52 protein-coding genes (1 of these 52 cut by a window edge) are annotated in these 57169 nt (G+C 62.7%); 31 read left to right on the top strand and 21 right to left on the bottom strand.

Annotation, left to right across the window (positions count from 1 at the left end; translation table 11 throughout):
- Positions 1-148 precede the first annotated feature (148 nt).
- A complete protein-coding gene (gene dksA, locus Q0931_RS03310) occupies positions 149-574 on the bottom strand; it encodes an RNA polymerase-binding protein DksA (protein ID WP_299257273.1) in 426 nt (141 codons plus the stop codon).
- A 150-nt stretch (positions 575-724) separates the two neighbouring features.
- Between dksA and Q0931_RS03315 the strand changes: the two genes are divergently transcribed.
- Positions 725-1381 carry a DUF938 domain-containing protein gene (locus tag Q0931_RS03315; protein ID WP_299257275.1) on the top strand — a complete coding sequence of 219 codons (657 nt, stop codon included), beginning with the start codon at positions 725-727 and terminating at the stop codon, positions 1379-1381.
- A 9-nt stretch (positions 1382-1390) separates the two neighbouring features.
- Here Q0931_RS03315 and Q0931_RS03320 read toward each other — a convergent pair whose 3' ends face one another.
- The 4 genes from Q0931_RS03320 to Q0931_RS03335 all read right to left on the bottom strand — a co-directional run bounded on the left by Q0931_RS03320 (position 1391) and on the right by Q0931_RS03335 (position 7157).
- On the bottom strand, positions 1391-2533 hold the full coding sequence (locus tag Q0931_RS03320) for an App1 family protein (protein ID WP_299257277.1): 1143 nt from the start codon (positions 2531-2533) through the stop codon (positions 1391-1393).
- 124 nt (positions 2534-2657) lie between these two features.
- Positions 2658-3962 (bottom strand): shikimate transporter, encoded by a 1305-nt coding sequence (gene shiA, locus Q0931_RS03325; RefSeq protein WP_299257279.1) that lies wholly within the window; start codon positions 3960-3962, stop codon positions 2658-2660.
- A gap of 149 nt (positions 3963-4111) precedes the next feature.
- A complete protein-coding gene (locus Q0931_RS03330; RefSeq protein ID WP_299257281.1) occupies positions 4112-5500 on the bottom strand; it encodes a DEAD/DEAH box helicase in 1389 nt (462 codons plus the stop codon).
- A gap of 184 nt (positions 5501-5684) precedes the next feature.
- Positions 5685-7157, bottom strand: a complete 1473-nt coding sequence (locus Q0931_RS03335) for a Na+/H+ antiporter NhaC family protein (RefSeq protein WP_299257283.1) — start codon at positions 7155-7157, stop codon at positions 5685-5687.
- Between the two features lie 246 nt (positions 7158-7403).
- Between Q0931_RS03335 and Q0931_RS03340 the strand changes: the two genes are divergently transcribed.
- Positions 7404-8672, top strand: coding sequence for a DUF445 domain-containing protein (locus tag Q0931_RS03340; protein ID WP_299257285.1), 1269 nt, complete (start codon positions 7404-7406; stop codon positions 8670-8672).
- A gap of 234 nt (positions 8673-8906) precedes the next feature.
- Complete coding sequence (locus tag Q0931_RS03345) at positions 8907-10559, top strand: catalase (RefSeq protein WP_299257287.1); 1653 nt, start codon at positions 8907-8909, stop codon at positions 10557-10559.
- Between the two features lie 232 nt (positions 10560-10791).
- Here the strand turns inward: Q0931_RS03345 and Q0931_RS03350 are convergent, their stop codons facing one another.
- Complete coding sequence (locus tag Q0931_RS03350; protein ID WP_299257289.1) at positions 10792-10986, bottom strand: SEC-C metal-binding domain-containing protein; 195 nt, start codon at positions 10984-10986, stop codon at positions 10792-10794.
- Positions 10987-11335: 349 nt separating this feature from the next.
- Between Q0931_RS03350 and Q0931_RS03355 the strand changes: the two genes are divergently transcribed.
- A complete protein-coding gene (locus tag Q0931_RS03355; protein ID WP_299257291.1) occupies positions 11336-11842 on the top strand; it encodes an Hsp20 family protein in 507 nt (168 codons plus the stop codon).
- 94 nt (positions 11843-11936) lie between these two features.
- Here the strand turns inward: Q0931_RS03355 and Q0931_RS03360 are convergent, their stop codons facing one another.
- A complete protein-coding gene (locus Q0931_RS03360) occupies positions 11937-12605 on the bottom strand; it encodes a GntR family transcriptional regulator (protein ID WP_299257293.1) in 669 nt (222 codons plus the stop codon).
- Between the two features lie 270 nt (positions 12606-12875).
- Between Q0931_RS03360 and Q0931_RS03365 the strand changes: the two genes are divergently transcribed.
- Genes Q0931_RS03365 through Q0931_RS03395 form a run of 7 tightly spaced genes read left to right on the top strand, consistent with a single transcriptional unit; the run spans position 12876 to position 19908 of the window.
- Entirely contained in the window at positions 12876-14114 is a 1239-nt protein-coding gene (locus Q0931_RS03365) for an NRAMP family divalent metal transporter (RefSeq protein ID WP_299257295.1), read from the top strand.
- 13 nt (positions 14115-14127) lie between these two features.
- Positions 14128-14898, top strand: a complete 771-nt coding sequence (locus tag Q0931_RS03370; RefSeq protein WP_299257296.1) for a 5-oxoprolinase subunit PxpA — start codon at positions 14128-14130, stop codon at positions 14896-14898.
- Positions 14895-15677 (top strand): putative hydro-lyase, encoded by a 783-nt coding sequence (locus Q0931_RS03375; protein WP_299257298.1) that lies wholly within the window; start codon positions 14895-14897, stop codon positions 15675-15677. The genes Q0931_RS03370 and Q0931_RS03375 overlap by 4 nt, the downstream gene beginning before the upstream one ends.
- 33 nt (positions 15678-15710) lie before the next feature.
- On the top strand, positions 15711-17318 hold the full coding sequence (locus tag Q0931_RS03380) for a 5-oxoprolinase/urea amidolyase family protein (RefSeq protein WP_299257300.1): 1608 nt from the start codon (positions 15711-15713) through the stop codon (positions 17316-17318).
- Positions 17315-19084: a biotin carboxylase N-terminal domain-containing protein gene (locus Q0931_RS03385; protein WP_299257302.1), complete on the top strand. Its 1770-nt coding sequence runs from the start codon at positions 17315-17317 to the stop codon at positions 19082-19084. The genes Q0931_RS03380 and Q0931_RS03385 overlap by 4 nt, the downstream gene beginning before the upstream one ends.
- Before the next feature lie 54 nt (positions 19085-19138).
- On the top strand, positions 19139-19345 hold the full coding sequence (locus Q0931_RS03390) for a hypothetical protein (protein ID WP_299257304.1): 207 nt from the start codon (positions 19139-19141) through the stop codon (positions 19343-19345).
- Positions 19342-19908 carry an NAD(P)-dependent oxidoreductase gene (locus tag Q0931_RS03395; protein WP_299257306.1) on the top strand — a complete coding sequence of 189 codons (567 nt, stop codon included), beginning with the start codon at positions 19342-19344 and terminating at the stop codon, positions 19906-19908. The genes Q0931_RS03390 and Q0931_RS03395 overlap by 4 nt, the downstream gene beginning before the upstream one ends.
- Before the next feature lie 309 nt (positions 19909-20217).
- On the opposite strand, the gene Q0931_RS03400 is transcribed toward Q0931_RS03395, so the two are convergent.
- Positions 20218-20856, bottom strand: a complete 639-nt coding sequence (locus Q0931_RS03400; protein WP_299257307.1) for an FAD-binding oxidoreductase — start codon at positions 20854-20856, stop codon at positions 20218-20220.
- A gap of 286 nt (positions 20857-21142) precedes the next feature.
- Between Q0931_RS03400 and Q0931_RS03405 the strand changes: the two genes are divergently transcribed.
- Positions 21143-21997: a GNAT family N-acetyltransferase gene (locus Q0931_RS03405; protein ID WP_299257309.1), complete on the top strand. Its 855-nt coding sequence runs from the start codon at positions 21143-21145 to the stop codon at positions 21995-21997.
- Between the two features lie 244 nt (positions 21998-22241).
- Here Q0931_RS03405 and Q0931_RS03410 read toward each other — a convergent pair whose 3' ends face one another.
- The 4 genes from Q0931_RS03410 to Q0931_RS03425 all read right to left on the bottom strand — a co-directional run bounded on the left by Q0931_RS03410 (position 22242) and on the right by Q0931_RS03425 (position 27009).
- Complete coding sequence (locus Q0931_RS03410; protein ID WP_299257310.1) at positions 22242-23381, bottom strand: aldo/keto reductase; 1140 nt, start codon at positions 23379-23381, stop codon at positions 22242-22244.
- Between the two features lie 185 nt (positions 23382-23566).
- Complete coding sequence (locus tag Q0931_RS03415) at positions 23567-24517, bottom strand: 3-hydroxyacyl-CoA dehydrogenase family protein (RefSeq protein WP_299257312.1); 951 nt, start codon at positions 24515-24517, stop codon at positions 23567-23569.
- 53 nt (positions 24518-24570) lie between these two features.
- The gene (locus Q0931_RS03420) at positions 24571-25539 is read right to left on the bottom strand and encodes a sugar phosphate isomerase/epimerase (RefSeq protein WP_299257314.1); all 969 of its coding nucleotides are present in this window, start codon (positions 25537-25539) and stop codon (positions 24571-24573) included.
- 78 nt (positions 25540-25617) lie between these two features.
- Complete coding sequence (locus Q0931_RS03425) at positions 25618-27009, bottom strand: gluconate:H+ symporter (protein WP_299257317.1); 1392 nt, start codon at positions 27007-27009, stop codon at positions 25618-25620.
- A 184-nt stretch (positions 27010-27193) separates the two neighbouring features.
- Here Q0931_RS03425 and Q0931_RS03430 point away from each other — a divergent pair, with 184 nt between their 5' ends.
- The 6 genes from Q0931_RS03430 (at position 27194) to Q0931_RS03455 (ending at position 33822) form a co-directional block, all read left to right on the top strand.
- On the top strand, positions 27194-28141 hold the full coding sequence (locus Q0931_RS03430; RefSeq protein ID WP_299257319.1) for a LysR substrate-binding domain-containing protein: 948 nt from the start codon (positions 27194-27196) through the stop codon (positions 28139-28141).
- Positions 28142-28228: 87 nt separating this feature from the next.
- The gene (locus Q0931_RS03435) at positions 28229-29449 is read left to right on the top strand and encodes a pyridoxal phosphate-dependent aminotransferase (RefSeq protein WP_299257321.1); all 1221 of its coding nucleotides are present in this window, start codon (positions 28229-28231) and stop codon (positions 29447-29449) included.
- Positions 29450-29569: 120 nt separating this feature from the next.
- Positions 29570-30778 carry a multidrug effflux MFS transporter gene (locus tag Q0931_RS03440; protein ID WP_299257323.1) on the top strand — a complete coding sequence of 403 codons (1209 nt, stop codon included), beginning with the start codon at positions 29570-29572 and terminating at the stop codon, positions 30776-30778.
- 99 nt (positions 30779-30877) lie between these two features.
- Positions 30878-31939 carry an ABC transporter substrate-binding protein gene (locus Q0931_RS03445; protein ID WP_299257325.1) on the top strand — a complete coding sequence of 354 codons (1062 nt, stop codon included), beginning with the start codon at positions 30878-30880 and terminating at the stop codon, positions 31937-31939.
- 83 nt (positions 31940-32022) lie between these two features.
- Complete coding sequence (locus tag Q0931_RS03450; protein WP_299258176.1) at positions 32023-32979, top strand: iron ABC transporter permease; 957 nt, start codon at positions 32023-32025, stop codon at positions 32977-32979.
- Positions 32980-33015: 36 nt separating this feature from the next.
- Positions 33016-33822, top strand: a complete 807-nt coding sequence (locus Q0931_RS03455) for an ABC transporter ATP-binding protein (protein ID WP_299257327.1) — start codon at positions 33016-33018, stop codon at positions 33820-33822.
- A 1-nt stretch (position 33823) separates the two neighbouring features.
- On the opposite strand, the gene Q0931_RS03460 is transcribed toward Q0931_RS03455, so the two are convergent.
- Positions 33824-34498, bottom strand: coding sequence for a GntR family transcriptional regulator (locus tag Q0931_RS03460; protein ID WP_299257329.1), 675 nt, complete (start codon positions 34496-34498; stop codon positions 33824-33826).
- A 257-nt stretch (positions 34499-34755) separates the two neighbouring features.
- Between Q0931_RS03460 and Q0931_RS03465 the strand changes: the two genes are divergently transcribed.
- From Q0931_RS03465 to Q0931_RS03480, 4 genes are all read left to right on the top strand, one after another.
- The gene (locus tag Q0931_RS03465) at positions 34756-35793 is read left to right on the top strand and encodes a 4-hydroxythreonine-4-phosphate dehydrogenase PdxA (protein ID WP_299257331.1); all 1038 of its coding nucleotides are present in this window, start codon (positions 34756-34758) and stop codon (positions 35791-35793) included.
- 98 nt (positions 35794-35891) lie between these two features.
- Positions 35892-36842 carry a tripartite tricarboxylate transporter substrate binding protein gene (locus tag Q0931_RS03470; protein WP_299257333.1) on the top strand — a complete coding sequence of 317 codons (951 nt, stop codon included), beginning with the start codon at positions 35892-35894 and terminating at the stop codon, positions 36840-36842.
- Between the two features lie 88 nt (positions 36843-36930).
- The gene (locus tag Q0931_RS03475) at positions 36931-37404 is read left to right on the top strand and encodes a tripartite tricarboxylate transporter TctB family protein (RefSeq protein ID WP_299257335.1); all 474 of its coding nucleotides are present in this window, start codon (positions 36931-36933) and stop codon (positions 37402-37404) included.
- Positions 37405-37408: 4 nt separating this feature from the next.
- On the top strand, positions 37409-38923 hold the full coding sequence (locus Q0931_RS03480) for a tripartite tricarboxylate transporter permease (protein WP_299257337.1): 1515 nt from the start codon (positions 37409-37411) through the stop codon (positions 38921-38923).
- 96 nt (positions 38924-39019) lie between these two features.
- Here the strand turns inward: Q0931_RS03480 and rhtB are convergent, their stop codons facing one another.
- Positions 39020-39643, bottom strand: coding sequence for a homoserine/homoserine lactone efflux protein (rhtB, locus tag Q0931_RS03485; RefSeq protein WP_299257338.1), 624 nt, complete (start codon positions 39641-39643; stop codon positions 39020-39022).
- 182 nt (positions 39644-39825) lie between these two features.
- On the opposite strand from rhtB, the gene Q0931_RS03490 reads away from it, so the two are divergent.
- The gene (locus Q0931_RS03490; RefSeq protein ID WP_299257340.1) at positions 39826-41088 is read left to right on the top strand and encodes an AGE family epimerase/isomerase; all 1263 of its coding nucleotides are present in this window, start codon (positions 39826-39828) and stop codon (positions 41086-41088) included.
- A gap of 125 nt (positions 41089-41213) precedes the next feature.
- Complete coding sequence (locus tag Q0931_RS03495; RefSeq protein WP_299257343.1) at positions 41214-42413, top strand: PQQ-dependent sugar dehydrogenase; 1200 nt, start codon at positions 41214-41216, stop codon at positions 42411-42413.
- A gap of 86 nt (positions 42414-42499) precedes the next feature.
- Here Q0931_RS03495 and Q0931_RS03500 read toward each other — a convergent pair whose 3' ends face one another.
- Complete coding sequence (locus Q0931_RS03500; RefSeq protein ID WP_299257345.1) at positions 42500-42679, bottom strand: hypothetical protein; 180 nt, start codon at positions 42677-42679, stop codon at positions 42500-42502.
- 75 nt (positions 42680-42754) lie between these two features.
- Positions 42755-44578 (bottom strand): glycoside hydrolase family 15 protein, encoded by a 1824-nt coding sequence (locus Q0931_RS03505; protein ID WP_299257346.1) that lies wholly within the window; start codon positions 44576-44578, stop codon positions 42755-42757.
- 320 nt (positions 44579-44898) lie between these two features.
- Here Q0931_RS03505 and Q0931_RS03510 point away from each other — a divergent pair, with 320 nt between their 5' ends.
- Positions 44899-45690, top strand: coding sequence for a sulfite exporter TauE/SafE family protein (locus Q0931_RS03510; protein WP_299257348.1), 792 nt, complete (start codon positions 44899-44901; stop codon positions 45688-45690).
- A 129-nt stretch (positions 45691-45819) separates the two neighbouring features.
- Positions 45820-47262 carry a YfcC family protein gene (locus Q0931_RS03515; protein WP_299257350.1) on the top strand — a complete coding sequence of 481 codons (1443 nt, stop codon included), beginning with the start codon at positions 45820-45822 and terminating at the stop codon, positions 47260-47262.
- A 114-nt stretch (positions 47263-47376) separates the two neighbouring features.
- Here Q0931_RS03515 and Q0931_RS03520 read toward each other — a convergent pair whose 3' ends face one another.
- Positions 47377-48138 (bottom strand): FCD domain-containing protein, encoded by a 762-nt coding sequence (locus tag Q0931_RS03520; protein WP_299257352.1) that lies wholly within the window; start codon positions 48136-48138, stop codon positions 47377-47379.
- A 274-nt stretch (positions 48139-48412) separates the two neighbouring features.
- Here Q0931_RS03520 and Q0931_RS03525 point away from each other — a divergent pair, with 274 nt between their 5' ends.
- Positions 48413-50107 (top strand): L-lactate permease, encoded by a 1695-nt coding sequence (locus Q0931_RS03525; RefSeq protein WP_299257354.1) that lies wholly within the window; start codon positions 48413-48415, stop codon positions 50105-50107.
- Between the two features lie 52 nt (positions 50108-50159).
- Complete coding sequence (gene lldD / locus Q0931_RS03530; protein ID WP_299257356.1) at positions 50160-51314, top strand: FMN-dependent L-lactate dehydrogenase LldD; 1155 nt, start codon at positions 50160-50162, stop codon at positions 51312-51314.
- Positions 51315-51383: 69 nt separating this feature from the next.
- On the opposite strand, the gene Q0931_RS03535 is transcribed toward lldD, so the two are convergent.
- The 3 genes from Q0931_RS03535 to Q0931_RS03545 form a co-directional block, all read right to left on the bottom strand.
- The gene (locus Q0931_RS03535) at positions 51384-51986 is read right to left on the bottom strand and encodes a hypothetical protein (RefSeq protein WP_299257358.1); all 603 of its coding nucleotides are present in this window, start codon (positions 51984-51986) and stop codon (positions 51384-51386) included.
- A 150-nt stretch (positions 51987-52136) separates the two neighbouring features.
- A complete protein-coding gene (gene mmuM / locus Q0931_RS03540) occupies positions 52137-53093 on the bottom strand; it encodes a homocysteine S-methyltransferase (protein ID WP_299257360.1) in 957 nt (318 codons plus the stop codon).
- Positions 53090-54460, bottom strand: a complete 1371-nt coding sequence (locus tag Q0931_RS03545; protein ID WP_366941578.1) for an amino acid permease — start codon at positions 54458-54460, stop codon at positions 53090-53092. The genes mmuM and Q0931_RS03545 overlap by 4 nt, the downstream gene beginning before the upstream one ends.
- Before the next feature lie 351 nt (positions 54461-54811).
- Here Q0931_RS03545 and Q0931_RS03550 point away from each other — a divergent pair, with 351 nt between their 5' ends.
- Positions 54812-55357, top strand: coding sequence for a VOC family protein (locus Q0931_RS03550; RefSeq protein ID WP_299257363.1), 546 nt, complete (start codon positions 54812-54814; stop codon positions 55355-55357).
- Between the two features lie 79 nt (positions 55358-55436).
- On the opposite strand, the gene Q0931_RS03555 is transcribed toward Q0931_RS03550, so the two are convergent.
- Positions 55437-55778: a zinc ribbon domain-containing protein YjdM gene (locus Q0931_RS03555; RefSeq protein WP_299257365.1), complete on the bottom strand. Its 342-nt coding sequence runs from the start codon at positions 55776-55778 to the stop codon at positions 55437-55439.
- Between the two features lie 291 nt (positions 55779-56069).
- Between Q0931_RS03555 and Q0931_RS03560 the strand changes: the two genes are divergently transcribed.
- Both Q0931_RS03560 and Q0931_RS03565 read left to right on the top strand, forming a co-directional pair.
- Complete coding sequence (locus tag Q0931_RS03560; protein WP_299257368.1) at positions 56070-56654, top strand: manganese efflux pump MntP family protein; 585 nt, start codon at positions 56070-56072, stop codon at positions 56652-56654.
- Positions 56655-56745: 91 nt separating this feature from the next.
- Positions 56746-57169 carry the 5' portion of a hypothetical protein gene (locus Q0931_RS03565; RefSeq protein ID WP_299257370.1) on the top strand. It continues 737 nt past the right edge of the window, so only the first 424 of its 1161 coding nucleotides appear in the window; it begins with the start codon at positions 56746-56748; the stop codon falls past the right edge of the window.

Consider the following 57169-nt stretch of genomic DNA (forward strand, 5'->3'; position numbering starts at 1 on the left):
TCGTACCTCCTGTCCATGTGGAGGTCATATCCTGGCCCAGCTCAGGGGGCGAATTCCACACCCAGCGACGAAGAGCCAAAAAAATCGCCCCGGACCGGGGCGATTTTCAGGCAGGGCCGGCATGAACACCCGACATTAAAGGCATCTTTCAGCGCCGACGGGCGTAATGGTTTTCCTGCTGTTCCTGGCGCTGCTTGGCCTCAATGGTAAGCGTGGCGGTCGGACGCAGCAGCAGACGCTTGAGCCCGATGGGTTCGCCGGTCTCTTCGCAGAAGCCGTAGTCGCCCTCATCGATGCGGTCGAGCGTGGCGTTGATCTTGCGCCACAGACGCGTTTCGCGATCGGCCTGTCGCAGGGTATAGCGCAGTTCCTCTTCACTGGCGGCGCGGTCGCTGTCATCACCGCTGCTTTCAGCCATGCCGATACTGCCGCGCATTTCTTCAAGCGTCTCTTCGACTTCCTTGCGCTCCTTGAGCAGCAGCTGGCGAAAATATTCCAGCTGCGCTTCGTTCATGTAGTCCTCAGCCGGCATGGCGAGAAGCTCTTGTTCGTTGGCAGGGATAGTGACTGTCATGATGCTTCGCCTCACTGAGTCCATTCAAAAAAGCGTTCTAACATAGCAGAAAACCGACATGACAGGGCAAGTATGGCCGGTAGTTCAAATTCAGCCCAGCCGACTGTGTTCGGATATCCTGTCCGTGACCGCACCTGAACAGGAGAGAACATGAACACCATGGATGACCTGGGGACTGCGCCGAACGATCCTCGAAAGTCGAGTCCGGCCGCGCAACGCAACAAGGCGCCACTGCTGGACGTTCTCCGAGCGCGCCTCGGGAAAGGATCGCGCATACTGGAAATTGCCAGTGGCAGTGGCGAACACATCGTGCACTTTGCCCGGGAGATGCCGGAGCACGAATTCATTCCCAGCGACGCCCATCCCGCAGCGCTGGCCTCGATTGCTGCCTGGCGTGAGGTGCTGCGTCGTGAAGTGCCCGATGTCCGGCTGCATTCACCACTGGCACTGGAGGTGGCTCAACGCCCGTGGCCGCTGAAGGCAGGAAGTATCGATGCCATGCTGTGCTTCAACATGATCCACATCTCGCCGTGGCAGGCCACGCTGGATCTGCTGGAAGGGGCTGCACGGTATCTGACACCGGAGGGTTGGCTGCTGCTATACGGCCCGTTCAGCCGCCACGGGGTCCATCAGGCCGAAAGCAACGCCGCCTTTCATCAGAGCCTTCAGGCACGCGATCGTCGCTGGGGCGTGCGGGATCTGGAACAGGAGGTCCTGCCGGCAGCACATGACGCTGGTCTGACACTGGCCGAGATCATCGGGATGCCGGCCAATAACCTTTGTCTTCGACTGTCGCGCAAAAACTGACGCCGGGCATTACTGGGATTCGCGCACGCGTTCAAGCGCGTCACTCGAAATATAGCCCTGGCCGTGGGCGTGTTCGGCCATGGTCAGGCTGTCAGAGGCCAGTACCAGCGAGCAGTCGTTGTTCTGCTCCTTGTTGATCTGGGCAGAGAGCGCTTCGATGGCCTGCTGACGATCGGCATCGTTGCTGACATCACGGATATAGACCGTTCGAATGCGGCCGGGGTAGTCCCGCACGATGTCGGTGTAGATCTCGGGATCATGCTGGCCACTGTCGCCGATCAACACGAAGGGCAGCGGGTCATAGAGCTTGAGCATGGTTTCGATCAGCGCTCGCTTGTGGTCTTCTGCCTTGCGCGGCAGCGGATGCTGCAGCGTCAGCCCCCACTCGCGCAGAAACAGGATCGGCCCGACCGGAATGCGATTGAGTCGGAAAAACGCCTCCAGCATCTCATAGATGCTCCAGGGCGCCCGCGAGACATAAAGAAGCGGGCGCTGACAGTGCTGATCGCCATCGCCAACGTGAAATCCGCGATAAAGCGCTGCCACGCCGGGAAAGGCCATGCGCTGCTCGGCGCGGGCAATGAAGAGGTGATACATCATCTTCAGCTTGTTGGCCACGCCGGTATACATCACCGTATCGTCGATATCGCTGATCACCGCAAAGTCGATATCGGCCGGTGGAATATAGATATCGGCCACGGCCTCGCCGCCGGCACCATCATTGGCGCGGGCACTCTTTTGATCCTTGCTTGGCGACAGGATGCGAAGATGCGCTTCATGCCAGATGCGGTCACCGGGCAAGGGCGTGCCGAGCTGGATATGGGCATTGAAATAACCATCCCGGTCGGTGGTGACCGTGACCGTTTCTCCCCCCAGCTGGATCTGAACATCAATATGCTTGATGCCCCAGCGCACGGTACGCCGCATGATATCGGCCAGGTCACGGCGCCATGAGCCCTCAGGCAGATTCAGATTGAAGCCCGGCTGGCGAAAGACCCGTCCCATCATGAACACTTCACGGTGCGTGCCGTAACCCCGGTAGGTATGAATCAGCCTGCCGCCATGGACCTTTTCTGACTTGGCGGGACGCGCCACCACGTGAAGCAGTTTCTTGAGGCCCTTGATCAGGGTGGCGGTGGAGCGACGTGGCATTGAGCTTAACCCGGTAAAAGACATCGATTCCCAGAAATGGCGACATGAAAGGGCCGTCCTGTGGCGTCACACTCAAGCGTAGTCGCACCACGCGGCCCTGTCGCCCGTCATGCCGGGCGGGCCGTCAATCAGCACGGGGGCGCTGAATGCTCATCACGCCCAGTGCCGAAAGCCCACAGCCCACGGCCAGATAGAGCGCCACCGGCAGCCAGCTGCCGCCGGCCATGCTCACAAGTGCTGCGGCAATGAACGGCGTAAACCCGCCGCCCACCACACTGGCCACCTGATAGCCTACCCCCGCGCCGCTATAGCGATAAGCCGTCCCGAAAAGCTCGGCAAACATCGGCTGCTGCACGCTGACCACCATGTCGTGGGCCAGATTGGCCAGCATGACGGCAAAAAAGACAATCCAGACAATCGAGCGCGCCTCCAGCGCCATGAAAAAGGGAAAGGCACACAGCACGCCGACCGCGGCACCGACCACATAGATGCGCCGCCGGCCAAAACGGTCGGCCAAAAGCGCAAACAGCGGGATGGTCACACAGCTGATGGCCCCGACCAGCAGCCCGATATTGAGAAAGAGCTCGCGCGAGAGCCCCAGATAACTGGTGGAATAGCTCAGCGCAAAGGTGGTCACGATGTACATCGTGAAAAGCTCGGCCAAACGCAACGCAATGATCTGCAAAAAGGCCTTCGGATGACGGCTCAGCGCCTCGAGCACCGGCGGTCGAGAAGGCCTCTGGCCCCTTTCCTCAACGGTTTCCCTGAACTCGGGCGACTCCTCGAGGCCCGCGCGCACCCAAAAGGCAATCGCGACCAGCACAATCGAGAAGACAAACGGCAGTCGCCAGCCCCAGCTCTGAAAGGCCGCATCATCGAGAAAGTGACTCAACAGCGACACGCTGCCGGTGGCCAGAATCAGCCCCACGCCGTAGCCGACCTGCACGCCGCTGCTGTAAAACGCCCGCCGGTGACGCGGCGCGCTCTCGACCGCCATCAGCGCCGCACCGCCCCACTCACCACCTACGGCAAAGCCCTGCAGGGCGCGCAGCGTCACCAGCAGGATCGGTGCCCAGACCCCGATGCTGGCATAGGTGGGCAGCAGTCCGATCAGGGCCGTGGAAACGCCCATCAACATGACCGTCAGCACCAGCATGCGCTTGCGTCCGAGCCGGTCCCCGAAATGGCCGAACACGATGCCGCCCAGCGGGCGAAACAGAAATCCCACACCGAAGGTGGCCAGCGCGGCCAGCGTGCCGGCGGCCGGGCTCACGTTGGGAAAAAACTGGCCGTTGAACACCAGCGCCGCCACGATGCCGTAAAGCAAAAAGTCATACCAGTCGACCACGGCACCCACAAAACTGCCCAGCGCCGCGCGACGCGCCTGCTGCTCATGGGTCAGCACGCCCGAATGACGCTCTGCACGCATGTTCTCAAGCCTCTCTGGTTAATCCGTCAATGAAGGCCTGCGACAATGCCAGTGACGGCCCTGGGCGTCCACTGCACGAGAGGCATAAAAAAACCGCCTGCCAAAGCAGACGGTTGTGATCACATTACCTGTGCGGTTTAACGGCTTGGTCAGCGGTTGCCGCTACCGCTATTGCCTGACGAACGGGAGCTGCTGCGACGGCGACGCGCCGGGCGGGCCTGTTCATCACTGCCGGGGCTGCCACCGCCACCGCTGCGTGAGCGATTGTTTGATCCGCTGCGACCGGCACCGCCGCCGTTACGAGCGCCGCCCCCGTTGTTGCGCGCCTGGCCGCTGCCCTGACGACGCTGACCGCCGTTTGGGCGCTGCTCACGTTCATCGGGGGTTTCCGGCACGGCGCGCGTGAAGTCAAAGCCCTCGGCAGTGGCCACCGGAATGTTGCGACCAATCAGCTTCTCGATCTGCTTGAGCTGACTGCGCTCATCGGGCATCACCAGCGAGACCGCCTGGCCGCTGGCACCGGCACGACCGGTACGACCGATGCGGTGTACGTAGTCGGAGGGCGTCTTGGGCAGCTCGAAGTTCACCACGTTGGGCAGCTCGGAAATATCGATACCGCGCGCGGCCACATCGGTGGCCACCATCACCTGCACTTCGCCGTTCTTGAAGCCGGAAAGCGCGGCAGTTCGGGCATTCTGGCTCTTGTTGCCATGAATGGCCGCCGCCGTGATACCGGCCTTTTGAAGATGCTGCGTCACCCGGTTGGCCATGTGCTTGGTGGCCGTAAAGACCAGCGCCTGAGACCACTGATGATGGGTGATCAGATGGGTCAAAAGCGCCATGCGCTGGGGCTTTTCGACCATGTAGATCGACTGATCGACGCTTTCGGCCGCGGTGTTGCGCGGGGCCACATCAATGCTGACCGGGTTGTCCAGCAGTGTACCGGCCAGCTCGCGAATCTCTTTCGAGAAGGTCGCGGAGAACAGCAGGTTCTGACGCTTTCTGGGCACCAGACGCAGGATCTTCTTGATGTCGTGGATAAAGCCCATGTCCAGCATGCGGTCGGCTTCATCCAGCACCAGGGTTTCGACCTGGTCCAGACGCACGGCCTTTTGATTGACCAGGTCCAGCAGTCGACCCGGGCAGGCCACCAGAATGTCCACGCCATCACGCAGACGCGCGATCTGCGGGTTGACCTTGACGCCGCCGTAGACCACATCGCTTTTCAAACGCGGACGCAGGTGCACGCCGTATTTCTCGACCGACTCCCCGATCTGGGCCGCCAGTTCGCGGGTCGGCGTCAGAATCAGCGCCCGGACCGGACGCCTGGATTCAAAACGCTGACGCGACAGACGCTCCAGAATCGGCAGGGTAAAGCCTGCGGTCTTGCCGGTACCGGTCTGAGCCGCCGCCAGCACATCGCGACCTTCAAGGCAGGCCGGAATGGCTTTTGATTGAATAGGGGAAGGTGTCTGGTAACCAGCATCTTCGAGAGCACGCAAAAGCTCGGGCGACAGCCCAAGTTGGGAAAATGACATCGACAGGTTGTCTCATGGCGCTATCGGATGCTGGCGTCTTCTTCGCGAGAGCGACAGCGCCGTGACAGCGCAGGGGGAATTTCAATGACGGAGGCAGGCCAACGACCTGCCCGTGCGAAGAGGAGCGCCAACATAGGGGATTTGCGCCCCGATTACCAGCCTTATCGTATTGTGGCCTTGATCGTTACCGCGCCGTGACGGCCTCTTCGGCCTCATCAGGATCCTCGAAATGCAGGCCCCAGCCGGTGGCCGCGGCCAACAGCATGATCAAAAGCAGAAACCAGCCGTGGAAGACAAACGGGAAGACTTCGGTGGGGGCAACAATCGGCAGCCAGTCATACTGTCCCTGCATGGACGTGATGGTGGCCCAGCCCAGCAGTACCGGCGCGCCCCAGGGGAAAATATAGCCCAGCGCCGAGGTCACGGCATCGAGCATGTTGGCACGACGATAGCAGTGAATGCGGTACTTCCTCCCCAGCTCGCGCACGAACGGCGCCGCGGCAATCTCGGCGGCCGTGTTGATGGTGATCGCCGAGTTTAAAAGCGCCACGATCCCCCAGATGGCCAGCTCCGCGCGGCGTACGGAATCGCCGATCCAGCGCATCAGGCCCCGCGTGATGGCGCTCATGGTACCGCCCAGTCTGAGCAGATGGGCGGTGGCGACAATCAGAAGAATCAGGATCGCCATGTTGACGTAGCCGCTGACCCCATCCACCAGGGCGCCGGTGACGACGCTGTCGCTTTCGGGATCAAAGGCCATGATCTCACCGGGGGCGGCCAGGCCTGCCACCACGATCATGATGGAAGCCAGAACGATCCCCCAGGTTAATGATGTGATCAGGTGATGGCCACGCAGGGCCAGCAACAGCACCAGCGCAAAGGGGACAAGCATCAAGAGCCCGCTCGGGTCGGTCTGCGCCATCATCGCCTCAAGCGCGGCATCGTTGCCCTCGACACTGCCGCTGGCATTGCCCAGCAGCACAAACAGCACCAGCGACGGTACGGCGGCCATGATCGAATACTTGAAGCGGCTGCGCACCACGCCCGGCACATCGGCGTCCTGGGTCGTGGCGGAGACAATGGTGGTATCCGACACCGGCGCGAGGTTATCGCCAAAGATGGCACCGGCCAGAATGGCGCCGAACAGCACTACCGGATCACACCCCAGCGCCACACCGGCGGGGTACATCAGGGTACTGAAGGCCACCGTGGTGCCGTAGCCGGTGCCGACTGCGGTGGAAAATACGGCCGCCAGTACAAAGGTCAGCCCCACAAAGACACCGCCAGAGGCGCCTGAAATACCGCCCAGCCAGACCAGTCCTTCCACCAGCCCGCCGGTCTGCAGCACCTGCGCCAGCATGCCGGCATAAAACCAGGCCACCACGGCGATCACCCCGATCGGCTGGGCCATGCCGCTGAACAGGCCACTGGCATATTCCTCCCAGCGGCTTTTGCAAAAGAGCAGACCCAGCGTCAGACCGAACAGACAGCCCATGACCAGGCCAATTTCGGAAGAGAGCCCCAGTACACTGGTAATGATGGCCCAGCCGACAAAAAATATCAGCGGCACGGCAGCGCCCAGCGCGCCAAGACGAAACTTCAGGGCCGGCTCGTTTTGAGCATGTGTCGTTGTGCGGTTATCCGATGTCTCGGTCATGCCGTCTCTTCCATCGTCGTCTGAAAACGTTGGGCGCAGGGGATTCATCGTTCCCCATACCGGGTGCCTGCCGACAGCCCGAAAGCATCGGGTCATCCACGACGGCGGCGCTGTATCAGGTTTTTGTGAAGTGTGACCGGATCAAACAGGCGGGACAACCGCCCTGGACCAATGGGTAGCCGGCGTACAAGGCCTTCGTGCGCTGAGCTAAGCTCTGGGCAGCACACTTCATACAGGAGCGCTCGATTGACCCTGCCACTTCACAACCGACGCCGCATTGCCACGCTCTGTCTGCTGGGGGCGCTGGTGTTATATGTCATCAGCACCTGGTATCAGGGCCGTTTCCCGGCGCTTGAGTATGTTTCGGCCTTTGCCGAGGCGGCCATGATCGGGGGCATCGCCGACTGGTTTGCTGTCACGGCGCTGTTTCGTCATCCGCTGGGACTGAAGATCCCGCATACGGCGATCATCCCGCGCAACCGGGCGCGACTGGGGAAAAGTCTTTCCGGGTTTATCCGCGAGAACTTTCTGTCCGAAGCCTACGTGCGAGAAAGCGTTCGCCGCTTTGACGTGGCCGGCGCGCTGGTGAACTGGCTGTCACGCCCCGAGCGACGCGCCATGGTCGCCGAGCGCCTGATCCAGGCCATGAGCACATCACTGTCGGCGGTTCGCCAGAGTGCGGCGCGGGAATTTCTCACCCGGACCCTGCGCCACCATCTGGGGCGCATCAACACCGCCCGGCTGATGGGCAGCGCACTGAACGTGCTGGCTGCCGAGGGGCGCCATCAGGCCCTGCTCGATGATTCCCTGACCCGGCTCTCGCGCTGGCTTGAGGTCGAGGATAATCAGGAGCGGGTCAAGACCTTCATTACCGGCACCGTCTTCAAGCTGTTCAACCCGCGGGTAATGGGCCGTGAAATCAGCATGCACCGGCTGGCCGGCTGGCTGATCAACGAGCGCATTGTCGAGCAGAGCGCCCGGCTGATCAGTGAGGTCAGCGACGACCCCGACCACCCGCTGCGCCGCCATCTGGATCACCAGTTTGCCGAATTCATCGAGCGCATGCGCCATGACCCCGCCCTCTCCCGGCGCCTGGACCGCCTGCGCGATGACGTCCTCAACAATGATCGCCTCAGCGACTATGTCGCCGGTGTCTGGGAAGAGCTGATGGACTGGCTGGCTCGCGACCTCGAGGCCGTTGATTCGCAGTCGCGCGCCTGGCTTGAACACTTCATCGAGTATTACGCGCGCACGCTTGAGCATGACGCCCCGGCCCGCGAATGGCTCAACGACCAGGCCGTGACACTGCTGCCGGCGCTGGTCGAGCGCAACGGTCCGCGCATTGATGCCTATATCCAGCGCTACCTGGACAGCCTCGACAGCGACGAGATCGTCGACCAGATCGAGAAAAACGTCGGCAACGATCTGCAGTTCATCCGCATCAATGGCACCCTGGTCGGCGGGCTGATCGGGCTGGCCATTCATGCTCTGACCCAGCTGATGCTGACGCTTTAAGGCGTTCTGATCTTTCACTCAGGGCGGTGCCGGCATGTTGTAAACATTAATGTTTCACGTGAAACATGCCCCCGGCAGGCGACAGCACCTTTCCCCGGGGCGTCATAGCTCTGGCCTCTCCGGTGCGATAGGACTAAACCATGAAGATACCGTGATATCTTTCGCGCTCGGGACCGCTCGTGACCGGTTCCAGACACAATCCGTTCGACAGGATGTCAAAAGAGGAAAAATGGCATGTCAGATAGACATAACGAACTGACCAACCGGCAGGGTCATCCTGTCACCAACAATCAGTCCCAGCGCACGATCGGCAGCCGTGGTCCGGCGACGCTTGAAAACTATCAGTTTCTCGAAAAGATCAGTCATTTTGACCGTGAGCGTATCCCCGAGCGCGTCGTACACGCCCGCGGCTTTCTCGCCTACGGTGAGTTCGAAGCCACCGGCATGATCGGTGATGAACCGGCATCGAAGTACACACGTGCCAAACTCTTCCAGGAAGCCGGCAAGAAGACCGATCTGGCCCTGCGCTTCTCCACCGTTATCGGTGGTCGCGATTCCTCGGAAGCGGCCCGCGATCCGCGTGGCTTTGCCGTGAAGTTCTACACCGAAGACGGCAACTGGGATCTGGTCGGTAACAACCTGGCCATCTTCTTTATCCGTGACGCGATCAAGTTCCCGGACGTGATCCACTCGCTCAAGCCTGACCCGGTGACCTTCCGTCAGGAGCCCAACCGCATCTTCGACTTCATGAGCCAGACGCCTGAAGCAATGCACATGCTGACGCACCTGTTCAGCCCGCGCGGGATTCCGGCCTCCTATCGTCATCAGGAAGGCTTTGGCGTCAACACCTACAAGATGGTTAACGCTCAGGGCGACACGGTGCTGGTCAAGTACCACTTCCATCCCCATTGCGGCGTGGCAAGCCTGACCGCGGCTGAAGCCGCCAAGGTGCAGGGCCAGGATCTGGGTTCAGCCTCGAAGGATATGTATGACGCCATCGAGCGTGGCGACTATCCGAAGTGGGACGTCTTCGTTCAGATCATGGAAGACCACGATCATCCCGAGCTTGACTGGGATCCGCTGGATGACACCAAGATCTGGCCGGAAAATGATTTCCCGCTGCGCAAAATTGGTGTGATGACGCTCAATCGCAACGTGCAGAACTTCTTCGCCGAAAACGATCAGATCGCCATGGGGACCGGCGTGCTGGTCGACGGTCTGGATTTCTCCGACGACAAGATGCTGGTCGGTCGTACGTTCTCCTACTCCGACACCCAGCGCTATCGCATCGGGCCCAACTACCTGCAGCTGCCGGTCAACCAGCCGAAAAACGCGCGCGTGTCGACCAACCAGCGTGACGGGCAGATGGCCTATGACCAGAGCATGGCGCCCGGTCAGAACCCGCACATCAACTTCGAGCCGTCGATTCACAACGGACTGCAGGAATCCGGGCGCGACGAGCCCAACAATCCGCCGGAAGTCCGCGGTGCGTTGACGCGCAGCGTGCTGGAACGTCGCAACGACTACGTGCAGGCGCGCGGTCGCTACAACACCATGCAGGATTGGGAGCGTGAAGACCTGACCTTCAACATGGTGGACCTGCTGGGTCAATGCGAGCGCGACGTGCAGGAACGCATGCTGTGGCATTTCTGGATGGTGCATGACGACTACGGCAACCGCGTGGCCGATAAACTCGGCATGAGCGTGGGTGATGTGAAGCATCTTCAGCCGCTGGCCAAACAGGTCCTCACTGACGAAGACAAGAAGCGTCTTGAGAATCTGGGCAACAACGGTGACACCATCGACGCCAGCGTCTGGGGACAGTGGACCAGCTCGGTCACCAACCGTCAGGCCACGGCCGAAGAAGTGCTCGGCGGCACACTCTAAACGCCGGGATCATCTGGTCCCTGCTGGTTAACGAACCGGCGCCTTCGGGCGCCGGTTTTTTCATGAGCGGTATCGATGCTTTTGACCAGGTTCTTGTCTGAAAAGTAGCCGAGCGACGCTCAGACAAGGCAAAAAATGACGAAGGTATGGAGTTTACATGGGGTAAATGAGTAGTAGCCTGCGTCAATTTTCAACGCTGCATGAGCGAGCGCAGGCACTTTTCGGGCAGAACCTACCCGCCGTGGCACTTCTTGAACTTTTTGCCACTGCCGCAGGGGCACGGGTCATTGCGTCCGACGTCCTTCAGGGCGTTGCGTACCGGCTTTTGGGCACCATGCTGACAGTGCGGACCATGAACGTGCCCGTGCTCATGATGATGGTCGTGGTCATGCTGGCAGTTCGGGCCGTGAACGTGGGGCTGATTCATGTGATGTTTTCCGGTGATTGTGATCACGTGATTATCGACACTGCGCGCCAAAAGAGAAGCCCTACTGACAGGGTAATATCGGTGCCCGCCCTCTCTGCCTGATATTTTTCAGGATGCCCTCTTGAAAAGCCTCATGACGGCCCTATCTGCGAGATAGTGACGTCCGGCACGAAAAGAAAAGGAATTTTTTCAGGGAAGACTTGAAACGCCGAAAGACGCCACTATTTAACATAACGTCGCGACAACAGGCTCACTCAGAGCTGCTGACGCGAGCGCAGATGCCGCCCATGCGGGTCTGCGAGTACTCACCACGGTAGTGACGAACTTTGCTGTTTATTCAGGAGGTTTTATGAACACCATGACCCTTTCTCCGCTCTTTCGTCGCAGCATCGGCTTTGATCGCCTCAACGACCTGTTCGAGCAGGCCGTGCACAACGATGTGCCCAGCTATCCGCCCTACAATGTTGAAAAGCACGGCGACAATGACTACCGTATCGCGGTAGCCACGGCCGGGTTTGCCGAGGAGGAGCTCGACGTCAACGTCGAAAACCGCGTGCTGACCATCACCGGCGGGCGCACTGACAATGACGGCGATGATACAGGGGTGACCTATCTGCATCGCGGCATCGCCAAACGCGCGTTCCGGCTCTCCTTCCGCCTTGATGAAAACATCGAGATTCAGGGCGCAAGGCTGGAAAACGGCCTGTTGATGGTCGATCTGCTACGCGTGGTGCCCGAACAGCAGCGCGCTCGTCAGATCCCGATCAATGGTGGCCAGCGGGCGCTGACCGACCGTTCGGAGCACCGTTCGGAGCAGAAGACATCGTCTGAATCCCGCGAGCCCGTCAGCGCCTGAGAGGCCGGTGTCGCCCGATCAGGGCGATAAAAACGACGTAAAAAAGGCCCCGCCAGCCATGGCGGGGCCTTTTGTCTTTTAACCATTGAAGCACTCAGGAAGCGCCCTGACGCTCCCAGGCCGCCAGCACAATCCGTTCGGACTGCGCCAGATACTGCTCCAGCAGGGCCACGGCCGCTTTTGTGTCCCCCTTTTCAAAGGTCTCCAGCACCTGCTGATTCATCTCGACATAGGGCGCATGCAGCCACTCCTTGTCGGACATCAGCCCGAAGGCGAGACGCAGTTCGGCCAGCACCTGACGAAAGAAGTCGTCCAGCCGCGCACTGTCCCCCAGTGCCACGATGGCACCGTGAAAGGCCATGTTGGCCGTGCCCACCGCCAGCCAGTCCTGGCGCTCGCGATACGTCCGGGCATCCTCCACCGCCGTGCGCATCTCCTTCACCGCCGGATGACTGGGCCATGCCTCGCTCAGTGCACGACACTCGATAAAGCGCCGCAGACGGTAGATCTCGACAATGGAAGCGGCATCAGGACGGGTCACGAAAACGCCGCGATGCGGCTGATGGGTGACCAGCCCTTCATGAGCCAGCGTGCGAAAGGCTTCTCTCAGCGTATTGCGCGACACGCCCAGCCGCTCACACAGCGCGATTTCCGACAATCGCTGCCCGGGAGTGAACTCCCCTTCTACCAGCAGTCGCCGAATGCCGGCCGTCACGGTCTCTCCCAGCGATTCGCGCCTGTCTTCCAGGGACTGCTTTTTCATTAGGCGCAATTCCGATTATGACGTTTACACAGGCGTCCAGTGTTCCCGATAAAGGGGGCTGTCGACAAGCTCGCCGCGCGCACCAAAAGAGTGCCTCGAAGCGCTGCGTTGCGCCGAAATGAAACACAAGTCGAATATCCACGGGCTGCCGTCAGGGCTATTGTTGAACAATCGATACGGACAACACCTACAAAATTCGAACGATCAGCCCATTGTGGCACGCCAATTGCTGGTATGGCCTGTGCCCCTTCCTCTTTCGGAGCCTTTGACATGGCAGATACTCCTGACGTCGGGTTCGCCCGCTCCCGACGCGCTTCACTGATTGGTGCCGTATTCTTGATGGCCACCTCGGCCGTGGGCCCCGGTTTCATTACCCAGACCGCCACCTTTACCGCCACGATGGGCGCCGCCTTTGCCTTCGGTATTCTGGCCTCGATCCTGATTGACCTGGTCGTACAGCTCAACATCTGGCGCGTGGTGACCGTCACCGGCATGCGCGCCCCCGAAGTCGCCAACGCCGCGCTGCCCGGCAGCGGTTATCTACTGGCCATTTTGATCATCATTGGCGGACTGACCTTCAACGTCGGCAACATCGCCGGTGCAGGTCTGGGGCTCAATGCCCTGCTGGGGCTGGACACCACCTGGGGCGGGCTGATCAGCGCCGTGATTGCCGCCGGCATTTTCTCCTCCAGACGCGCCGGCGTGGCCATCGATCGCATCATCATTGTGCTGGGCGTGTTGATGATGGCGATGACGGTGTTCGTCGCCATCGCCTCCAACCCGCCCGTAGGCGAGGCACTGCGCCAGACCGTCATGCCCGATACCATCAACTTCGCCACCATCACCACCATCGTGGGCGGCACCGTCGGCGGTTATATCACCTACGCCGGCGCTCACCGCCTGCTGGACCGCGGCCTGGGCGGCGTCGAGAATGTCGAGACCGTCTCGAAGGCCGCGCTGCGCGGCATTCTGGTCACCGGGCTGATGCGCTACATCCTGTTTCTCGCCATTCTCGGCGTGGTGGCCAGCGGCGTGGTCATCGACGTCTCCAGCCAGAGTGCCAATCCCGCTGCCCAGGCCTTTCAGGCCGCCGCCGGCGAGCTGGGGCTGCGTGCCTTTGGCCTGATCCTCTGGGCTGCGGGCATCACCAGCATCATCGGGGCGGCCTATACCTCGATGACCTTTTTGAGTGCCTTTCGCCCCGGTATCAGCGAAGGTGTGCGTAACCGCGCCACGCTGGTGTTTATCGCCGTCTCACTGATCGCCTTCGTATCGGTGGGCACCCCGCCGGCGGCGCTGCTGGTGTTTGTCGGCGGCTTCAACGGCCTGATTTTGCCGGTGGGGCTGACACTGTTCATTTATGTCGCCTGGCAGCGTCGTGATCTCATGCACGGGCATCGCTACCCGCGCTGGCTGCTGGTTTCCGGTGCGGTGGTCTGCGCGCTCACCTGGTACATGGGCTTTAACGCCATCGGCCCGATCTTTGCCTTTCTGACACCGTCTGCCTGAACAGGAGCCTCACATGTCCTTTATCGATTTAAACAGCGATCTGGGGGAAAGCTTCGGCCAGTGGCACATGGGCGATGACGCCACCATGCTCGGTATTGTCACCAGCGCCAATGTCGCCTGCGGCTTTCATGCCGGCGACCCGGCCGGCATATTGCGCACCCTCAAGGCGGCGGCCAGCCATGGCGTCACCGTCGGTGCCCATGTCGGCTATCCGGATCTGGTGGGCTTTGGCCGACGCAACATGGATATCGCAAGCGATGAACTGCGCGCCGATGTGATCTATCAGATCGGCGCGCTCAAGGGGCTGGCCCGCGCTGCCGGCACGCAGGTGCGCTACGTCAAGCCACACGGGGCGCTCTACAACACCATTGCTCACGACCGGCGCCAGGCCGAGGCCGTAATGGCCGCCATTGATGATGTGGACGCCTCGCTGGTGCTGATGACGCTGGCAGGCTCACCGCTGGATGAGTGGGCGCGCAAGGCCGGTCTGCGCGTCGCCGCCGAGGCCTTTGCCGATCGTGCCTATCACCGTGATGGCAGCCTGGTCTCGCGCCGGGACGCAGGCGCCGTGCTGCACGATGCCGACCAGGTCGCCGAGCGGATGCAGCGGCTGGTGTGTGATGGCGTCATCGAAACCCTCGACGGCCACGACATTGCCCTTGCCGCCGACTCCATCTGCGTGCATGGCGACAGCCCCGGCGCCGTGGCGCTGGCCGAAGCCGTGCGGACGCGGCTGACCCGGGCCGGCATTGAGCTCAGGGCCTTTGCAGGAGCAACCCCATGAGCGCCATCGACCAGGCCCGCCAAGCGCGCGAGCGCTTTCGCGCCGGCGAGTGTCGCCCCACCGCCGGACTCGCCCCGGGCATGACCCAGGCCAATCTGATCGCCCTGCCACGCGACTGGGCATGGGATTTCCTGCTCTATGCCCAGCGCAATCCGCAGGCCTGCCCGGTACTGGAGGTCAGCGACCCCGGCGACTGGCGCACCGGGCTTGCCGAAGGCGCGGACCTTCGCACCGACCTGCCGCGCTATCGGCTCTGGCGCGACGGCGTGCTCATCGAGGAGCTCGATGATGCCCGGCCCAGCTGGGAAGAGCATCCGGATCTGGTCACCTTCCTGATCGGCTGCAGCTTCACCTTTGAAAGCGCCCTGATCGAGGCCGGCATCGAGGTGCGCCACATCACGGATAACACCAATGTGCCGATGTATCGCACCACCCTGCCCTGTCGTCCGGCCGGGCGACTGCAGGGCGACGTGGTGGTCTCGATGCGCCCGCTCCCGGCCGCCCATATCGCCCGGGCAAGCACCATCACCGCGCGCTACCCCGGCGTGCACGGCGCCCCGATTCACGTGGGCGACCCGGGGGCGCTGGGCATCCGGGGCATCGACCGCCCCGACTTCGGCGACCCCGTGCGCATCGAGCCCGGTGAAATCCCGGTGTTCTGGGCCTGTGGCGTGACCCCGCAGGCTGCCGTGATGGCCTCGAAGGTGCCCTTTGCCCTTACCCACGCGCCCGGGCACATGTTCATCACCGATGTGCCGGACAGCCGCTATCACATCTGACCGACACGCTACGGCACGCTTTCAGGAGTTCCCGTGAGAATACTTCCCGTCAACCTGAGCACCCTGCTGGTCGAGCTGGATGACCTGTCGCAGGCGCTGGGGCTTTTCGACCAGCTCCAGCGCGAGCCGATCAGTGGCGTTACAAACGTCATTCCGGCAGCGCGCACCCTGCTGGTGAGCTTCATCCCGTCCCGCATCAGCGCCGAACAGCTGACCCATACGCTAATGGCACGCCCCGTGAGCAGTGGAGGCAGCCATCAGCACGGCGAACTGATCGAGATACCCGTTTTTTATAACGGTGAAGACCTTGATGACGTGGCAAGGCTTTTGGGAATGAGCACCGACGAGGTAATCCGTCGGCACGGCGAGCATGAATATCAGGTCGCCTTCTGCGGGTTTGCGCCGGGCTTTGCCTATCTGGCCGGCGGCGCGGGCTTTGATGTGCCAAGGCGCGACACGCCCCGCACCCGCATTCCGGCGGGTTCCGTGGCGCTGGCCGGTACCTTCAGTGGCATCTACCCCACCGACAGCCCCGGCGGCTGGCAGCTGATCGGGACCACCCCGCTAGAGATGTGGGACCTCCACCGCGAGCCGGCCGCACTGCTCCAGCCCGGCATGCGCGTGCGTTTTGGTGCCACCGAAGACGCGCCTGAACGGGTCAGCGTCAGCGTCCCCCGCGAGGTCACCCAAACGGCGGAGAGTGCGACCACGCCGTGGCTGGAAGTCCTGCAGCCCGGGCTGCAGAGCCTTTTTCAGGACCTCGGCCGCAAAGGCCAGACCGGCCAGGGGGTCTCAAGCGCCGGGGCGATGGACAAAAGCGCCCTGCGTGCCGCCAACCGGATCGTTGGCAACCCGTCAGATGCCACGGCCCTCGAGGTTGCCCAGGGCGGGCTGTCACTGGTCTGCCATCAGCCCGCGATCGTGGCGATCACCGGTGCAGAAACCGCGGTCTCTATCACTGCCGCCGATGGCGCACGCCATGAAGCCCGCCCCTGGCAGCCCATTGAGCTGGCCGAAGGCGACACCCTGACCCTGGGGGCGACCACGGCCGGAGTGCGCAGCTATCTGGCCCTGCGCGGCGGTTTTGACGTCACGCCGGTGCTCGGCAGCTGTGCTACCGATACCCTGGCAAGGCTGGGGCCGGCGCCCTTGAAACGCGGCGACCTGCTGCACTCGGCCAATGGCCCCGTCACGGCGCTGTCACTGGGTGAGTCGCCCGAATTCGATCTGCCCCGTGCCGGTGAATGCATCACGCTCGATATCGTCATGGGTCCGCGCAGCGACTGGTTCACTGATGAGGCGCTGGCCCTTTTGTGTGAACAACACTGGCAGGTCACCCCGCACTCCGACCGGGTCGGCATTCGTCTGGAAGGTGAGCACTCACTTTCTCGCCAGCATCACGGTGAACTGCCCAGCGAGGGCACGGTCACCGGTGCCCTGCAGGTGCCGGCCAGCGGCCAGCCGGTACTGTTTCTGGCCGATCATCCGCTGACCGGCGGTTACCCGGTGATCGCCTGCGTGGCCGATCACCATCTGGACCTGGCCGGGCAGATTCCCCCCGGCACCACCGTTCGCTTCCATCCGCTTACCCGTTTCGCACCGCTTGCCGGTGACGACAGCCTGCATGAGGTCACGCCATGAACGCACCCGACGCTCCCAACGCCCTGCGCCCCCTGAAAAGAGTGCTGATTGCCAATCGCGGTGAGATCGCCGTGCGCATCATCCACGCCTGTCGCGACTACGGCGTCACTTCCGTGGCTGTCTACGCCGAAGGCGATCTCGACGCCCTGCACGTGCGCCTGGCCGATGAAGCCTACGGGCTGGGCGGTGAACGCGCCGGGGAAAGCTATCTATCGATCGAGAAGCTGCTCGACGTTGCCCGCCGTGCCAATGTTGATGCCGTGCATCCGGGCTATGGCTTTCTTTCCGAGCGCGCCGACTTTGCCCGCGCCGTACAGGACGCCGGGCTGATCTGGATCGGTCCGAACCCGGAGACCATCGATGTGCTGGGGGACAAGGTCCAGGCACGGCGGCTGGCGCTCAAGGCAGGTGCGCCGCTGGCCCGCGGCACCGAAGACCCGGTGGAAAGCGCCGAGGAGGTCGTGGCCTTTGCCGAAGAGGTGGGTCTGCCGATCGCCATCAAGGCCGCGTTTGGTGGTGGCGGGCGCGGTCTCAAGGTCGCCTGGCGCATGGATGAGGTGACCGAGTGCTACCACTCGGCGGTGCGCGAAGCCGAGGCCGCCTTCGGCCGCGGCGAATGCTTCGTCGAGCAGTATCTTGATCGCCCGCGCCACATTGAGGCCCAGATCATGGGGGACCGCCACGGCAACGTGGTGGTGGTCGGCACCCGCGACTGCTCGCTGCAGCGGCGCAATCAGAAGCTTGTCGAGGAGGCCCCGGCGCCCTTTTTAAGCGACGAGCAGCGCCAGCAGATTCATCAGGCTGCCCACGACATCTGCGCCAGAGCAGGCTATATCAGTGCCGGCACGGTCGAATTTCTGCTCGCCAGCGACAACACCCTCTCCTTTCTCGAGGTCAACACGCGGTTGCAGGTCGAACACCCGGTTACCGAGGAAACGGCCGGTGTGGATCTGGTCATCGAGCAGCTGCGCATTGCCGAAGGCCATCCGCTCTCCTTTACCGAGACGCCCACACCGCGCGGCCACAGCTTCGAATTTCGCATTAACGCCGAGGACGCCGCCAAGGGCTTTCTGCCCACACCCGGCACCGTCAAGATCTTCAGCGCTCCCACCGGCGCCGGCGTACGACTCGACAGCGGCGTTGAAAGCGGCGGCCGCGTCTCGGGACACTTCGACTCATTAATGGCCAAGCTGATCGTCACCGGCGCCACCCGCGAACAGGCCATTGCCCGGGCGCGCCGCGCGCTCGAGTACTTCGAGATCGACGGCGTGGCATCAACGTTGCCCTTTCACCGCGCGGTGATGGCGCACCCGGATTTCACCGGCGCCGACACGTTCAATGTGCATACGCGCTGGATCGAGACCGACTTTCAGGACACTCTTAAGTGGGCACCTCGCCAGCCCCCGGCCACCGAGCCCGGCATGCTGCACGCCATGATCGATATCGATGGCAAGCGCCATCGCATCGGGCTGCCTGCTGCGCTGCTGCAGCATTTTGGCTCGAGCGAGGCGGGCCTGGCCGTCGAGACGGAGCAGGCGTCGACAGAAGGCAGCGTCACGGCCCCCATCAGCGGCACGCTGCTGGCCTGGCAGGTCGAGGACGGCGCTCGGGTCAACGAAGGCGACGTCATTGCGATCATGGAGGCGATGAAAATGGAGACACAGATCACGGCCGAGACCAGCGGCCGGCTGGCCATTCGCATCGAGGCGGGTAATACGCTGGAGGCAGGGCAGGTGATGGCGGAGATCGCATCGGAAGGGCCCTGATCAACGGATCATCATGACCAGGGGCGCTGCGGCGCCCCTTCTTTATGCCTCCCGGTGGTATACACCCCATCACCCGTCGATGCGAGCGAGATTCGCTATCTGTTGGCCTGGCAGCCGCCGGAGGATATCGCCACGCGGCTGCCCCATCTTGACGTGCTCTTTGCCACCTCGGCCGGCATCGATCAGTTCGATGTTGCTGCACTGCCCGATGCGCTCCCCGTGGTGCGCATGCTCGACCCTGCCATCGAACACAGGGCATGATCGAGTACGCCACCTTCGCCACGCGCTGGCTGCATCGCCATATGGCCGACCATGTTCGCCAGCAGCGTGATCGGCACTGGCAGGCCCACATGCTGACGCCCGCCGGTGAGCGACGCATCGGCCTGCCGGGGCTGGGGCAGCTGGGCGGTGCCATGGCGCAGCATCTCGCGCAGTATGGCTTTCAGGTCAGCAGCTGGGCACGCACGCCGCGTGAGATGGCAGGTGTCACTACGTATGCCGGTAAGGCCGCACTGGACGACTTTCTGGGTCGCTGTGACATCCTGATCTGCGCACTGCCCCTGACCATTGAGACCCGCGGCGTGCTCGACCGGGCCCTGTTCGAGCGCCTGCCGTCGGGTGCGGCACTGATCAACATGGGCCGCGGCGATCATCTGGTGGAGGCCAATCTGACGGCGGCACTGGAGACGGGCCGGCTCTCGGGGGCGGTGTTGGATGTACTGCGCGAGGAACCACCGGCCTCAGGCCATCCCTTCAGGCAGGACCCGCGCATTCTCATGACCCCGCATGTGGCCGCCATGACCCAGCCTTTCCGGTGTTTCTGAAAAACCTGCGGCGCCATCAGAGCGGCGAGGCCATGGTCGGGCAGGTGGATCGCGGACGTGGCTACTGAGCCCCACGGTGGTGGCAGACATGATACCAATATGGAAACGCCCGGCCGATGGCCGGGCGCTGGTCGTGACACTGGTGCGTATCAGCAGCACTCATGGGTCAATGATCACGTCATTGCATGAACGCAGGCTCAGGCGTGGCGGCGACGGCTCATTTTACTGCCACCAAGCCCGGCAAGACTGCTGATCAACGCCGCAATCACCATGGCGATGAAGGCCATCAGCGCAGAGTTGCGCAGGCTTTCAGTCAGTGGCCTGTTCGGCCCCCTGGCGCAGGGACTGCTCGGCGCTGGCCAGCTCCTGCTGTGCCTGCTTGATGTAGCCATCCAGCCGTCGCCGCAGCGCAATCTTTGGCGTGGTCAGACAGCCCGGAGTCACCTCGGGCGCTGGCGTGGTCTGAATCGTGGGGCCCATGATGTTGGCCGAGGGCAGCTCCACGCCATGACGCCGACAAAAGCGTGAGCTCCAGGCGCCGCTGGCGCAGATCGCGCTCGAGGTGCGGATCAGCCCCCCCGCTCGGTCCACATGCCACTCACGCGCCCACCGGCAAGATCCAGCCCGCGCACCGCGCAGTTCTGGTGCACGCAGGCGCCTCGCGCCTGCGTGCCCCGGGCGATCGCGGGACAGGGCATCCCACCGGCTCTGGCTATGCATGGCCAGCGGCAGCTCATACAGGGCACGGTTCTGCTGGCGCACCCAGCCCCAGTTGCGGCTCGACTGCTCACAGCCGATCAGGCCCTTTTCCAGCAGCGCGACCGACACACCGCGGCCGGCCAGCTCATGCGCGGCACAGGTGTCCAGAATGCCGCCACTGATCACGACCACATCGACCTGCTCGGGAAAGTCAGCGCTATCGTGGACAGCATCTACATTCACAAACATGTTCGAAAACCTCTTCTCTTGTTGTGGGCCATCATACAATCGAAGCCTTCATGCGCTGCAGAACAGGATGTTTTTGCCGGCGCGTCAGGTACCGAGATCGATCAGGACGCTCTTGTGATGCAGATTGATCTTGAATGCTGCCCGTCGCAGTTGCTGCGCCAAAACCCCATCGATTCGGCCGGATCTGCCGAATTGCCTGTACGGCCCTATCCCGGCGTGGCACGCGCCGGTAGCGCATGCGACAGTAAGTGCCCCGCGCAGACACGTTCAAAAGGAGCCTGCTGTCATGTGTCACTCATCAACGACCCGCCCGGCGGATGACCTTCAGGAGGTCTTCACCTGGCGCACTCTGCAGGAAAGAGATCTTGACGCCGCCTGGGCCCTCTCTTCACGGCTTGGCTGGCCGCATCGTCATGAGGACTGGGCAACCTCGCTGGCCATTGGCGTGGGTCTGGCGATCGAGGATGCCCGGGGCCGACTGATCGGCACCGGGTTCTGTTTCAACCAGGGCCGCATCGCTACCCTGGGCCTTGTGATCATTGATGATGACTGGCAGGGACGGGGGCTGGGACGGGAGATGATGACCCGCCTGATGGGTCTGTCCGGCGAGCGCACCCAGCTGCTGGTCGCCACCGAGGCCGGTGCCCCGCTTTATATCAAGCTCGGCTTCAGCCCCTGCAACACGATTTACCAGTACCAGGGCAACGTGACGGCCACCGTGGCGGTGCCCGACATGCCGGGACTACGCGCGCTGCGTGACAGTGATCGCGACCTGATCATGGCCATGGCGCCGCTCAACCCGGTCCACGTGGATACCGTCCGTCAGGCCAAAGAGGGGGTGGTCATCGAAGAAGACGGGCGTCTGGTCGGCGTGGCGCTGCGACGCCTCTATGGTCGTGGCGACCATATCGGCCCGATCATGGCACAAACCCCCGAGCAGGCACGCGCCATGATGGCCTTTTTGCTGGCGCGCACCGTGGGGCGGTTCGTCCGTCTGGATCTGGTCGAACCGGAAGACGATCAGCTCCTGCTGGCGGCAGGCCTTGCCTGCGTGAATCGGATCGAGCGCATGCGCCACGGCCCGGAGGTCATGGAAAGCCCGCTGACCCGCTTTGGTCTGATCAATCAGGCACTGGGCTAGACCGCTTCCTGTTCTGAGCGACACGGCGATGTTTCACATGAAACATCGCCCTGAATGACCAGGGACATTACCCCGGCTGTCCTGAGCACCGAAATTCCGGCGCAGCTACTCGGGTCCCGTCTGGAAGGTCACCGGGCGACGCCCGGACAAGGCACACCCTGAACAGGGAACGGCGTTTACTGGTGTAACGCGTCTCCCGGTTCAATGGTTAACGCCGTATTGACGGGTGCGGGCACCTTACAGATCAGACCTGACCGGGCACGGGCGCATCCTGCTCGATCAACCTTTCAGATTTCAGCGCGTCCCAGAAGTCCGCCGGAATATTCGCCGTCATCGAGGCGTGATTTTCTCGGGCGTGCTCGGCTGTTCTCGCCCCCGGGATGGTCGCGGCGACCACATCCGGTGCGGCCGTGAACTGCAGCGCTGCCGTACGCAGATCCGTGCCGTGCTCACGGGCAATGGCGCTAATGCGATCGCGCTTGTCCCTGAAACCATCCGGGATATCGGTTTTATACATCCAGTACGTGCTGCCGGCGAGAAAGCCGGAGCCCAGCGGTGCGCCGATGACCAGGGGCACGTCACGCTCACGACACACCGGGAACAGACGATCCATGGCGTCGCGATGGTTGAGCAGCGTGTACTGGGTCGCCTGCAGAATCACATCGGGGCTGCCGGCCTCCATCGCCGCCAGGCTCGGCTCGATGTCGTTGACGCCCATGCCCCAGCCGCCAATGATGCCCTCGTCACGAAGCCGCTCGAGTTCGGGAATCGCACCCTTGCGGGCGATCTCGAAATACTGCTTCCACTCCTGCCCCATGTCTTCGTTGCTCGGCGCCAGATCATGGATATAGACCAGATCGATCTTGGAGACGCCCATGCGCTGCAGGCTGTCCTCGATCGAACGGCGAACCCCATCGGCGGAGTAGTCATAGCGGTAGTCGGTGCGCAGGTTGCCCTTCCACATGCCGACGCTTTCCACCGAGGCATCCGGAGTCAACAGCCGTCCGACCTTGGTGGAGAGCAGATACTCGCTCGGGTCCTTGTCAGACAAAAACCGGCCCAGGCGCCGCTCGGAAAGGCCCAGCCCATACCAGGGCGAGGTATCGAAATAGCGCGTACCACTCTCCCATGCCGCCGTTAGCATGGCCCGGGCTTCTTCATCGGAAGTCACCCGGTACATGTTGCCCATCTGCGTGCCGCCTGCCCCATAGTGCAGCTCGGGCGGAAAGAGGTCCATGGCCAGCGGTGGCTGTTTCGGCAGCGCTTCATCACGTCGCCCCTGATCGTTGTCGCCGTCCTTTTGCGCCGCCATGAGCCGCGGTGCGGCCACGCCTGCTGCCGCCGCCACGGCACTCAGGGCCAGAAACTCGCGTCGTGATGCCATGAAACTCTCCTTGTAATGGACGTATCGCTTTCAAGCCTGGCGCAGTTCCGAGGCCGGCTCCAGGGGCCATGCCCCCTTTCGACCGTCTTTCAGACACAACGCTTCCAGACATGACGCTTCCAGACATGACAAAGCGCCCGCTCGACACATCGAGCGGGCGCTTTGGGGGCGTACCGTCAGCCGGTTTATTTCATCGGCGGTGGCCCAAGCTCCTTCATCAGCTCGGAGAGCTTCACGTAGGCCCGGTTGCGCCAGGCGATCAGGTCCGGAATGCGCTCGGCCGGCACGTCGGTAAAACCGCCACCGCTCTTGGTCCCCAGCTTGCCCTGCTCGATCAGCGAACTCAGCACCTCGGGGGTGGCAAAGCGCTCGGGAAAGTCAGTCTGCAGCGACTGATAGCAGAAGTTGTAGACATCAAGGCCTGCCATGTCGGCAATCGCAAACGGCCCGAAAAACGGCAGCCGGAAGCCAAACGTGGTACGCACCAGCGTATCGATGTCCTCGGGGCTGGCCACGCCCTCTTCCAGCAGCTGGGTGGCTTCGTGAAACAGCGCATACTGCAGGCGGTTGAGTACAAAGCCGGTCACGTCCTTGACCGTGGCCGTCTCCTTGCCGGTCTCATGGACAATGGCACAGGCGCGCTCGACCACGGCCGGATCGGTGCCTTCGTGCGGGATGATCTCCACGCCCGGCACGAACGGCGACGGATTGGAGAAGTGCACGCCCAGAAACCGCTCCGGGTGGGTGACCGCTTCGGACAGCCTGGCAATCGAGATGGTCGAGGTATTGGTGGCGATGATCGCATCCGGACGCGCCGCAGCGCTGACACGTCTGAAGATGTCATGCTTGATGTCGATCTTCTCGGGCACGGCCTCTTCGATGAAATCGGCGTCGCGCACCGCGTCCTCGATGGAATCGGCGACCTTTACCTGGCGCTCGATGCGCTCGACGGCATCACTCGGGAACAGCCCGTCGGCAACGAATTTGCGGGTTTCCTCGATCAGACGCTCGCGGTTGGCCTGGGTGACCTCGAGCGAGACATCGCTGATCAAGACTTCGGCGCCGGCCAGCGCCATGACCTGGGCGATACCGCCGCCCATGTAGCCCGAGCCGACAATGGCAATTTTACGTGTCATGAAACCTTTACTCCCTATGGTCTTGGGGTCGTTACACTGTGGTCACGACCCGCTCAGCCCTGGCGCACCTGGCTCTTGCCCAGGGCATAGTCCGATGTGCGCGGCAGAATCTTTTCGCGCAGGTACTTCTGATTGGTGCTGGACACGCTCAGACCATCGCCGCCGTAGTGTTCGGTGCAGATGATCCCCTGGAAGCCGTTGGCCAATGCGATCTCGAACGCCTTGCGATAGCTGATCAGGCCCGACTCCAGCGGCGCCGGCATGGCCACGTAGTAGTCGCGCGCCACATCCTCGTCGCGGATATAGTTCTTCACGTGCCAGTAGTTGGCATACGGCAGGGTCTTTTCCATGACCTCGAGCCATGGCTCGATCGGACGGTGCAGGCGGACCAGGTTACCCACGTCCGGATTGATGCCGACGTTGTCCAGCCCGATATCCTTGACCAGCGCCACGGCGGAATCGGCCGTGCCCAGGTAGGTGTCCTCATACATCTCGAGTGACATCAAAAGGCCCAGCTCTTCGGCGTGTCGACCCAGTTCCTGCAAACGCTTGACGGCCAGATTCCACATGTCGCGGTCGGCCTTCGGGTCCTTGTGACCCTCCACCGTCCAGAACCACAGCTGTTTCTGCTGTTCGGGCGTCAGGGCCTGGTGCAGGCCGAAGGAGACCACCTGGCAGCCCAGCGCCGCGGCAGCTTCCAGCGTGCGGTGGCTGTAGGCCAGGTTCTCCTCACCGTGCTCGGCATCGATCACGCTGCGGCGAATGGCCGAGATCGACGGCAGACCAATGCTGGCCTCTTTTGCCGTGCGCAAAAGCTCTTCCAGCCGCTGGGTCGACAGATCACCGGGCTTGACCCAGCCGTCAAAGAGGTCGGCATTGGCAAAGCCTGCCTCGCGCACTTCATCAAAGACACTGCGCCAGTGCGAGGCGTCGGCATCGTTGACGGCACGCCCCTGTGCATCCACGCCGGAAAACTGCAGCAGGGCGGCCGTGATCGGCCAGTCATCAGCGGTATAAGGCATGGTGAATCTCCTTGTGAGGGCTGTAATCAGGGCCCGGCGGCAGCGGCGGCCGGGCCCATGGATAAAGGGATGACGCGTTCAGGTGATCAGGGCAAACAGCGCCCAGGCCAGACCAAAGGCCATCAGGGAAATACCGACCGACATCACGCTCCAGGTGCGGAGCATGGTTTTGGTGTCGACCTCAAGAAACCGTCCGACCAGCCAGAATCCGGAATCGTTGACGTGGGAGTAGCCAATGGCACCGGCCACGATGGCCGTGGTGATACACGCCACCGGCATGCCGGCCAGTTCCGGCTGCGCCAGTACGGCAGGTGCCATGATGCCGGCCGCCGTGGTACCGGCGACGGTGGCCGAGCCCTGGGCAATGCGGATGACCGAGGCGATCAGGTAGCCGGCCAGAATCAGCGGCATGCCGATCGCATCAAGGCTGGCCGCCAGCGCGTTGCCGATGCCGCTGGCGGTCAGCACACCGCCGAACATGCCCCCGGCGCCGGTAATCAGGATGATGGTGCATACCGGCGCCAGCGCATGCTCGATAATGTCGTTGATGGCGTCCATGGGCTCCTTGCGACCGCGCCGAAAGATCAGCAGCCACATCGCCACGCAGGTACTGATCAACAGTGCAATCGGGGTCTCGCCGATGACGACGAAGACATCGAGCAGCGCATTGTCCTCCGGCAGAGTGCCGGCCGAGATCAGCGTCGAGATACCGGTATTCATGAAGATCAGCACCAGCGGCAGCAGCAGCACCAGCAGCACGGTGTTGAAGCCCGGGGGTGGCGCGCCGTCGTTTTCCTCACTGCCCATTAAATCGGGCACCGGCTGAAACGGTGTCTTGTTGGCCAGCTTCACGGCCAGGTGATACCCCATCACATACCAGGTCGGCAGACCGACCAGCAGCCCCACGAACAGTACAAGGCCGATATCGGCGTGCAGAAAGACCGCTGCGGCCACAGGCCCGGGGTGGGGCGGCATCAGGGCATGCATGACCAGTGCGGCACCCGCCACCGGCAGCCCGTAGAGCAGCACCGATCCCTTGAGCTCGCGCGCCACCGCAAAGATGATCGGCAGCATCACCACATAGGCAGCATCGAGAAAGATCGGAAAGCAGAACAGCAGTGCGGCAATCGACAGCCCCAGCGGCGCTCTTTCGCGCCCGCAGATGCGAATCAGGGTGTCAGACAGCACCCGCGCGCCGCCGGAGACGGCCACAATCCGCCCGAGCACGGCGCCAAAGCCGATCAGCATGGCCACGTTGCCCAGCGTTTTGCCAAAGCCGCCGGTCAGGGTCGCCATCAGATCACTGACATCAATGCCGGTGGCCAGCGCCGTCCCGATGCTGACAATGACCAGGGCAAAAAAGGGATGCAGTCGTATGCGGATAATCAGCAGCAGCAAAATGGCAATCGCTACGGCCGAGATCAACAGCAGAAGAGGTGTGGATAAAGCGGCTTCGGGGGCGCTGGGCATAACCGGCTCCGGATCAGGCCATGGCGACCGGGGCAGACCGATACGCCATTGGTCGCAAAATGCCTTACATCACTGTAAGTCCAATACCGCAGACGATATCGTCCTCGGGCAATACCCGACCAATGCCGGTCATGCCGAAAGATGATGACCATTTTGATATCACTTGTATAACGAGCCACGCGTCATGGGGACTCTACCGGAAGACTGGTTTTTTAGATCACGACTAAAGTTGCGTCATCTACAGCTTTTTGTGGCCCTCGGCGAACAGGGTAATCTGCATCGCAGCGCCGAAGTGCTGGGCATCAGCCAGCCGGCGGCCTCAAGGCTTTTGATCGAGCTTGAAGAGCGCCTGGGCACAACCCTGTTCGAACGTCACGGCCGCGGGCTCTCGCCCAATCTGTATGGCGAGCTGATGATTCGCCGGGCGCGGACCATCATTGATGAGCTCGAACGCGCGGGGGAAGAATTCAACGCCATCCGCGCCGGCCACGCAGGCCTGGTCCGGGTCGGCACGGTCATGGAGCCCGCCGTGGCGCTGTTGACCCGTGCCATCGAGCAGATGCACGGCGAGCGCCCGGGACTTCGCATCAACGTGCACGTCGATGTCAGCCGCGCCCTGATCGCCGGACTGATGGATGGTCATTACAATTTTGTAATCTCTCGCATTCCGGCCGGTTTCTCCGGAGAGCACTTCGTATTCGAGGAGATCGGCGAGGAAGAAATCTGCTTTGTCTGCAGCCGGTCGCACCCGCTGGCCGAACAGCCGGTGCCGGCGCTTTCCACCATGGTCGACTATCCCTGGGCACTGCAGCCGCCCGGCACCCTGATGCGCCAGCGCGTCGACGACCTGCTGCGTCACCGCGGCCTTGAACCGCCCCACTGGATCGTGGACACCTCGGATCTGGCCACGTCGCTGGCACTGGTCAACGCCTCGTCCTTCCTGACGGTCACGACCCGGGGGGTGGCCGAGCTGCTATGTGACCCGCAGCGCTTTCGCATCATCTCCTCGTCCACGCGTCTGAGCGTACAGCCCTACGGGCTGGTCAGCCTGCGTCGCCAGCAGCTGCCGCCGGGCGTGGCCGCCATGATGCGTTTGCTGCGCCAGCTGATTCGCCAGCCTCCGCCGATCTGACGACACCCATACGCGGTGTGCGCGTGGCCGCACACGGTCAAAGCCGTTACTCTGGGCGCCTCTCCCCTGCTGATCGGAAGGTTGACCATGACCACGCTTGCCCGCCGCCTGAGCACGATAAAGCCCTCTGCCTCGATCGATATCTCGCGCCGCGCCGCCGAGATGCGCCGGGCAGGGCTGGATGTCATTACCCTGTCGCAGGGCGAGCCCGACTTCGATACGCCCGCCCATATCGCACATGCCGGCAAGCGCGCCATCGACGAGGGTCACACCCGCTATACCGATGTCGATGGCACCCCCGAGCTCAAACAGGCAGTGGTGGCCAAGTTCGAGCGGGACAACGGTCTGCACTACGCCACCGATCAGATTTCGGTGGGCACCGGTGGCAAGCAGGTCATCTTCAACGCCCTGTTTGCCCTGATCGACCCGGACGACGAGGTCATCATTCCGGCGCCGTACTGGGTCTCCTATCCGGACATGGTGCGTCTGGCCGGTGGCATGCCGGTCTGTGTCGAGTGTGATGAGACGCAGGACTTCAAGCTCACGGCCGAGCAGCTCGAGGCCGCCATCACGCCGAAGACGAAATGCCTGATTCTCAACTCCCCCGGCAACCCGACCGGCGCCGGCTATCACCGCGAGGAGCTCGCCGCCCTGGGCGAGGTATTGAAACGCCACCCCCACGTGTTCGTGATCAGCGACGACATCTATGAATATCTCGCCTACGACGGCTGGACCTTTACCACCCTGGCTGCCGTGGTGCCGGAACTTTTCGAGCGCACCCTGACCGTCAACGGCGTCTCCAAGGGATACGCCATGACCGGCTGGCGCATCGGCTTTGGCGGTGGCCCGAAGGATCTGATTCGTGCCATGGCCATGCTGCAGGGACAGATGACCACCAACCCCAGCGCCATTTCGCAGGCCGCGGCCGTGGAAGCCCTCAACGGTCCCCGCGACTTTCTGGACGAGCACCTCGAGATCTTTCGCCAGCGCCGCGACATGTGTACGGCCGCCTTCAATGCCATTGACGGGCTGTCGTGCCGCGCTCCTGAAGGCGCGTTCTATCTTTTTATCAGCTGTCAGGGATTGATCAATCGTCAAACGCCCAAAGGCGAGGTACTGACGCGGGATGTGGACGTGGCCGGTTTTCTGCTCGATGAAGCCCATGTGGCCGTGGTGCCGGGCACGGCCTTCGGCCTGGCGCCCTGGTTTCGGATCTCCTTTGCCGCCGCCACCGAGCGACTGGGTGAGGCCTGCGAGCGCATTGCCCATGCCTGCGAGACCCTGACGGCGCCTGTCGCGAACAACTGATGCCTTCCCGGTCGGTCGTGCCCTTGCCGGGGCGACCGACTGGCAGCGCGTTGATAATGCCTCTCATGTCGCCATAATGGCGGCTTCACTTCCTCGTTTGACTTCAGGCATACACCCTTCATGGCATCCAGAACCCCTTCTCATTTCTCGCTGGCCGTGGTGCTGGCACTGACGGCCGCCATCGGCCCCTTCTCGCTTGACGCCTATCTGCCCGCCTTTCCTGCCATGGCCGAATCACTGGGTGTGTCCCTGGGCGATGTGTCCCTGAGCGTGTCGGTCTATATCTTCACGATGTCGATCGGCCAGCTCGTGGGCGGGCCACTGTCCGACCAGTTCGGGCGTCAGAAAATCATGTTCTCGGGGCTGATTCTCTACAGCGTGGCCAGCCTTCTGATCTGGCAGAGCGAGCAGCTCGAAAGTGTGCTGGCCTTTCGCGCCCTGCAGGCCTTTGGCGCCGGCTGGACGCTGGTGTCGGTACCGGCGCTGGTACGCGACCGTGTGCAGGGGGTGGAAGCCGCGCGCCTTTTCAGCCTGATCGGCCTGATCATGGTGGTAGCACCGGGGATCGCACCCACCGTGGGCGGGGCGTTGCTGGCCCTGGGCGGCTGGTCGTTCATCTTCCTGTTCCTGGCGCTTTACGCTCTGCTGGTCATTCCGCTTTTGAAAATGGTGGCCTTCAAGAGCACCGGCCCGGCGCCGGCGACCGCGCCGGGCCCGAAGGTGAACATCTTCAAGCGCTACGCCCAGGTGCTCGCCACCCGTCAGGCACTGCCCTTTCTGTTCTGGCAGGCGGCCTCGTTTTCGGTGCTGATGATCTTTGTCACCCACGCCTCCTTTGTTTATCAGACCCACTTCGGTGCCAATGAGCACACCTTCGGACTGCTGTTCGGGGCCAACGTGATCGTCATGCTGCTGGCGAATCTGACCAATCGTTCGCTGCTGGAGCGCTTCGGTTCCAGACGCATTCTGCGCGGTGCCACCTGCATTCAGGCCACGGCGATTATCGTACTGCTGCTGGCCAGCGTCTTCGATGCGGGACTTTATGTCTTTCTGCCGGCGATGATGGTGAGCATCGGCATGGTCGGGGCGATTGCGCCCAACATCCAGGCCTCCTTTATCGAGTACTTTGGCATTAACAGCGGCACGGCAGCGGCGCTGCTGGGCGCGTCGCAGTTCGGCATCGCCGGCATTGTCAGCGCGCTGTCCTCGCGCCTGCCGGCCTCGGTGACGGCGGTAGTACTGGCGATGGCGGCCTGCTCGGCGGTGGCGCTCTGGATGCTGGTGCTGTCCCTGCGCCAGGAGCGTGCCGCAGCTGATGCGCCCGCATGAACGACACTGCATGTCCGACTGAATCCTGCTCGCTTTTGTCGGCCGGATTCGTCGGGTATGTTCATGCCTCGGCCCACCGTCCTTTCACCGGTTCCTCTGATGCCTCTTGTGCCTTCACGCCAGTCCTTTTGTGCCCTGTCTCTTCTGCTCATGCTGCCGGTCCTTCAGGCCGCGGCCGCCGATACCCATGGCCACTACCCCGTCACGCTGGACAACTGCGGCACGACGGTCACGTTTGACACCCCGCCCCGGCGGGCAGTCAGCATTGGCCAGAACACCACCGAAATCCTGCTCTCGCTGGGGCTGGCCGATCGCATGGCCGCCAGCGCCGTATGGATCGGTGACGTGCCGGAGAATCTGAAGGCGGCCAACGAGCGCGTGCCGCGTCTCTCCAGCGGTATTCCGGGTTTTGAAAGCGTGCTGGGACAGCGCCCCGATCTGGTGGCGGCGCAGTTTGAAACCGATGTCGGCGCTCAGGGGCGCGTAGCCCGCCGCGAACAGTTTGCCGCGCTCGGCGTGCCCACCTATCTCTCCCCGACCGACTGCGTGGGTCGCCTTCATGGCGGCGATACCAATAGCGACGGCGCACGCACGAAGGCATTTGACATGGCGCTGGTACACCGCGAGATCCAGGAGCTTGCCGACATCTTCAATGTCTCCGAGCGCGGCCACCGGCTGGTCGACGCGCTGCGCGCGCGCGAGTCGCATGCCGTGGCCGAAGCGGCCGGCACGCCACAGGATCTTTCCATGGTGTGGTGGTTCTCCAGCGCCGAACTGGCAGGGGATGCCTGGGTGGCCGGGCAGTTCGGGGCACCCGGCTACATCATGAAGGCGCTGGGCGCACACAACGTTATCGAAAGCCGTGAAGAATGGCCGGCGGTGAGCTGGGAGCGCATCGCCGCTTCTGACCCGGACGTGATCGTGCTGGGCCGAATGACACGGCGCAATTTCCCGGCCGACGATGTGGCCCAAAAGATCGACTTTCTCGAGCATGACCCGGTCACTCGCGAGATGAGCGCGGTGAAACATCACCGCTTTATCGTGCTGGACGCCCAGGCGATGAACCCGACCCTGCGCACCGTGGCAGGGCTTGAAACCGTGGCCGATGGCCTGAGGGCGCTGGGGCTGACCGGTCAACGTCCACCGGATGAGGCACCATGAGTTCGAGGCCATCGCACACTCGACATCGCCAGGGGCTGCATCTGGGGCTGATCGTGCTGGCGCTGGCAGTACTGACCCTTGCAATGGCACTGGCGGTCTCGATCGGCGAGATTCACATTCCGCTGGTCACGACCTTCAAGGCACTGAGCAACGCGCTCGGGGTAAGTGAGTACCCACTTGACCGCATTCATGAAAGCATCATTCGCGAATATCGCCTGAGCCGGGCACTGGTGGCCGCCTGCTGCGGCGCGGGGCTCGCCCTGTGTGGTGCCATCCTGCAGGCGCTGTTGCGCAATCCGCTGGCCGAGCCCTATGTGCTGGGCATCTCGGCGGGCGCCTCGACCGGCGCGGTCTGCATCATGGTGCTCGGTGTGGGCGGTGGCGTTGTCGGCCTGTCACTGGGCGCCTTTCTGGGCGCGCTGGGCGCCTTTGCCGTCGTGCTGGCGCTGTCGCGTGGTGCATCAACCAGTCCCAATCGCATCATTTTAGCCGGCGTTGCCGGCTCACAGCTGTTCAACGCGCTCACCGCCTGGGCGATCAGCACCTCGGCAAGCGCCGAGCAGGTGCGGGGCATCATGTTCTGGCTGTTGGGCAATCTGGGCGGGGCACGCTGGCCGGATGTCATCCTGGCACTGGCGGTAGTCATCCCGGGCTTTGTGATCTGTCTGCTCTTTGCCCGGGCACTGGACGCCTTTACCTTCGGTCAGGACGCCGCCGCCGCACTGGGCATTCCGGTCGGTGCCGTCCGACTGATTCTGTTTGCCGTGACCGCGCTCATGACCGCCACCATGGTCAGCATGGTGGGCGCCATCGGCTTTGTCGGGCTGGTGATTCCCCACGCCGCGCGCTTTATTGTCGGCACGGCCCATGTGCGCCTGCTACCGGCTTCTCTTTTGATCGGGGCCATTTTCATGGTGCTGGCCGACATTGTTTCACGGGTGATTCTGCCCCATCAGAGTCTGCCCATCGGCGTGGTCACCGCGCTGGTGGGTGCGCCGGTGTTCGCCATGATTCTCTATCGCGCCCGGCCGCCCCTGTGACGAAAGTGATCACTTACTCACCCGGAGAGGCATAGCATGTCGATACAGGCACAGGGTGTGAGCTGGTCGACGGCCGGCCGCCTGATTGTCGATAACGTCAGCCTTGCGATTACGCCCGGCGAGACCGTCGGGCTGCTGGGGCCCAACGGCTCGGGGAAGTCCTCCCTGCTGCGGCTTTTATGCGGTCTGCGCCGTGTCACCGAGGGCGTCATTACCTTTGATGACGCCCCACTTGAGCGGTTGAACCGACGTGACGTGGCCCGGCGTCTGGCGCTGGTGGAGCAAAATGCCACCACCGATGCCGACGTGACGGTGCTGGATGTGGTGCGTCTGGGCCGCACGCCATGGCGCTCGATGCTCAGCGGCTGGTGCGAAGCCGACAGTGCCGCCGTCGAACAGGCACTCGCCCAGGTCGGCATGGAAACCCGGCGCTACCAGAGCTGGCATACACTCTCCGGTGGTGAACGCCAGCGCGTTCACATCGCGCGGGCGCTGGCCCAGCAACCGCGCGAGCTGCTGCTGGACGAACCCACCAACCATCTGGACATTCAGCACCAGCTGGAGATTCTTGCACTGGTCCGGCGTCTTTCCACGACCTGCGTAATGGCCCTGCACGATCTCAATCTCGCCGCCATGTTCTGCGACCAGCTGGTGCTTTTAAAGGAAGGTCGCGTGGCAGCGGCCGGCACGCCGGAGTCAGTGCTTACTTGCGAACGCATTCGTGACGTGTACGGCGTGGAGACCGTGATCGAACGCTCGCCGCATCACGGCTGTCTGCACGTGCACTATCTGCCGCGAAGAGAGACGAGCCTGCCGCGAAAAGAGACAAGCCCGCCGGCATGACTCATACCATATGGCTGACCCGCTGCCAGGCATAGCCCAGATGCTCGCCCAGTGCGGCCACCAGCGTCTCGGCATCGCGACGCTCAAGCGCCGCCATGATCATCTCATGCTCATGCACTGCGGCGGCCCATTTCTCGGGGCCATCATGACCGATAAACCGGATACGCTTGAGTTTTGACTGCAACGAGGTGTGTACCTGCGCCAGTGGCTCGTTGTGGGCCAGCGCCACGATGGCCGTGTGGATCTGCTGGTTGGTCTTGTAATAATCGAGCCGGTTGCCCGAATGGTAGTACGCCATCATTTGATCGTGCAGCCGGCGCACTTCGATGATTTCCTCATCGCTGGCACGCTCACAGGCAATTCTTGCGGCCAGCTCCTCGAGTGAGCGAATCAACACCAGCATGTCCTCGATATCACGCGCCGAGAACTGACGCACGCGCGCCCCACGCTGGGGCACCAGCTCCACCAGCCCTTCGCTGGCCAGAAAGCGCAGCGCTTCACGCAAAGGCGTGCGCGATACGCCCAGCGTCTCGCACAGCGGCCCCTCATAAATGCGCGTGCCCTGCTCCAGCTCGCCTTCAATAATCATGTCGCGCAGGCGATTGGTAATCTCATCGTGCAGCGAATACCGGGAAATCGTACCGGCTGCGTCACGAAGGCCCTGTGTCCTTGTCATGTCATGTCCTCTCGCCCGGGGGCTGAATCAATATTGGCCCGGACCCCCTTATAGCCTGGCAGGTCATCACGGCAGCATGCCCGACCCTGTGCAAGCGTTGTGCCGCATCATTTCAGGCCGTGGCAGGAGATGCTCCAGGACTTATGGTTAAGACCATAATGCCCGTTTTGGGACCAACGTATAATGTATACATTATGCATTAAGGCGCACTCTCATCGTCAAGCCGCATTTACTGCCTGTGAACGATGAGAGACGACATGACCCACAATACCCCTTCTTCTGGAACAGACCGCCCCCTGATTGCGCTGGCCATGGGCGACCCGGCCGGCATCAGCCCGGAGCTGACCGCCCGGCTGGCCGCCGATGCGCAGGTCAATGCCGCGGCAAGACTCGTGGTCATCGGCGACCGACGCGTGTTTGATGAAGGCGCCCGCACTGCCGGCCTTTCTCCCGAGCTCATCTCCACCACCCTTGAGGCGCTCAGGAACAGCGCGCCGGATCGGGCTGCCTTTATCGACCTTGGCCACCTCTCCCCTGATGAGATCGAACGCGGCGTGCCCTCGCTGGCCGGCGGTGAGTTCTGTTCGCGCAATTTCAATGAGGCGCTGGCACTGGCCAATGACGGTCATGTAGAGGCGGTCTGCTTCACCCCGTTCAACAAGCAGGCGATGCGCTACGCCAACCCCGACTATGACGACGAGATTCGCTTCGTGGCCCGCGCCATCGGCTTCAAGGGCAAGGCGCGCGAGTTCAACATTCTGAACAACATCTGGAACGCGCGGGTGACCTCACACATTCCGCTGTCGCAGGTCGCCGCCTCGCTCAATGAAAACGCCATTCTCGAAGAGATCGCCCTGACCCGGCAGTGCCTGGCGCAGTCGGGCATCGACACCCCACGCATTGCGGTGGCCGGTCTTAACCCGCATGCCGGCGATGGTGGCAACTTCGGCCGGGAAGAGATCGAGATCATCGAACCGGCGGTGGCGCAGGCGCGTGATCGCGGCTGGGCCGTCGAAGGGCCCTTCCCGGCGGACACGGTCTTTCTGCGCGCCCCGCGTGAGGGCTATCACGCGGTACTGACCATGTACCACGACCAGGGCCAGATCGCGATGAAGCTGATGGGTTTTGACAGCGGCGTCACGATGCTGGGGGGCTTTCCGTTCCCGGTCTGCACGCCCGCCCATGGCACCGCCTATGACATCGCCGGGCGCGGTATCGCTGACATCGGCGCTTCACGCCAGGCCCTGCTGCTGGCAGCCCGCATGGCGTCTCGTCTGCAGCAAACGGCGGCCTGAGTCGTACCACCTGACATTTGAATACCGCGTCATCCTGACAAGACAGTGACCGACCAGGCGACGCGTTAAAACGCAGTGACGTTCATCGGGAGAATCACATGAAAATTTCCGTACTGGCGGCCGGCCTGGTCGCACTGGGTCTGGCCACACAGGGGCAGGCTGCAGAGTTCCCGGACAAGACCATTGAAGTGGTCACTCACTCCGGTGCCGGTGGCGGCACGGACCTGACCGCTCGCGCCATGGTCCGTGCCGTCGAACCGATCATCGGGACCGACATGATCGTGGTCAATCGTCCGGGAGGCGCCGGCGTGGTCTCGCTTAAATATCTCGAAGACCGCCCCAGTGACGGCTATACGCTGCTGACCTGGACGACCGGGCACGCCGTGCAGCAGGCCAAGAATGGGGCGACCACGGCAGAGGGGCTGATTCCCATCGCGCGTGCCACCAACGATCCGCAGGTGTTGATGACGGCCTGTGGCAAATTTGACGACGCCGAGGCCTTTATCGAGGCCCAGAAGGAAAAGCCACTGCGCTATGGCGTCACGCATGTGGCCAATATCGATGATGTCTCGGCGTTCATGTTCGGCAAGGCGGCCGGCATTCAACAGCCACAGATCGTGCCGTTTGAAGGCGGCGGGGATCTCGAAACCAACCTGATTGGCGGCAACGTTGACGTGGCGGTCCTCAACTACGGCGAAGCCGCGGCACAGATCGATGCCGGCAAGATCTGTCCGATGATCGTCATGGCCGAGTCGCGTCTTGAAAGCGCACCGGATGTGGCCACCACCGCCGATCTGGGTATCGATGCCGACTACTCCACCGTACGCGGGTTTGCCGTGGCAGAAGGGACGCCGCCCGAGGTGGTGGAAACACTGCGCACGACGGTGATGGAAGGCATGCAGGGCGAGCAGTTCGGCCACTTCCTGACCTCGGCCATGGGCCTGAGTCCGGAGACCTCCGTGGCCGATCATGAGGTCTGGGGCGAGCAGATGAATGCAGCGGTGAAGAACATGAACGCTGCGCTTGTCGAACTGGGCTATATCGAATAACCCTTTGACCCGATGCCGGCACGGCCGACCCCGTCGGCCGTGCACTGTAGCAGGTCAAAGCCCTCTTCCATCGACCGGGGCCATTTCCATGCAACGTTCTCGGCTTGTGCATCACTCGGGGCCGCTACTGGCGGTGGGACTGCTCGCCATCCTGGCCTTCGTGCAGACCTACACGTTCAAATCGGTGCCGGCCATTCTGGCGCGCGGCCTCCAGCCGGCCACCTTTCCGCGCCTGGTGACGGGACTGATTCTGATACTGGCGGTCATCGCCTTTATCCACGACCTCAGAAAGCCCCCGCCCCCCGGTGATGCCCTGCCGCGGGTGCTGTTTTCCACCACGCTGTTACTGGTGATCTTTTCGGCGCTGGTCGCTTCCAACCTGTTTTTGATCGCGCTGGTGGCGGTCACGGTGGGCACCGCCCTTTTGTGGGGGGAGCGACGCATCCTGGTACTGATCGCGCTGGCCCTTTCCCCGCTGATCGCCATCGTGCTGTTCGATATCGGCCTTGAGATCAGATTTCCGCGCAGCCCGCTTTTGAACCTCTACTACGAATGGCGCTGATACCATGACCGATCTTCTGATGTCCGGGCTGTCTGCCCTTGCCGATCCGTCGCTTCTGCTGCTGATTGTGGTCACGACCCTGGCGGGTACCATCATTGGCGTGCTGCCGGGTCTGAGTGGCACCACCGGAGCGGCACTGGCGCTGCCCTTTACGCTGACCATGGACCCGGTCTCGGCGGTCGTGGTGCTGGCCACCATCTATGGCTCTTCAACCTTTGCCGGCTGCATCACGGCGATTTTGATCAACACCCCCGGCACGTCCGCTTCTGCCACAACCTGTCTGGACGGCTACCCACTGGCCAAAAGGGGCGAGGCCGGCCGCGCCATTGGTATTGCTACCCTCTCCTCCTGCTTTGGCGGGGTCGTCAGCGTGATCTTTCTGCTCTTCGCTGCCCCCATGCTGGCCGGGATTGCCTACGAGTTCGGCCCGCCCGAATATTTCGCGCTGTCCATCTTTGGTCTATCCATGCTGGCCACCATCGGCGGCGGCTCGGCGGCCAAAAACCTGATTGCCGGGGCCTTTGGCGTGCTGCTGTCGACCGTCGGGGTCCACATGATGACCGGCACCGAGCGCTACACCTTTGGCACCAGTGCCCTGTATGACGGTATCGGTTTCGTGCCGGTCATGATTGGCCTTTTTGGCATTGCCGAGTTTCTGAGGCAGTCGACCGAGCTTGGCCTCAAGCGGGAGGTGCTGGGCATGAAGGCCGCACGCCTGCCGACATGGGCCGACATTCGCCAGATCAGAAATACCGTGCTGCGCGCCACCGGCATCGGCACCTTTATCGGGGTGCTGCCGGCCGAAGGGGCCACCATCGCCTCGATGATCAGCTACAACGAGGCGCGGCGAACCTCCAAAAACCAGGACGAGTTCGGCAAGGGGGCCATCGAGGGGATTGCGGCCTCGGAAGCCGCCAACAACTCGGCGGTCGGCGGCTCACTGGTCCCGACACTGGCACTGGGCATTCCGGGCAGCCCGACGGCGGCCATCATTCTGGCCGGGCTCCTGGCGCAGGGCGTGCAGCCGGGACCGACGCTGTTCAACGAGCAGGGCAATCTGCTGAGCGCGCTGTTTGCCGCCCTTCTGGTCGGTAACCTGCTGTTTCTGGTGATCGGGCTGGGCGGCGCCCGATTCTATGCGCGTATCACGCAGATCCCGGTGCCGATCCTCTGGCCGCTGGTGTTTCTGTTCTCGATCATCGGCGCTTATGCCATTCGACAGTCGGTGTTTGATGTCTATGTGGCGGTTGCCTTCGGCGCCATCGGCTTTTTGATGCAGCGCTATGGTTTCTCGGTCGTGTCGCTGGCCATTGGTCTGGTGCTGGGGGTCATGGTCGAGCAGCGCCTGGGACAGAGTGTGGCGATGTATAACGGCCACTGGCTTTTGATGTTTACCCGCCCCATTGCCCTTGTCTTTTTCGCTCTGACCCTGCTGTCCCTGTTCGGACCGATGGTCTCCCGCCGGCTCAAGCGTAAAAAGGCGCTGGCAAGAACGATCCGGGAACGGACCAGCCCGTAAGGGCGCTGCACAGCACTCGATGGCGCCTGTCAGGGGCGCCGACACAAAAACGCCCTGCCGAATCATCGACAGGGCGTTTTCATGGGTGGTTGGATCTCAGGCGCGCCAGGTCGCCAAAAGCCCGGCGACAAACACAAAAAGCCCACCAAACAGACGATTGAGCAGCCGCTGCTGGCGTGGGGAGCGCAGCCAGCGGGCGACCAGGGTCGCCAGGCCTGCAAAGCCGCACATGACCAGGATGTCGATGCCGATCATGGTCACGCCCATGACGGTGAACTGCGACACGCGCGACAGCGCCGGGTCAAGAAACTGCGGCAGCAGCGCGATCATGAAAATCGTGGCCTTGGGGTTGGTCACATTGACCAGCACGCTCTTCCAGAAGCGCGTGACCGCCCTCTCGCGAGGCGCCTCGTTGGATGAGGCCTCGATATCAACCGCCTTTTCCCGCCACTTGCTGATGCCCAGATAGATCAGATAGGCCACGCCCACCCACTTGATCAGCATGAAGGCAAGCTCTGAAGACGCCAGCAGCGCCCCCAGGCCTGCGCCCACGACCAGGATCTGCAGCCCCAGCCCGACCTGAAGCCCGAGGATGGCCGGCAGGGTCCGCCTGAGACCGTAGCGCATGCCGTTGGACATGGTGTTGATGGCGCCGGCCCCGGGCGTGATGCTGATCAAAAGCGAGGCAGCCAGAAAGGCCCAGAAGAGTTCGGGAGACATGATGCCGACACCGCCGGTGATGTTGAAGAAGGACTTGCAGCTCGATCATACGCGCATCAGGATGTCAAAAAAACGACGCTGAAGGTCATCAAATGCCAAGGGGGCGCATGGATCTCCCCTGCCCTGCATCGATTGGCAGGGTCGACATTCCCATCCCACGGACGAAGAAGGCCCTGACCCATATGATCACCGCCACACCCGATCTCTGCGCACCGCATGACAGCTGGCTCGACCGCCCGGCCCACCACCACTGGCTCGAAACGGAAGGCCAGCGGCTGCTGGCCTTCTACCGGGCCTCGCGTCACCCCGAGTGCGGTTTCGCCGCGCTGGATGACCGGGGCCGACTGCCTGACGATGCCCATCCCGACACCCTGGTCACCGCCCGCATGACCCACTGCTTTGCGCTGGCCGCCATGCGTGGGGAACCCGGCGCCGCTCCGTTGGTCGCCCACGGTGTGGCTGCCCTGCACGGTGCCCTCCACGATGATGAGCACGGCGGCTGGTATGGCGAGCTGCCGCGCAAAGGCAAGACGCAGACCAAGCAGGCCTATATCCACGCCTTTGTCGCACTCGCCGCTGCCAGTGCCTGGCAGGCCGGCCACGAGGACGCCGGGGCGCTGCTGGAAGACATCACCGAAGTACTCGAAACGCATTTCTGGGACGAGAATGAAGGCCGGCTGCGAGAGGGCTTTTCCCGCGATTGGAGTGAAGACGAGGCCTACCGCGGGGGCAACAGCAACATGCACGCCACCGAGGCCTTTTTGCAGCTTGCCGACGTGCTCGATGACGCCAAATGGCGTCGGCGCGCCCTCTCCATTGTCGAGAAGATCATCCACGCCCATGCCCGCCCCAACGACTATCGCGTGGTCGAGCATTTCGACAGCGACTGGCAGGCGTGGCGCGACTATAACCAGGGCAAGCCCGGCGACCCGTTTCGCCCCTATGGCGCCACCCCGGGCCACGCCTTTGAGTGGGCACGGCTGATGCTGCATCTGGAAGGCGGCCTGCTGCGCGAGGGCGAGACCGTACCCGCCTGGCTGTTCGAGGACGCCCGCGGCCTGTTCCACAGCGCCACCGAACTGGCCTGGCAGGTCGATGGCGCGCCGGGCCTGATCTACACCCATGACTGGGACAACGGGCCGGTCGTCCACGAGCGCATGCACTGGGTGGTGGCCGAGGCCGCCGCGACCGCGGCGATGCTGCTCAAGCGCACCGGACACGTCGATTACGAACGCTGGTATCGACGGTTCTGGGACTATATCGACCAATTCATGATCGACCGCGAACAGGGCAGCTGGCATCAGGAACTCGACCGCCACAATCGCCCATCAAGCACCGTGTGGGCCGGCAAGCCGGATCTCTATCACGCCTACCAGGCCACGCTTTTGCCCCGTCTTCCGCTGGCGCCGACCATGGCGCGGGCCATCGCTGACGGCCGGCTATAGCGCCTTCTGTCCGGTGTCCGGCCCCTCGGCTTGAGCCAAAGCTGAAGGCGCCGGGCATCGACACGTCCGGCATGCGAGGCTGAATCGATCCACAAGTCTCGATTCACTCTACCGGGAGAGTGCCCATGCGTGTCGTGCCGTTGCTGTCGCCCCTGCTTGCCCTGCTGATGATCCCGCCCGCCGTGGCCGAACCGGTGCCCACCGGGCCGCCCAATGTGCCCTCACAGACGCCGGCCTTTGAAGGTCAGACGCGTGCCCCGCAGCTCGATGATGGCGTCGAACTCGACACGCAGACCATCGCCGATAACCTTGAACACCCCTGGGGGCTCGCCTTTCTACCCGGCGGCGACATGCTGGTGACCGAACGCCCGGGACGGCTGCGGCGCATTACGCCGGAAGGCGAGGTGTCAGAACCGATCGAGGGCGTCCCCGAAGTCGATGCCAGGGGTCAGGGCGGGCTGCTGGATGTGAGCCTCGGCCCCGATTTCGACACCCAACGGTGGGTCTATTTAAGCTACGCCGAGCCGCGGGACGGTGATCAAAATGCCACCGCCGTGGCGCGTGGCAGACTCACCGAGGACGGCACCCGTCTGACCGATGTGGCGACCATCTTCCGCCAGCAGCCGGCCTGGGACTCCACCAAACACTTTGGCTCAAGGCTGGTGTGGGGCACGGACAACACGCTCTGGATCACGGTCGGCGAGCGCTCGCTGGTCGAGCCGCGACAGCTGGCCCAGACGCTGGACAATACGATCGGCAAGGTGGTCCGGATCAACGCCGACGGCTCGATCCCCGACGACAATCCCTTCACCCAGCGCGACGATGCACTCGACGAGATCTGGTCCCATGGCCATCGCAATATTCAGGGCGCCGCCCGGCACCCGGAGACCCATGCACTCTGGACCATCGAGCACGGCCCGAAGGGCGGCGATGAACTCAACCGCCCCGAGCCGGGGCTCAATTATGGCTGGCCGGTGATCACCTACGGGGAAGACTACTCCGGTGCCGCCATCGGTGAGGGCCTGACCCGCAAGGACGGCATGGAGCAGCCGGTCTATTACTGGGACCCGGTCATCGCCCCCGGCGACATGACCTTCTATACCGGCGAACTGTTTGACGGGTGGCACAACAGTATTCTGATCGCCTCGCTCAAGCCCGGCGGCATCGTCCGGCTCACGCTGGACGATGGCCGTGTGACCGGCGAGGCGCGCTATCTGGAAGCCCTGGGTCGGGTACGAGATGTCGATCAGGGCCCGGACGGCGCCCTGTGGCTGCTGACCGACAAGAGCGATGGCGCGCTGATCCGCGCACTGCCTCAGGAATAATCCCGGCCGCGCCACGCACAACGCCTCCGCGCCCGAACCAGGTGCGGGGGCGTTATCGCATGTCAGAGCGATGCTTGCCGTTTCCTTTATTCCAGCGCTCGGCAGTAGCGCTCGACCGAAGTCTGTACGACCGGCCCGGCGCCTTCAGAAATCTCGCTGCCCTTGAAGGCACAGTAGAGTGCGTCAAAATCCAGCGCCGCCAGGGCCTCGCTCATCGTTTTGACGGTGGTCGCCGGCAGCGGAATGTTATTGGGATACGACCACATGAACGAGGCCTTCCCGTCCGGGGTGACCAGCAGCAGCCCCCAACGCGTGGGCGCGGGGTAGCCTGTACCCCGGCGTTAATAGCCTGCATCCTCAACGACACGGCCCGAGAGCGCATTGGCCGCACAGATCTGCGCCAGGTGACTGAGCCCCTGGGGCACGTTGCCCAGATGCTCCCCGGTCGAGGGATCGACCATCTCGGTCAAAAGCCCCAGATTGCCATTGGTGGCCTCAAGCGCCTCGTCCATCAGCTTGCGGGCTTCCTCCTTCTCGCCCAGCGCTGCCAGCGCCTCGACCATCCAGAAGGAGCAGGCGACAAAGGCACCTTCTTCCTCGTGAACACCGGAGTAGCGATAGATCAGCGGCCCGCGGCCCAGCTCCTGGCGAATGGCGCGATAGGTCGAGAGCATGCGCTCGCGATTGACCTCGGCGCCAAAGCGGTGGGTCAGACACAGCGCCGCGTCCAGCCCCTCCACACCTTCATGAAAGACATAGGCCCCGCGTGCCTCGGACCAGCAGTGCGTCTCGACCCACTCGGCGATCCGGTCTTTCTCGCGCTTCCAGCGATCCTTCCAGGTGGGCTCGATATGACCCTCCTCGGCCAGCTGTACCGCGTGTGTCAGCGCCAGCCAGCAGGCCATCTTGGAGTGGGTGTAGTGCTGATAGTCGCCGGGCAGCTCCCAGATGCCGGCATCGCGAATGCGCCAGCGATCGGCGCACTGGTTGGCCAGATCGCCCAGCAGGCGGGCGGTATCGATATCGATGATGTGCCCGGCATCGATAAACAGCGTCGCCGTGGCGAGCATGTCGCCATACATGCCCAGCTGGATCTGATCGCGAGCGTTGTTGCCCACCCGCACCGGCTGCGAGTGCTTGTAGCCGGTCAACGGTGGATGGGTCTCGGCCGGGATCAGATCCCCCTTGAGCGTGTAGCACACCCGCATGTCGGGCCCGTGGCGACGAATGGTCCGGGTCAGCCACGAGAAGGCGGCCTGAGACTCCTCGATGGCGCCGGCATGCACAAACGCCTTGATCATCAGACAGGCATCGCGCACCCAGGCGTAGCGATAATCGTAGTTCTTGTCGCCGCCGAGGCGCTCCGGCAGTGACGTGGTCGCAGCGGCAGCAATCGCCCCACTGGGGGAGTAGAGCAAAAACTTGAGCGCCAGCGCCGAGCGATAGACCCACTCGGGATAGTCGCCGTCAAAATCGAGCTTTTCGACCCAGTCGCGCCAGGCAAAGTCGCTGACCTCGATACGCTCATCGATGCTGTCAATGGAGGGCACGGCCAGCGGCTGCCCCTCGGTCGCCAGCAGTGCCACCATCGAGCGCTGACCTTCACGGGCAGTGAGCGTGCCCTCGGTGTAACGATCGCAGCACGCCGTTATCTCCACATCCTCGGAGCAGCGCAGCATGGCCATCAAATGGCCCACATTGTAGACGCGCCCCATCGGCGTTGTCTGAAGCCAGGGGCTGACCGTTTCGGTACGCGTGCCGGCGTGAAAGCAGATATCGAACGTGACCTCGCCCTCAAGCCCTTCTACACGACGGGCCAGCTCGCACCAGGGCAGGCGCCCGGCGGTATTGCTGTTGATGGACTCGGTCACCCGCGCCTGCCCGCTGCGGGTGATGAAGGTGGTCTCCAGCACGTTACTGTTATTGCGATAGTGGCGCTCGACGCGGTAATCATCCCGCGGGGTGAGAGAGAAGTAACCGCCCACTTCAGGCTCGAGCAGACGATCAAACAGCGGGGGGGAATCCATGCTCGGCGCACACCACCAGTCAATGGCGCCATCCAGCGCAATCAGCGCCACCGAGCGACCCTCACCGATGGCGGCGTAATCACCCAGCGGGGCAAACCCTTCTTCTCGTCCGGGATTGGCAACCTGTCTTTTGCTCATCAACACACCTTTCCTTGATATGAAACGCCACACTCCATGTGCAGCCCCCCATGCGAACACGCAGAGCCACCGCCGTGCAGGGACGGCCGGTCTGGCGCACGCATGGAAAAAATAGATATGGATTAATCCTACTGTGGACGCGACAGCCCCATCGCGCCAATGTCGTCACACTCTCTTAAGCATAAGGAGATTCCGGCAGACGGGCAGTGGCCGCTACAGCATCGCTTCCCGAGGCACTATGCTTGTCGACATTTCCGGCCGGTTTGAAATCGACCTCCATCGCACGATGACGCTGGACTTCCAATGACCCAGGACTTCGCATGATCTTTCTTCTCTATATGGCGCTCGGCGTCGTGGCGGGCATTCTGGCCGGACTTTTCGGGGTCGGCGGGGGCCTGATCATCGTGCCGGTCCTGATCTACAGCTTTACCCTGCAGGGCGTGGACCCGGCCATCATGACTCATCTGGCGGTGGGGACGTCACTGGCCACCATCGTGTTTACCTCGCTCAATTCGATTCACGGTCATCATCAAAAGGGTGCCACACGCTGGCCGCTGGTGGGCTGGATGAGCATCGGCATCGTGGGCGGCTGCGCACTGGGGGCACTGACCGCATCGTGGATTCCCGGCAGTGATTTACAGACCGTGATCGGCCTGTTTGCCATCGCCATGGCGATCCAGATCGCCTTCAATCTGCGCCCGAAAGGGGGCGGCACGGACTATCGCCCGCCCGGCAGGCCGTGGTTGATGGGCGGCGGTTTGATCATCGGCTGGGCCTCGGCAATCTTTGGTATCGGCGGCGGCTCGCTGACCGTGCCCTTTCTGCTGTGGCGCAACCTGCCGGCCCAGCAGGCGGTGGGTACCTCGGCGGCCTGCGGTCTGCCGATCGCCATGGCAGGCGCGGCGTCGTTCATGTGGTTCGGCCACAATCATGCCAGCCTGCCGCCGTGGAGCATCGGCTATGTCTATCTGCCGGGCGTGCTGGGGATTGCCCTGACCAGCATGCTGTTTGCGCGCATTGGCGTGCGCCTGGCGCATCGGCTCTCGCCCACGCTGTTGAAGCGCCTGTTTGCTGCGCTACTGCTCATGATCGGGGTCAACTTCCTGCTGTAGACGGCACGACCGCCTATTACCCGGCCGGTGCCGACTTTCGTCTGATGACAAGTTGTGAAACTATCAGGTTTCGGGCGTCGCCCTTCGGGGCTGCCCTGATACCCAACCAAGAACAACGAGTCATTCATCATGCCACAGGATCCCTCCCGGGCTGCACCGCCTCGCCCGCCAAAGAAACGTTCGTTTCAGATTCCGCATATTTACGCCATTCTTTTCATCTTTATTCTGCTGGCGGGGCTGGCCACCTGGCTGATTCCGGCCGGGACCTATAACACCGTGCCCGGTCCCAATGGCCGCACCACCATCGATGCCGACTCCTTTCACTGGGTCACGCCCAGCCCTGCCGGACCCACCGAGCTGTTGCTGGCCATTCCACGCGGGCTGCTCAGCGCGGGCGAGGTGGTGTTTTTCACCCTGCTGATCGGCGGCATGTTCGCCGTGCTCCGCCGTACCGGCATCATCGAACTGGGGGTCGATCATCTGACCCGTCACTTTGCCGATCGCAGCCTGTGGGTCATTCCGGTGCTGATGGTGCTGTTCGGCGTGCTGGCCACCATCATCGGCACTCAGGAGCTGTCGCTGGTGTATGTCCCGGTGATCCTGCCGCTGTTGATTGCGCTGCGCTTTGACTCGATCACGGCCGCCGCCATCGCCCTGTGTGCCACCACGGCCGGCTTTGCCGCCGGGGTCATCAACCCGATCAACACGGGGCTTGCCCAGCAGCTTTCCAGCCTGCCGCTCTACTCCGGATTTGGCCTGCGTCTGGTCGCACTGGTGGCCATGCTGGCCGTCGCGATCTTCTGGGTCATTCGTTACGCAAGGGGCGTGCGTGACAACCCCGAGGCCAGCCTGGTCCACGACGAGGTTGAAGAGCAGCAAAAGCGTGCTCGCTATCAGCACGCCCTCAATGAGATCACGGCGCCGGCGACCGGGCGCCAGAAGCTCTGCACTGTAGTGACGCTCGCCCTGTTCGGGGTGCTGGTGTACGGCGTACTCGGGCGCGGCTGGTTCATGTCGGAAATGGCCGGGCTCTTTATCGTCATGGGGGTTGTGGCCGGCCTGGTGGCAGGCCTCAGGATCGACGAGATCTGCGAGGGCTTCAACGAAGGCTTTCGGGACGTGCTGATGGGCGCCATGATCGCCGGCATCGCCCGCGCCGTCGCCGTGGTGCTCGAGGATGGTCAGGTGCTTGACACCATGGTCCACGCTCTGGGCCATCTGGTCGGTGGGCTGCCTACCGCGCTGTCAGCGCTGGGCATGTATCTCGCCCAGCTCGGCTTCAACTTCGTGGTGCCCTCGGGCAGCGGTCAGGCGCTGGTCACCATGCCGATCATGGCGCCGCTGTCCGACGTGGTCGGTGTGACCCGCCAGACCGCCGTACTCGCCTACCAGCTCGGCGACGGCATCGGCAACATTCTCTATCCCACCTCGGGCTATTTCATGGCCACGCTGGCACTTGCCGGCGTGCCCTGGCAGAAGTGGGTGCGTTTTTTCCTGCCGCTGTTCGGCCTGTGGGTACTGATCGCCTTCGTGCTTTTGATCGTCGCCCAGGCCAGCGGCTGGCACGGCTGAGAGCACCTCCTTTCAGGATCTGCAGGCGATAACAGGGGCGAGCCGTCGGGCTCGCCCCTGTTGCTTTTTTAATGGGCCGATCATTCACGAGATGCAGATGCGATTGAAAGTGCTTCAGCTCCGGCGTCTGGAGCGCGCCATGCGCTGCGCCTCGGCGTGCACTTCCGAGAGCACTTCCTGAACGTAGTGGATGTGGCGTTGGGCAATCTCGCGCGCAGCTTCGGGCTGTCGATTCATGATCGACTCGAAAAGCTCACGATGCTGGCCTGTCAGGATCTCGCGAGTCTCGAGACGCTGGGCATACATGCCACCGATATTGGTGACCACGTTGCGCTTGAGCAGATCGAACAGACCTCGAATCGTATGCAGCAGTACGCCGTTATGGCTGGCCTCGGCAATCGCCAGATGAAACCCCGCATCTGCCGCCCCTTCTTCCACCTGCGTGGTGGGGCCTGCGTTGTCATAGCACTGCTGTAGCCGGTCAAAGGCCGACTGCAGCCGCTCTCGATCCGGCTCGGTGGCCCGCTGTGCGGCATAAAACGCACAGGCGCCCTCCAGCGTATGACGAAACTCGAGCAGATCGCGCTGGGCGTCGGGGCTTTCTTCCAGCAGCAACAGCATCGGGTCGCTGAAGGTGGTCCCAAGCGAGGTCGTCACGTAGGTGCCGCCCCCCTGACGACTGCTAAGCAGGCCATTGGCCGTCAGGCGCTGGATGGCCTCGCGCAGCGAGGGCCGGGACACCCCGAACTGCTCGGCCAGCACGCGCTCGGCCGGCAGCCGCTCACCCGGCTTGAGGGTGCCTTCAAGAATCATCGACTGCAGCTGCTCGACGATGGCATCTGCCAGCCGACGATGGCGAATCTGACCAACTTCCATATCCGCTTCCTTATTGGTCTTACCAATTATTCATTAGGCACGAGATGACCGTGGTTTGGCAATCACCATGAACCAAAGTAGCAGCCTCGACGCGTTGACCCTCTCATTCAAAGCCCTTACTCTCCACTGCCTGTGCATTAGCACAAATTAAATTGGTAAAACCAATTACCTGACAAGACCAATAACGCGTGGAGCCCTGCTCATGATCCGCCTGCCTGCCGCAATCGCCCTGCCCCGCCCACACGCTGCCTCTGACCACTGAGAGGGAATGAACATGACGCCCGGTCTGCTAGCCCTGCTCGCCATTGCCCCCATTATCGTTGCCGGCATACTGCTGATCGGCCTGCGCTGGCCCGCCAGCCGCGCCATGCCGGTGGTCTATCTGCTCAGCGTGCTGATTGCCCTGTTTGGCTGGAGCATGAGTTTCGAGCGCATTCTCGCCTCCACGCTGCAGGGGCTGATCATCACCATCGGCGTGCTGTGGATCATCTTTGGCGCCATCCTGCTGCTCAATACGCTGCAGCATTCCGGGGCAATCCGGGCGATTCATGCCGGCTTCACCACCATCAGCCCGGATCGGCGCGTGCAGGCCATCATCATTGTCTGGCTGTTTGGCAGCTTCATCGAGGGCGCTTCCGGCTTTGGCACCACGGCCGCGATTGCCGCCCCGCTGCTGGTCGCCGTGGGCTTTCCTGCCATGGCGGCCGTGCTGATGGGCATGCTGGTACAGAGCACGCCGGTCTCCTTTGGCGCCGTGGGCACTCCGATCGTCATCGGCGTCACCACCGGGCTGGATAAAGTGACCCTGACGGATCAGCTCGTCGCGCGCGGTTCGAGCTGGGAAATCTTTTTACAGCAGATCACCAACGGCACCGCGATCACCCATGCCATTGTCGGCACCGTCATGCCGCTGATCATGGTGCTGATGCTCACGCGCTTTTTCGGCGAGAAGAAAAGCTGGAAGGCCGGTTTCGAGATTCTGCCCTTTGCGCTGTTTGCAGGACTTGCACTGACCCTGCCCTACCTTGCCACCGGTATTTTCCTCGGACCGGAATTCCCCTCCCTGCTGGGCGGTCTGGTGGGTCTGGTCATCGTCGTGACCGCCGCCCGTCTGCGCTTTCTGACGCCTAAAACGGTCTGGGACTTTGCCGAGCCCAAAGACTGGCCGGCCGAGTGGATGGGCACGCTACAGGTCAGAATCGACGATCTCGCCGCCCGCCCCATGAGCCAGTGGCTGGCCTGGCTGCCCTACGTGCTGGTGGGCGCCTTGCTGGTCATCAGCCGCGTTTTCCCCGAGGTAACAGCGGCCCTTAAATCGCTGAGCTTCGGCATGATCAATATTCTGAATGAGGACGGCATCAGTGCCAGCGTCGAGCCGCTGTTTCTGCCCGGCGGTATCCTGGTGTTCGTGGCACTTCTGACCGTGGGGCTTCATCGCATGCGCCTGCGCGCACTTGGCGCGGCGGCCAGCGAGTCCGGTCAGGTGCTGCTCAAGGCAGGCTTCGTGCTGCTGTTTACCGTGCCCATGGTGCGCATCCTGATCAACTCAGGGATCAATGCCGCCGACCTGCCAAGCATGCCGATTGCGATGGCGCGCTACGTGGCCGACAGCGTTGGTGGTATCTACCCGCTGATGGCGCCGACCGTTGGCGCGATGGGGGCGTTTCTGGCCGGCTCCAACACCGTCAGCAACATGATGTTCAGCCAGTTCCAGTTCGGCGTGGCCGAAACGCTGGGCATCTCCGGTGCGTTCATCGTCTCCATTCAGGCCGTGGGCGCCGCGGCCGGCAACATGATTGCCATCCACAATATTGTGGCGGCCTCGGCAACGGTGGGATTGATCGGACGGGAAGGCATTACCCTTCGCAAGACGATCTGGCCCACCCTCTACTACGTGCTGTTGACCGGTGTCATCGGCCTTGTGGCCTGCTACGCGCTCGGCGTCAGGGACCCTCTCATGGGCGGTTAGCGCCTGCGATTACACCATATTCAAAGTCATCCTTGCGGATTCAGGGCCCAACATGATCATTTCAGCCTCTACCGATTACCGCGCGGCAGCGCAGCGCCGGCTGCCGCCCTTTCTGTTTCACTATCTCGACGGCGGTGCCTACGCCGAGTACACCATGCGGCGCAACGTGGAGGATCTCGGCAGTGTCGCCCTGCGCCAGCGCGTGCTGAGAAACATGTCCGAGCTGAGCCTTGAAACGGAGCTGTTCGGTGAGCGTCTGGCGATGCCGGTGGCATTGGCGCCGGTCGGGCTGTGCGGCATGTACGCCCGCCGCGGTGAAGTCCAGGCCGCTACGGCGGCGGCAGAAAAGGGCATTCCCTTTACCCTGTCGACCGTCTCGGTGTGCTCGATCGAGGAGGTCACTGCCGAGCTTTCCCGCCCCATGTGGTTTCAGCTTTATGTGCTCAAGGATCGGGGCTTCATGAAAAACGCCCTGGAGCGGGCCTGGGCGGCAGGCGTTCGCACGCTGGTCTTTACCGTCGACATGCCCACGCCCGGGGCCCGCTATCGTGACGCGCACTCCGGCATGAGCGGCAAACACGCCGATCTTCGCCGCATGTGGCAGGCCTTCACCCATCCGTTCTGGTCGTGGGATGTCGGCGTGCACGGCCGGCCGCACGATCTGGGCAACATCTCCGCCTATCGCGGTCACCCGACCGGCCTTGAGGACTACATGGGCTGGCTGGCCAAGAACTTCGATCCGTCCATTTCCTGGCAGGATCTGGAATGGATTCGCGATTTCTGGAAAGGCCCGATGATCATCAAGGGCATTCTCGATCCCGAAGATGCCCGTGACGCCGTGCGTTTTGGCGCTGACGGCATTGTGGTATCCAACCACGGCGGGCGACAGCTCGATGGTGTGCTCTCCAGTGCTCGTGCGTTGCCGGAGATCGCCAGTGCGGTCAAGGGAGAGCTTAAGATCCTTGCCGACTCGGGAATTCGCAATGGTCTTGATGTGGTCCGCATGATTGCGCTGGGCGCAGATACGGTGCTGCTGGGCCGCGCCTTTATCCATGCGCTGGCCACCCACGGCCGGGCCGGCGTGGTGAACCTGCTGGAACTGATCGAAAAGGAGATGCGTGTGGCCATGACGCTGACGGGGGCCAGCAGCATCGCCGATATCGGGGAGGAGGTGCTGGTGGCGCAGTCCGGCTCGGTCATCGACTGAACCGGCAGGCGTTCCGGCACGAAAAAGGCGACCCCGGGGGGCCGCCTTTTTTGATCACCAGCGCCGCGCTTATTCGGCGAAGCGGCGCTCGGTCTGCCACCCCTTGTTGGTCAGGATCATCATGGCGCGCTTGTGCTGAGTATCCTCAAGACCTTCGAGCCCGCCCTTGTAGGCCTTGCGCAGACTATCTTCCTCGGCCCAGCTCGGGATGTCATGAATCCTGTAGCTGTAGCGGACGTGCGACACGGTGTAGCCGCCGTCGATGGCCTGAGCCGGTGTGAAGTTATCGACGCCTTCAATACGCACCTCGCCAAAGCAGAAACCGCCCTGCTCGAGCCCCTGCTCACGAGCATAGATGTCGCGACCTTCATCGGTGAGCCTGTAACGCTGGCGCCCGTCGCTCAGGTCTTCACGCTCGAGCAGGCCGGCCTTGGCAAGCGCATTGGCGCGCTTTGCGCGGTCGGCCATCTCGGAGCTCTGACTGACGGCGCGCTGATCCATCACAAACGGCATGCGTGGTGCCGGCGCTTCCAGACAGACGGCCGGCCCCATGTTGCCGACATCATCCTGCAGCGCCGAGCGAAAGTTGCCCTCAGTGGCCTCTTTGGCATCCCCGCAGGCGCTGAGCAGGGCTGCCAGCGGTAAAAGGGCCAGCACGCGATATGACTTCATGACAATGACTCCTGATCAAACTTGAATTCGGTTTGCCTGCACGACAGCGTAGCCCCTTTATCACTGGCTTGCGGCCAGCGCGACAAGTGACCGGGCGAAAAAATGCCCGCCGGGACGGCGGGCATCATCATCACTCAGGCACTCGACAAATCAAAGCCCGGCGCGAAAGGCCGCAATCGCACGAATATCCTCGGGCGTGGTGCGACAGCAGCCGCCGATCAGACGCGCGCCGCGCGCGTACCACTGCGCGGCCTGCTCGCCAAAGCCCGCGCCGTGAAAGACACCACAGCCACCCTGCCAGGTCCTGCTGGTGGCGTCATAGGTCTCGCCCGAGTTGGGGTAGACGATCAGCGGCTTGTCGGTGGCGCCTGCCATCTGCTCGAGCAGCGAAGGAATATGCTCGAGCGCGGTGCAGTTCACCCCCAGCGCCGCCACCTGCGGTTGATCGTTGAGCCAGCGGGCGCACTCGGCGATGCGGGTGCCTTCGCTGATGTGTTCGCCATCCTGGGCGGTAAAGGTGATCCAGGCGCTCATGTCGGGGAATTCACGCAGCACCGTGACCAGCGCCTTCGCCTCGGTGAGAGACGGCAGGGTTTCACAGGCCAGCACATCGGCACCGGCAGCCGCCAGGGCCGCCATGCGGGCGCGGTGAAAATCCACCAGACCGGCCTCGTCGATATCGTAGTGGCCGCGATACTCCGAGCCGTCGGCGAGAAACGCGCCGTAGGGCCCGACCGAGGCCGCCACCAGCGGTTTTGGCCTGCCTTCGTGACTGGCTTCAAGCCAGAAGTCATCGCGCGCCCGGGCGGCCAGGGCCACCGAGCGCGTGATCAGCTCGAGTGCCTCGGTCTCGCTCATGCCACGCGCCATGTAGCCCTCGATGGTGGCCTGATAGCTTGAGGTGATGGCGATATCGGCGCCGGCCCTGAAATAATCCAGGTGCACCTGGCGAATCAGCTCGGGGCTTTCCGCCAGTACACGCGCCGACCAGAGGCTGTCGTTGAGATCACAGCCACGGGCTTCCAGCTCGGTGGCCAGCGCCCCGTCGACGATCAACAACGGATGCTCCAGAAGGGCGCGGGCAATGGGATCGACAGTCGTGGTCATGAGGTCTCCGTCACGGCAGAGGAATCGGCCCCGCCCTTGCGGCGCGGGTCGGTCAGATAAAAGGCCAGATAGCACACGGCGATAAAGGGAATGCCGCAGTAGAGTGCGATGCGCTGGGTCGGGTCAAAGGCGATCCCGACAAAGCAGAGCAGACAGGCCATAAAGGCCCCCAGCGGTACCCAGGGGTAGAACGGTGCCCGATAGCCCAGCGTGGCCGGATCACCGCCACCGCGCACGAACTGACGACGAAAGCACATCTGACTCACGGCAATGCTCATCCATACCGCCACCACGGCAAAGCCCGAGATCGAGACCAGCACCAGATAGAGCGTGTCCGGGGCGAACATGCTGGAGAGCAGCGCCAGAAGGCCACCCAGCATGCTGAACAGCAGCGCGTTGAGCGGAATGCCGCCGCGGGTCACGCGGGCAAACACGGACGGCAGGGTGCGCTGCTCGCCCAGTGACCACAGCATGCGCGAGGCGGCATACAGCCCCGAGTTGGCCGCCGACAGCAGCGCCGTGATGATCACGAAGTTCATGATGTCACCGGCGTGGGGAATGCCGGTCATGGCAAAAACCGTGACGAACGGGCTTTCGACCAGACCGGCCTGTTCACGCGGCAGCATGGCGGCAATGACCACGATGGTACCGACAAAAAAGACCACCAGCCGCCAGAGCGTGGCACGAATGGCCAGCGGCACGTTCTTTTCCGGGTTTTCGGTTTCACCGGCGGCAATGCCGATCAACTCGGTACCGGAGAAGGCGAAACTGACTGCCAGCATGGTGACCAGAATCGGCATCACCCCGGTGGGAAAGAACCCTTCCCGAGTCAGATTGTGAAACATGGGGGCCGGCTGCCCTTCCGGCCCGGCGAGACCAAAGATCGCCGCGGCGCCGACGATGATGAAGACCACCACGGTGGCGACCTTGATCAGCGAGAGCCAGAACTCGGTCTCGGCGAAGATCTTCGGCGTAAAGGCGTTGGTCAGAAAGACGATCAGCGCAAAGAGCGCACTCCAGATCCAGATCGGCACGTCAGGAAACCATTTCGCCATCAAAAGGCCCGAGGCGGTGAACTCCGAGCCCAGCGCCACCGTCCAGGTCAGCCAGTAGAGCCAGGCGACCGTATAGCCGGTGCCGGGACCGATATAGCGGGTGGCGTGGGCGCTGAAGGCGCCGGTCTCGGGCATGTGCACGGACAGCTCGCCCAGGCACATCATCACCAGATAGACGACCACGCCGCCGATCAGGTAGGCCAAAATTGCCCCCAGGGGGCCGGCCTGGTTGACGGTATAGCCCGAGCTCAGAAAAAGCCCGGTGCCGATCACGCCGCCCAGTGACAGCATCACCAGGTGGCGTGACTGCATGCTGCGCTTGAAATTGCGGGACGTGCCATGGGGCTCGGGAATCTCCGAGCCATCGGATGACGTGTTGCTCATGACGCTCTGCTACCGGTTGCCATAAAAAAACGCCTTTCAATAAATAAAAGGCATAAGAAGGCGCATTATACGGGCCATGGGCCGGACGTCATCCGTTGTGTTGCACTTCACTGCCGGTGATGTTTCACGTGAAACATTCCACGCTACAGAAACAGTGGCTACTGATATCAAGACCTTGAGATTCAGCGAGCATGGGCCAGGCTTTTTATCCGTTAAATGAAAGCCGTGCCGGACAGGAATATCCGCCATGAATTACTACTGTCACCCTAAGGGCCTTCAATGATGAATAGCCACGCCCATCCCGCTCGGGGTATCGAACATGTTGGCATGAGCGTCCCGGACCTTGCCGACGCCGAACGATTTTTCATCGACGCCTTTGACGCCAGCGTGCTGTATCGCCTGATCCCCCGGGATAACCCGAAAGCCCGACAGGACGGTGCCGACATGAGTGCCGTCAACGGTCTCGATCCCAAAGCCGATGTGGTCGGGCTTTCCATGATGCGCCTTGGGCAGGGGCCCAATATCGAGCTCTTTGAAATCGAGGGGATGCGCAGCAGGACGCCGGCAGAAGTGATGGACATGGGGCTGACCCATTTTTCACTGCTGGTCGAGGATATCAACGCTGTGGGACGGGCAATGGAAAAGGCCGGCGGAACCATGCTTGAAGGCCCCAGGGAATTTTTCGCGCAGGAAGCCGGCGAAGGCAACTGCATGTGGTTCGGCCGTACGCCCTGGGGCACCCTCATCGAGCTGGTGCAGCTTCCCGTGGCACCCGATTATGACGAGGTCGCGACCCAGCAGCGCTGGCTCCCCCAGTCACGCTGAATCGGACAGCGAACCGACCAATAAAAGGGCCGTCGATGACGGCCCTTTTGACGCTGAATGAATACCGAACGCGCGACCATCAGGCCTTTTTAACGAATTCCGATTTCAGCTTCATCGCGCCGATGCCGTCGATTTTGCAGTCAATGTCATGATCGCCATCGACCAGACGGATGTTTTTCACCCGCGTGCCGACCTTCACCACCAGCGATGAGCCCTTGACCTTCAAATCCTTGATCACCGTGATCGTGTCGCCATCGACCAGCACGTTGCCGTTGGCATCACGAATGCTTTTTTCCGCATCTATCGGCGCTTTTTCGCCGTCCCGGGCCCACTCATGGCCGCACATCGGACAGACGAACATGGCACCGTCCTCGTAGGTATAATCGGCCTCGCAGGCGGGGCAGCCGGGCATTGCAGCCATGGGTAAATCCTGTCCTTGAGAGAAAGAGCGTGACCCGATCAGCCGGGCCGTGAGCGCGCCATGTTACCCGTTTTCAAGCCTGTATGAGGGCGAAGTTATTGACCGCCGTGACGCAACAACAAACGAGGTAAATCAATTCCCTTTTTGGCAACAAGTGCACCCACGGTTTATAGATAATTGTTTTTATTGAATATTTTTTAAAGCTCCGGCACTATCCCGGCTCATTTTCGACCGCCCTGCCCGGTCGGGTCATTGCCCCATGACAAGCGGTTTTAACCGCTCTGGTTTTTCATGCGTCCTGCTGCCCTTGCCTTTCTCGCCCTTGCCATGTCCACCGATGCCTTTGCCGCCGCCCTTGGCAAGGGGGCCGGCGCCGCCCGCCCGAAACTATCAGACGCCCTTCGTACCGGCCTGCTGTTTGGCACCATCGAAGGCATTACCCCGATCATCGGCTGGGGACTTGGCCTGGCCGCCGCCCGGATAATTTCCCAGTGGGACCACTGGATCGCCTTCATACTGCTGGTGGGGCTCGGGGCGCGCATGATATACGCCGGCATGACCCAGCACGACGACCCGTCGCCGTCGACGCGCCAGCCGCTGGGCATGCTGATACTCACGGCGCTGGCCACCAGCATCGATGCTCTGGTGATCGGGATCAGTCTGGCCTTTGTCGACGTCAATATCGCCGTGGCGGCGCTGGCGATCGGCGTGACCACCACCATCATGGTGACCGCGGGCATGATGCTGGGTCGCGTGCTGGGCAGCGTGATCGGCCAGCGGGCCGAAATCGTCGGTGGCGTGCTGCTCATGGCGCTCGGGGGCGCCATTTTGTATGAGCATCTCTATGCACCGATGCCGCTTCAGGCCCTGCTGTAGCATCGCCTGAACGCCTGACCTGCGCTATAAGGTGACAGGGCGTTACGTTATATCCCGTCACAGTCCCGGCTGCAGGAGCGCTTTTTTTGTCATGATCCGTACTACGCCCCCACCCGAGCCCCATCCGCTGGTGCCGCTGGAAGACCTCGAAGTTCCTGCCTGGCCCGAACGTGCCGCGGTCAAAATGGCCGCGATGCGACTGCGCACGCTGCTGACGCGCAGTGACCAGCGTCCCTTCATTGCCGAAGACCGCCTTGACGACAGCGCCGACGTGTTCAGCGACATGGCCACGCCGCCGTTTTGTATCCCGCTGATGACAGAGCTGGATGACACGCTGATGGACTGGGCCGCTGACCCCGCCCCCGGGCAGTGGATCAAGCCGGTCGTGCTGCCACCGTGCGATGAGCAGGGCCTGCTGTCGCAGTGGGCGCGGCGACATCACCATGAAGTGCTGGCTCCGTCGGCACGCGACGCCCTGCTGATCGATACCCCCGAGCAGACACTGGATCTCTCCG

It is taken from the genome of uncultured Kushneria sp. (assembly GCF_947497025.1).
Taxonomy (GTDB): Bacteria; Pseudomonadota; Gammaproteobacteria; order Pseudomonadales; family Halomonadaceae; genus Kushneria.

Bases quoted from the DNA above. Each gene is read 5' to 3' on its own strand.
- dksA (WP_299257273.1), bottom strand. From the start codon at position 574: ATGACAGTCACTATCCCTGCCAACGAACAAGAGCTTCTCGCCATGCCG.
- Q0931_RS03315 (WP_299257275.1), top strand. From the start codon at position 725: ATGAACACCATGGATGACCTGGGGACTGCGCCGAACGATCCTCGAAAG.
- Q0931_RS03320 (WP_299257277.1), bottom strand. From the start codon at position 2,533: ATGCCACGTCGCTCCACCGCCACCCTGATCAAGGGCCTCAAGAAACTG.
- shiA (WP_299257279.1), bottom strand. From the start codon at position 3,962: ATGCGTGCAGAGCGTCATTCGGGCGTGCTGACCCATGAGCAGCAGGCG.
- Q0931_RS03330 (WP_299257281.1), bottom strand. From the start codon at position 5,500: ATGTCATTTTCCCAACTTGGGCTGTCGCCCGAGCTTTTGCGTGCTCTC.
- Q0931_RS03335 (WP_299257283.1), bottom strand. From the start codon at position 7,157: ATGACCGAGACATCGGATAACCGCACAACGACACATGCTCAAAACGAG.
- Q0931_RS03345 (WP_299257287.1), top strand. From the start codon at position 8,907: ATGTCAGATAGACATAACGAACTGACCAACCGGCAGGGTCATCCTGTC.
- Q0931_RS03350 (WP_299257289.1), bottom strand. From the start codon at position 10,986: ATGAATCAGCCCCACGTTCACGGCCCGAACTGCCAGCATGACCACGAC.
- Q0931_RS03355 (WP_299257291.1), top strand. From the start codon at position 11,336: ATGAACACCATGACCCTTTCTCCGCTCTTTCGTCGCAGCATCGGCTTT.
- Q0931_RS03360 (WP_299257293.1), bottom strand. From the start codon at position 12,605: ATGAAAAAGCAGTCCCTGGAAGACAGGCGCGAATCGCTGGGAGAGACC.
- Q0931_RS03365 (WP_299257295.1), top strand. From the start codon at position 12,876: ATGGCAGATACTCCTGACGTCGGGTTCGCCCGCTCCCGACGCGCTTCA.
- Q0931_RS03370 (WP_299257296.1), top strand. From the start codon at position 14,128: ATGTCCTTTATCGATTTAAACAGCGATCTGGGGGAAAGCTTCGGCCAG.
- Q0931_RS03375 (WP_299257298.1), top strand. From the start codon at position 14,895: ATGAGCGCCATCGACCAGGCCCGCCAAGCGCGCGAGCGCTTTCGCGCC.
- Q0931_RS03385 (WP_299257302.1), top strand. From the start codon at position 17,315: ATGAACGCACCCGACGCTCCCAACGCCCTGCGCCCCCTGAAAAGAGTG.
- Q0931_RS03395 (WP_299257306.1), top strand. From the start codon at position 19,342: ATGATCGAGTACGCCACCTTCGCCACGCGCTGGCTGCATCGCCATATG.
- Q0931_RS03400 (WP_299257307.1), bottom strand. From the start codon at position 20,856: ATGTTTGTGAATGTAGATGCTGTCCACGATAGCGCTGACTTTCCCGAG.
- Q0931_RS03405 (WP_299257309.1), top strand. From the start codon at position 21,143: ATGTGTCACTCATCAACGACCCGCCCGGCGGATGACCTTCAGGAGGTC.
- Q0931_RS03410 (WP_299257310.1), bottom strand. From the start codon at position 23,381: ATGGCATCACGACGCGAGTTTCTGGCCCTGAGTGCCGTGGCGGCGGCA.
- Q0931_RS03415 (WP_299257312.1), bottom strand. From the start codon at position 24,517: ATGACACGTAAAATTGCCATTGTCGGCTCGGGCTACATGGGCGGCGGT.
- Q0931_RS03420 (WP_299257314.1), bottom strand. From the start codon at position 25,539: ATGCCTTATACCGCTGATGACTGGCCGATCACGGCCGCCCTGCTGCAG.
- Q0931_RS03425 (WP_299257317.1), bottom strand. From the start codon at position 27,009: ATGCCCAGCGCCCCCGAAGCCGCTTTATCCACACCTCTTCTGCTGTTG.
- Q0931_RS03430 (WP_299257319.1), top strand. From the start codon at position 27,194: ATGGGGACTCTACCGGAAGACTGGTTTTTTAGATCACGACTAAAGTTG.
- Q0931_RS03435 (WP_299257321.1), top strand. From the start codon at position 28,229: ATGACCACGCTTGCCCGCCGCCTGAGCACGATAAAGCCCTCTGCCTCG.
- Q0931_RS03440 (WP_299257323.1), top strand. From the start codon at position 29,570: ATGGCATCCAGAACCCCTTCTCATTTCTCGCTGGCCGTGGTGCTGGCA.
- Q0931_RS03445 (WP_299257325.1), top strand. From the start codon at position 30,878: ATGCCTCTTGTGCCTTCACGCCAGTCCTTTTGTGCCCTGTCTCTTCTG.
- Q0931_RS03450 (WP_299258176.1), top strand. From the start codon at position 32,023: ATGGCACTGGCGGTCTCGATCGGCGAGATTCACATTCCGCTGGTCACG.
- Q0931_RS03455 (WP_299257327.1), top strand. From the start codon at position 33,016: ATGTCGATACAGGCACAGGGTGTGAGCTGGTCGACGGCCGGCCGCCTG.
- Q0931_RS03460 (WP_299257329.1), bottom strand. From the start codon at position 34,498: ATGACAAGGACACAGGGCCTTCGTGACGCAGCCGGTACGATTTCCCGG.
- Q0931_RS03465 (WP_299257331.1), top strand. From the start codon at position 34,756: ATGACCCACAATACCCCTTCTTCTGGAACAGACCGCCCCCTGATTGCG.
- Q0931_RS03470 (WP_299257333.1), top strand. From the start codon at position 35,892: ATGAAAATTTCCGTACTGGCGGCCGGCCTGGTCGCACTGGGTCTGGCC.
- Q0931_RS03475 (WP_299257335.1), top strand. From the start codon at position 36,931: ATGCAACGTTCTCGGCTTGTGCATCACTCGGGGCCGCTACTGGCGGTG.
- Q0931_RS03480 (WP_299257337.1), top strand. From the start codon at position 37,409: ATGACCGATCTTCTGATGTCCGGGCTGTCTGCCCTTGCCGATCCGTCG.
- rhtB (WP_299257338.1), bottom strand. From the start codon at position 39,643: ATGTCTCCCGAACTCTTCTGGGCCTTTCTGGCTGCCTCGCTTTTGATC.
- Q0931_RS03490 (WP_299257340.1), top strand. From the start codon at position 39,826: ATGATCACCGCCACACCCGATCTCTGCGCACCGCATGACAGCTGGCTC.
- Q0931_RS03495 (WP_299257343.1), top strand. From the start codon at position 41,214: ATGCGTGTCGTGCCGTTGCTGTCGCCCCTGCTTGCCCTGCTGATGATC.
- Q0931_RS03500 (WP_299257345.1), bottom strand. From the start codon at position 42,679: ATGTGGTCGTATCCCAATAACATTCCGCTGCCGGCGACCACCGTCAAA.
- Q0931_RS03505 (WP_299257346.1), bottom strand. From the start codon at position 44,578: ATGAGCAAAAGACAGGTTGCCAATCCCGGACGAGAAGAAGGGTTTGCC.
- Q0931_RS03510 (WP_299257348.1), top strand. From the start codon at position 44,899: ATGATCTTTCTTCTCTATATGGCGCTCGGCGTCGTGGCGGGCATTCTG.
- Q0931_RS03515 (WP_299257350.1), top strand. From the start codon at position 45,820: ATGCCACAGGATCCCTCCCGGGCTGCACCGCCTCGCCCGCCAAAGAAA.
- Q0931_RS03520 (WP_299257352.1), bottom strand. From the start codon at position 48,138: ATGGAAGTTGGTCAGATTCGCCATCGTCGGCTGGCAGATGCCATCGTC.
- Q0931_RS03525 (WP_299257354.1), top strand. From the start codon at position 48,413: ATGACGCCCGGTCTGCTAGCCCTGCTCGCCATTGCCCCCATTATCGTT.
- lldD (WP_299257356.1), top strand. From the start codon at position 50,160: ATGATCATTTCAGCCTCTACCGATTACCGCGCGGCAGCGCAGCGCCGG.
- Q0931_RS03535 (WP_299257358.1), bottom strand. From the start codon at position 51,986: ATGAAGTCATATCGCGTGCTGGCCCTTTTACCGCTGGCAGCCCTGCTC.
- mmuM (WP_299257360.1), bottom strand. From the start codon at position 53,093: ATGACCACGACTGTCGATCCCATTGCCCGCGCCCTTCTGGAGCATCCG.
- Q0931_RS03545 (WP_366941578.1), bottom strand. From the start codon at position 54,460: ATGCAGTCACGCCACCTGGTGATGCTGTCACTGGGCGGCGTGATCGGC.
- Q0931_RS03550 (WP_299257363.1), top strand. From the start codon at position 54,812: ATGATGAATAGCCACGCCCATCCCGCTCGGGGTATCGAACATGTTGGC.
- Q0931_RS03555 (WP_299257365.1), bottom strand. From the start codon at position 55,778: ATGGCTGCAATGCCCGGCTGCCCCGCCTGCGAGGCCGATTATACCTAC.
- Q0931_RS03560 (WP_299257368.1), top strand. From the start codon at position 56,070: ATGCGTCCTGCTGCCCTTGCCTTTCTCGCCCTTGCCATGTCCACCGAT.